Annotated in this window: 56 protein-coding genes and 1 riboswitch (1 of these 57 only partly in view); of the genes, 44 read left to right on the top strand and 12 right to left on the bottom strand. The window is 47.6% G+C overall.

The annotated features are described in order from the left end of the window. From K3F53_RS08405 to K3F53_RS08420, 4 genes are all read left to right on the top strand, one after another. Positions 1-3,300: the 3' portion of a glycosyltransferase gene (locus K3F53_RS08405; RefSeq protein ID WP_057898986.1), read on the top strand. The gene continues 123 nt to the left of window position 1, outside the view; the window shows 3,300 of its 3,423 coding nt (coding positions 124-3,423); its start codon lies off the left edge, out of view; its stop codon occupies positions 3,298-3,300. A 101-nt stretch (positions 3,301-3,401) separates the two neighbouring features. Beyond that, the gene (locus K3F53_RS08410; protein ID WP_220560388.1) at positions 3,402-4,760 is read left to right on the top strand and encodes a sugar phosphate nucleotidyltransferase; all 1,359 of its coding nucleotides are present in this window, start codon (positions 3,402-3,404) and stop codon (positions 4,758-4,760) included. A gap of 167 nt (positions 4,761-4,927) precedes the next feature. Continuing rightward, positions 4,928-5,704, top strand: coding sequence for an FkbM family methyltransferase (locus tag K3F53_RS08415; RefSeq protein ID WP_057898985.1), 777 nt, complete (start codon positions 4,928-4,930; stop codon positions 5,702-5,704). Next, the gene (locus K3F53_RS08420; RefSeq protein WP_057898984.1) at positions 5,698-6,486 is read left to right on the top strand and encodes a methyltransferase domain-containing protein; all 789 of its coding nucleotides are present in this window, start codon (positions 5,698-5,700) and stop codon (positions 6,484-6,486) included. Before K3F53_RS08415 ends, K3F53_RS08420 begins: the two co-directional genes overlap by 7 nt. A 73-nt stretch (positions 6,487-6,559) precedes the next feature. Here K3F53_RS08420 and gmd read toward each other — a convergent pair whose 3' ends face one another. Beyond that, complete coding sequence (gene gmd / locus K3F53_RS08425) at positions 6,560-7,528, bottom strand: GDP-mannose 4,6-dehydratase (protein ID WP_057898983.1); 969 nt, start codon at positions 7,526-7,528, stop codon at positions 6,560-6,562. Positions 7,529-7,711: 183 nt separating this feature from the next. Beyond that, positions 7,712-9,766: an ATP-dependent DNA helicase gene (locus tag K3F53_RS08430; RefSeq protein WP_057898982.1), complete on the bottom strand. Its 2,055-nt coding sequence runs from the start codon at positions 9,764-9,766 to the stop codon at positions 7,712-7,714. A gap of 257 nt (positions 9,767-10,023) precedes the next feature. Here K3F53_RS08430 and nadE point away from each other — a divergent pair, with 257 nt between their 5' ends. The 3 genes from nadE to K3F53_RS08445 all read left to right on the top strand — a co-directional run bounded on the left by nadE (position 10,024) and on the right by K3F53_RS08445 (position 11,847). After that, positions 10,024-10,854: an NAD(+) synthase gene (nadE, locus tag K3F53_RS08435; RefSeq protein WP_057898981.1), complete on the top strand. Its 831-nt coding sequence runs from the start codon at positions 10,024-10,026 to the stop codon at positions 10,852-10,854. A 106-nt stretch (positions 10,855-10,960) separates the two neighbouring features. Beyond that, positions 10,961-11,404, top strand: a complete 444-nt coding sequence (locus tag K3F53_RS08440) for a MaoC family dehydratase N-terminal domain-containing protein (protein WP_246615697.1) — start codon at positions 10,961-10,963, stop codon at positions 11,402-11,404. Between the two features lie 11 nt (positions 11,405-11,415). After that, complete coding sequence (locus tag K3F53_RS08445) at positions 11,416-11,847, top strand: MaoC/PaaZ C-terminal domain-containing protein (RefSeq protein WP_091259882.1); 432 nt, start codon at positions 11,416-11,418, stop codon at positions 11,845-11,847. Positions 11,848-12,012: 165 nt separating this feature from the next. Here K3F53_RS08445 and gerQ read toward each other — a convergent pair whose 3' ends face one another. Both gerQ and K3F53_RS08455 read right to left on the bottom strand, forming a co-directional pair. After that, positions 12,013-12,453: a spore coat protein GerQ gene (gene gerQ, locus K3F53_RS08450; protein WP_082706004.1), complete on the bottom strand. Its 441-nt coding sequence runs from the start codon at positions 12,451-12,453 to the stop codon at positions 12,013-12,015. Positions 12,454-12,464: 11 nt separating this feature from the next. After that, positions 12,465-12,896, bottom strand: coding sequence for a cell wall hydrolase (locus K3F53_RS08455; RefSeq protein WP_220560396.1), 432 nt, complete (start codon positions 12,894-12,896; stop codon positions 12,465-12,467). 78 nt (positions 12,897-12,974) lie between these two features. Here K3F53_RS08455 and K3F53_RS08460 point away from each other — a divergent pair, with 78 nt between their 5' ends. Next, positions 12,975-13,916, top strand: a complete 942-nt coding sequence (locus K3F53_RS08460; protein ID WP_257721567.1) for an NAD(P)-dependent oxidoreductase — start codon at positions 12,975-12,977, stop codon at positions 13,914-13,916. Between the two features lie 140 nt (positions 13,917-14,056). Further along, positions 14,057-15,058 (top strand): C40 family peptidase, encoded by a 1,002-nt coding sequence (locus K3F53_RS08465; protein ID WP_082706003.1) that lies wholly within the window; start codon positions 14,057-14,059, stop codon positions 15,056-15,058. 47 nt (positions 15,059-15,105) lie between these two features. On the opposite strand, the gene K3F53_RS08470 is transcribed toward K3F53_RS08465, so the two are convergent. After that, on the bottom strand, positions 15,106-16,611 hold the full coding sequence (locus K3F53_RS08470) for an amino acid permease (protein ID WP_057898979.1): 1,506 nt from the start codon (positions 16,609-16,611) through the stop codon (positions 15,106-15,108). Between the two features lie 121 nt (positions 16,612-16,732). Continuing rightward, a riboswitch (Lysine riboswitch) is annotated at positions 16,733-16,922 on the bottom strand. A gap of 388 nt (positions 16,923-17,310) precedes the next feature. Further along, positions 17,311-17,616: a hypothetical protein gene (locus tag K3F53_RS08475; protein ID WP_057898978.1), complete on the bottom strand. Its 306-nt coding sequence runs from the start codon at positions 17,614-17,616 to the stop codon at positions 17,311-17,313. A 125-nt stretch (positions 17,617-17,741) separates the two neighbouring features. Between K3F53_RS08475 and K3F53_RS08480 the strand changes: the two genes are divergently transcribed. The 7 genes from K3F53_RS08480 to pepF all read left to right on the top strand — a co-directional run bounded on the left by K3F53_RS08480 (position 17,742) and on the right by pepF (position 28,019). Continuing rightward, positions 17,742-21,641 carry a dynamin family protein gene (locus K3F53_RS08480; RefSeq protein WP_220560405.1) on the top strand — a complete coding sequence of 1,300 codons (3,900 nt, stop codon included), beginning with the start codon at positions 17,742-17,744 and terminating at the stop codon, positions 21,639-21,641. Positions 21,642-21,949: 308 nt separating this feature from the next. Beyond that, the gene (locus K3F53_RS08485) at positions 21,950-22,681 is read left to right on the top strand and encodes a response regulator transcription factor (protein ID WP_057898976.1); all 732 of its coding nucleotides are present in this window, start codon (positions 21,950-21,952) and stop codon (positions 22,679-22,681) included. Further along, positions 22,678-23,520, top strand: a complete 843-nt coding sequence (locus K3F53_RS08490) for an ATP-binding protein (protein ID WP_220560407.1) — start codon at positions 22,678-22,680, stop codon at positions 23,518-23,520. Before K3F53_RS08485 ends, K3F53_RS08490 begins: the two co-directional genes overlap by 4 nt. Positions 23,521-23,669: 149 nt before the next feature. Beyond that, complete coding sequence (locus K3F53_RS08495) at positions 23,670-24,482, top strand: ABC transporter ATP-binding protein (RefSeq protein WP_220560418.1); 813 nt, start codon at positions 23,670-23,672, stop codon at positions 24,480-24,482. Continuing rightward, positions 24,457-24,891 (top strand): FtsX-like permease family protein, encoded by a 435-nt coding sequence (locus K3F53_RS08500; RefSeq protein WP_220560435.1) that lies wholly within the window; start codon positions 24,457-24,459, stop codon positions 24,889-24,891. Before K3F53_RS08495 ends, K3F53_RS08500 begins: the two co-directional genes overlap by 26 nt. Positions 24,892-25,067: 176 nt before the next feature. After that, on the top strand, positions 25,068-25,892 hold the full coding sequence (locus K3F53_RS08505) for an aldo/keto reductase (RefSeq protein WP_057898972.1): 825 nt from the start codon (positions 25,068-25,070) through the stop codon (positions 25,890-25,892). A 207-nt stretch (positions 25,893-26,099) separates the two neighbouring features. Continuing rightward, on the top strand, positions 26,100-28,019 hold the full coding sequence (pepF, locus tag K3F53_RS08510) for an oligoendopeptidase F (protein ID WP_220560447.1): 1,920 nt from the start codon (positions 26,100-26,102) through the stop codon (positions 28,017-28,019). Positions 28,020-28,039: 20 nt separating this feature from the next. Here pepF and K3F53_RS08515 read toward each other — a convergent pair whose 3' ends face one another. After that, complete coding sequence (locus K3F53_RS08515; RefSeq protein WP_057898970.1) at positions 28,040-28,648, bottom strand: TlpA disulfide reductase family protein; 609 nt, start codon at positions 28,646-28,648, stop codon at positions 28,040-28,042. 206 nt (positions 28,649-28,854) lie between these two features. On the opposite strand from K3F53_RS08515, the gene K3F53_RS08520 reads away from it, so the two are divergent. From K3F53_RS08520 to K3F53_RS08530, 3 genes are all read left to right on the top strand, one after another. Then, positions 28,855-30,162 (top strand): Na+/H+ antiporter family protein, encoded by a 1,308-nt coding sequence (locus K3F53_RS08520; protein ID WP_082706002.1) that lies wholly within the window; start codon positions 28,855-28,857, stop codon positions 30,160-30,162. Between the two features lie 348 nt (positions 30,163-30,510). Continuing rightward, a complete protein-coding gene (locus K3F53_RS08525) occupies positions 30,511-31,041 on the top strand; it encodes a PadR family transcriptional regulator (RefSeq protein ID WP_057898968.1) in 531 nt (176 codons plus the stop codon). 93 nt (positions 31,042-31,134) lie between these two features. Beyond that, positions 31,135-31,299 carry a hypothetical protein gene (locus K3F53_RS08530; RefSeq protein WP_175493539.1) on the top strand — a complete coding sequence of 55 codons (165 nt, stop codon included), beginning with the start codon at positions 31,135-31,137 and terminating at the stop codon, positions 31,297-31,299. Positions 31,300-31,354: 55 nt separating this feature from the next. Here K3F53_RS08530 and ilvA read toward each other — a convergent pair whose 3' ends face one another. The 3 genes from ilvA to tkt form a co-directional block, all read right to left on the bottom strand. Further along, the gene (ilvA, locus tag K3F53_RS08535; RefSeq protein WP_057898967.1) at positions 31,355-32,563 is read right to left on the bottom strand and encodes a threonine ammonia-lyase; all 1,209 of its coding nucleotides are present in this window, start codon (positions 32,561-32,563) and stop codon (positions 31,355-31,357) included. 161 nt (positions 32,564-32,724) lie between these two features. Next, the gene (locus K3F53_RS08540; RefSeq protein WP_057898966.1) at positions 32,725-33,237 is read right to left on the bottom strand and encodes a DUF2179 domain-containing protein; all 513 of its coding nucleotides are present in this window, start codon (positions 33,235-33,237) and stop codon (positions 32,725-32,727) included. A 153-nt stretch (positions 33,238-33,390) separates the two neighbouring features. Continuing rightward, positions 33,391-35,397 (bottom strand): transketolase, encoded by a 2,007-nt coding sequence (gene tkt, locus K3F53_RS08545; RefSeq protein WP_057898965.1) that lies wholly within the window; start codon positions 35,395-35,397, stop codon positions 33,391-33,393. 369 nt (positions 35,398-35,766) lie between these two features. Between tkt and K3F53_RS08550 the strand changes: the two genes are divergently transcribed. From K3F53_RS08550 to K3F53_RS08670, 25 genes are all read left to right on the top strand, one after another. Next, on the top strand, positions 35,767-36,462 hold the full coding sequence (locus tag K3F53_RS08550) for a PIG-L deacetylase family protein (protein ID WP_057898964.1): 696 nt from the start codon (positions 35,767-35,769) through the stop codon (positions 36,460-36,462). A 182-nt stretch (positions 36,463-36,644) separates the two neighbouring features. Next, the gene (locus K3F53_RS08555) at positions 36,645-36,857 is read left to right on the top strand and encodes a hypothetical protein (RefSeq protein WP_220560449.1); all 213 of its coding nucleotides are present in this window, start codon (positions 36,645-36,647) and stop codon (positions 36,855-36,857) included. A gap of 160 nt (positions 36,858-37,017) precedes the next feature. Further along, the gene (gene eutS, locus K3F53_RS08560) at positions 37,018-37,359 is read left to right on the top strand and encodes an ethanolamine utilization microcompartment protein EutS (RefSeq protein ID WP_057898962.1); all 342 of its coding nucleotides are present in this window, start codon (positions 37,018-37,020) and stop codon (positions 37,357-37,359) included. Between the two features lie 16 nt (positions 37,360-37,375). Next, a complete protein-coding gene (locus tag K3F53_RS08565) occupies positions 37,376-37,876 on the top strand; it encodes a EutP/PduV family microcompartment system protein (RefSeq protein WP_057898961.1) in 501 nt (166 codons plus the stop codon). 137 nt (positions 37,877-38,013) lie between these two features. Further along, positions 38,014-39,456 (top strand): sensor histidine kinase, encoded by a 1,443-nt coding sequence (locus tag K3F53_RS08570; RefSeq protein WP_057898960.1) that lies wholly within the window; start codon positions 38,014-38,016, stop codon positions 39,454-39,456. A gap of 3 nt (positions 39,457-39,459) precedes the next feature. After that, positions 39,460-40,053 (top strand): ANTAR domain-containing response regulator, encoded by a 594-nt coding sequence (locus K3F53_RS08575; RefSeq protein ID WP_175493538.1) that lies wholly within the window; start codon positions 39,460-39,462, stop codon positions 40,051-40,053. Between the two features lie 121 nt (positions 40,054-40,174). Further along, positions 40,175-41,626: an ethanolamine ammonia-lyase reactivating factor EutA gene (locus K3F53_RS08580; RefSeq protein WP_057898959.1), complete on the top strand. Its 1,452-nt coding sequence runs from the start codon at positions 40,175-40,177 to the stop codon at positions 41,624-41,626. Between the two features lie 17 nt (positions 41,627-41,643). Continuing rightward, positions 41,644-43,008, top strand: coding sequence for an ethanolamine ammonia-lyase subunit EutB (locus K3F53_RS08585; protein WP_057898958.1), 1,365 nt, complete (start codon positions 41,644-41,646; stop codon positions 43,006-43,008). A gap of 11 nt (positions 43,009-43,019) precedes the next feature. After that, positions 43,020-44,003, top strand: coding sequence for an ethanolamine ammonia-lyase subunit EutC (eutC, locus tag K3F53_RS08590; RefSeq protein ID WP_057898957.1), 984 nt, complete (start codon positions 43,020-43,022; stop codon positions 44,001-44,003). 15 nt (positions 44,004-44,018) lie between these two features. Then, positions 44,019-44,672, top strand: coding sequence for an ethanolamine utilization microcompartment protein EutL (eutL, locus tag K3F53_RS08595; RefSeq protein WP_082706001.1), 654 nt, complete (start codon positions 44,019-44,021; stop codon positions 44,670-44,672). A 24-nt stretch (positions 44,673-44,696) separates the two neighbouring features. Next, on the top strand, positions 44,697-46,229 hold the full coding sequence (locus K3F53_RS08600) for an acetaldehyde dehydrogenase (acetylating) (RefSeq protein ID WP_091259869.1): 1,533 nt from the start codon (positions 44,697-44,699) through the stop codon (positions 46,227-46,229). A gap of 123 nt (positions 46,230-46,352) precedes the next feature. Continuing rightward, positions 46,353-46,646, top strand: coding sequence for an ethanolamine utilization microcompartment protein EutM (gene eutM / locus K3F53_RS08605; RefSeq protein WP_057898955.1), 294 nt, complete (start codon positions 46,353-46,355; stop codon positions 46,644-46,646). After that, entirely contained in the window at positions 46,646-47,368 is a 723-nt protein-coding gene (locus K3F53_RS08610) for a hypothetical protein (protein ID WP_057898954.1), read from the top strand. Before eutM ends, K3F53_RS08610 begins: the two co-directional genes overlap by 1 nt. A 6-nt stretch (positions 47,369-47,374) precedes the next feature. Further along, a complete protein-coding gene (locus K3F53_RS08615) occupies positions 47,375-47,647 on the top strand; it encodes a EutN/CcmL family microcompartment protein (protein ID WP_057898953.1) in 273 nt (90 codons plus the stop codon). A gap of 7 nt (positions 47,648-47,654) precedes the next feature. Further along, the gene (locus tag K3F53_RS08620) at positions 47,655-48,116 is read left to right on the top strand and encodes a BMC domain-containing protein (protein ID WP_057898952.1); all 462 of its coding nucleotides are present in this window, start codon (positions 47,655-47,657) and stop codon (positions 48,114-48,116) included. Between the two features lie 30 nt (positions 48,117-48,146). Beyond that, entirely contained in the window at positions 48,147-49,508 is a 1,362-nt protein-coding gene (locus tag K3F53_RS08625; protein ID WP_057898951.1) for an ethanolamine ammonia-lyase subunit EutB, read from the top strand. 13 nt (positions 49,509-49,521) lie between these two features. Next, the gene (gene eutC / locus K3F53_RS08630) at positions 49,522-50,403 is read left to right on the top strand and encodes an ethanolamine ammonia-lyase subunit EutC (protein ID WP_057898950.1); all 882 of its coding nucleotides are present in this window, start codon (positions 49,522-49,524) and stop codon (positions 50,401-50,403) included. 40 nt (positions 50,404-50,443) lie between these two features. Then, positions 50,444-51,745 carry an ethanolamine utilization protein EutH gene (gene eutH, locus K3F53_RS08635; RefSeq protein ID WP_082706000.1) on the top strand — a complete coding sequence of 434 codons (1,302 nt, stop codon included), beginning with the start codon at positions 50,444-50,446 and terminating at the stop codon, positions 51,743-51,745. Positions 51,746-51,948: 203 nt separating this feature from the next. After that, positions 51,949-52,587: a hypothetical protein gene (locus K3F53_RS08640; protein WP_057898949.1), complete on the top strand. Its 639-nt coding sequence runs from the start codon at positions 51,949-51,951 to the stop codon at positions 52,585-52,587. 95 nt (positions 52,588-52,682) lie between these two features. Continuing rightward, positions 52,683-52,820: a hypothetical protein gene (locus K3F53_RS08645; protein ID WP_156424049.1), complete on the top strand. Its 138-nt coding sequence runs from the start codon at positions 52,683-52,685 to the stop codon at positions 52,818-52,820. 105 nt (positions 52,821-52,925) lie between these two features. Next, complete coding sequence (locus K3F53_RS08650) at positions 52,926-54,326, top strand: aspartate kinase (protein WP_057898948.1); 1,401 nt, start codon at positions 52,926-52,928, stop codon at positions 54,324-54,326. A 263-nt stretch (positions 54,327-54,589) separates the two neighbouring features. After that, positions 54,590-54,994 carry a hypothetical protein gene (locus K3F53_RS08655; RefSeq protein WP_057898947.1) on the top strand — a complete coding sequence of 135 codons (405 nt, stop codon included), beginning with the start codon at positions 54,590-54,592 and terminating at the stop codon, positions 54,992-54,994. 64 nt (positions 54,995-55,058) lie between these two features. Next, on the top strand, positions 55,059-55,283 hold the full coding sequence (locus K3F53_RS08660; protein WP_057898946.1) for a hypothetical protein: 225 nt from the start codon (positions 55,059-55,061) through the stop codon (positions 55,281-55,283). A gap of 247 nt (positions 55,284-55,530) precedes the next feature. Further along, entirely contained in the window at positions 55,531-55,800 is a 270-nt protein-coding gene (locus K3F53_RS08665; RefSeq protein ID WP_057898945.1) for a hypothetical protein, read from the top strand. A gap of 226 nt (positions 55,801-56,026) precedes the next feature. Further along, positions 56,027-56,215, top strand: coding sequence for a hypothetical protein (locus K3F53_RS08670; protein ID WP_057898944.1), 189 nt, complete (start codon positions 56,027-56,029; stop codon positions 56,213-56,215). Here the strand turns inward: K3F53_RS08670 and K3F53_RS08675 are convergent. Then, on the bottom strand, positions 56,197-56,805 hold the full coding sequence (locus K3F53_RS08675; RefSeq protein WP_236781857.1) for a hypothetical protein: 609 nt from the start codon (positions 56,803-56,805) through the stop codon (positions 56,197-56,199). The two genes, K3F53_RS08670 and K3F53_RS08675, sit on opposite strands and share 19 nt — an antisense overlap. A 314-nt stretch (positions 56,806-57,119) precedes the next feature. Then, positions 57,120-57,380 (bottom strand): hypothetical protein, encoded by a 261-nt coding sequence (locus K3F53_RS08680; RefSeq protein WP_091259863.1) that lies wholly within the window; start codon positions 57,378-57,380, stop codon positions 57,120-57,122. Positions 57,381-57,671 lie beyond the last annotated feature (291 nt).

Consider the following 57,671-nt stretch of genomic DNA (forward strand, 5'->3'; position numbering starts at 1 on the left):
ATTTCCTATGAAGAAGATTCAAACTTTGTTATGGATAAAGAAATGAAGTCAATTAAGGAAAGATACGTTACGAGAGATAGTCAGGCAGATATAACGGTAAGGCATCAATGGCCGCCCGACTTCACCAGGCCAAATAGCGGTAGATGGATTTTAATGCAACCGTGGGAATTCGGCTCCATTCCACGGAAATGGTACATTCCTATGAAATATTGGGTGGATGAAATCTGGGTTTATAGTACCTATAACAAAGCATGTTATGTACAATCGGGAATTCCCGAGAGCAAGATTAAAGTCATCCCGCTTGGTGTCGACGAAAATACGTTCCATTATCATGTGGAACCGATGGCTTTAAATACGAATAAGTCTTTTCGGTTTTTGTTTGTCGGTGGCACCATTTTACGCAAAGGGATTGATATATTATTGCAGGCATACTTAGATGAATTCACACCGGAAGATGATGTTTGTTTGGTGATTAAGGATTTTGGAACGAATTCGTTTTATAACGGGAGGAATTTGGGAGAGCTGATTCAACAGTTGCGGTTGGATAAAAAAAATCCCGAAATATTGTATATAAATCACGAACTGTCCCCTGACGAACTCGCGGGTTTGTACAAAGCATGTGGTTGTCTGGTTCATCCTTACCGCGGAGAAGGATTTGGGTTGCCCATTATTGAAGCGATGGCGTGCGGTACGCCCGCAATGGTTCCTTCTTTAGGGCCGAGCAAAGATTTTTGCCATGAAGGGATTGCTTTTTTGATTTCATGTGAGCAAGAAAAATGGCCAGACAAAAAAATCGGTGACATGGAAACCATTGATTTTCCATGGTGGTTGAAAATTAATAAAAATGAATTGCAAAGAAACATGAGATTCGTCTATGAAAACCAGGATGTAACAAAGCAGAAAGGACAAAAAGCAAGCCAGGAAATTCTCTCTACATTTACCTGGAACCGCAGTGCCCAATTGGTTTCTGACCGTTTACAAGCAATGCTTTCGGAGAAGCAACCAACGAGAGCAAGCGATCAAGAAATTATCAGCACCGAAATCCAAAAAGGGGTGGAGTTATATCAACAAAATTTAGGAAATGAAGCACTGGATACTTTTTTGCGTGTAATGGATGCATATCCGACTTCCCTTCATGCCCGGTATTATGCGGCGACTCTTCTTTTTCGAAAAAATGAGACAAGGGCGGCGCTTGAACAGTTTGAGTTTATCTCTAATATTATGCAGCAGCAGAATGAAACCTTTCAGGCTACGCTCTGGAACTATATTGGTATTTGCTATACGAATCTCAAGGAATATAATAAGGCGCTGGCGGCGTTTCGCAAAGGGATAACAGGAAATCCCGTAAACAGGTCTGAGGTGATCAGTTGTTATCAGAAGATGATACAACAGTGCAAGAAAAAGGAACAACTCATTGAATTGTATCATGATGTAGGCAGGCATTATTTCGAAATGGGCAATGATTTCCGCGCGAGGGAGATGTATGCTAAGGCTTTAGAAATCGACGCCAACCGGCAGGATGTACAACAAAGCCTGCAAAAAGTGCGGGAACGAATATTGCTTACAAAAGAAACATACACAAGCCATCAGGCGGGATTTGAAGGAAAAGACGTTCAGGAATTGTATCATCGTATCGCCCACAAATTTGAAGGAGAGGAAGACGCTATACGTCAGCTTCGGGAATACTGGGTGCCTTATTTTCTTCCGGGAGACAAAGTGTTGGATATCGGGTGCGGCAATGGGCTGCTTATGGAGATGTTGAATCAAGTTGGCGTCGAAACAGTCGGGATTGATTTTGACAAGGAAAAGGTTGTGCAGGGGAGGGCGAAAGGATTAAATATTGAGGAAAAACGAGCAGAAGATTTCCTGGCTGGGAAAGAGGAGATGTATGACGGAATTTTTATGGGACATATTATTGAGCACCTTGCGCCCAAAGATTTGTTAAACTTGTTCATTCAATGTGTCAAATCCTTAAAGAACAATGGAAAGATCATCATTTTGACCCCAAATATTGCCCATCCTCCTGTAGTTGAGAACTTTTGGCTGGATTTGACGCATGTTCGCCCCTATCCAAAGCGGTTAATAGAATCCATTTTAGAAACGTTCGGGCTAACGATAAAAGAGTCCCATTATCAATATAATAACTATGATTATTATGTAGTAGCGCAAAAGCGTGCTTATGAGGTATTATGGCATTCCCCGATTTATAACGCTTCTGGATATGCTGAGGAACAGAAAGTTTTTCTGGATGCATTAAAGCCGTTCCCTTTAAAAGTAAAAATTGAGCCGGCAGAACATCAGCAAAAGCCTGAATTAACAAACACTGAGATGAGAAATTACGTAACAGCTCTGCAAAATAACACATTGAAACAACCGCTTATTCATTATCAAGCCGCCCCGGCTTATTTGTTTTCTTCTCCTTGTGCTCCCATCTCCATTGGCCGTACGATGTTTGAAACAGACTCACTTCCGCCCGGTTGGGTAGAGAAGATGAATGAGTTGACTGAAGTATGGGTGCCCTCTGAATTTAATAGAGAAACATTTGCAGCGGCAGGTGTAGAAAAAGAACGAATCTTTATTTTGCCGGGAACAATTGATGGTAAGCTATATAATCCGGAACGAGTTCAACCTTATCCTCTCGCAAGTGCGCACGCATTCAATTTTTTGTCAGTATTTGATTGGAATAAGCGCAAAGGCTGGGATGTACTGGTTAGTGCCTACTTTAAAGAATTCTCTTCTAAAGAGAATGTATGTTTGATTTTGAAGGTAAGTAAGATGCTGGAAGGAAATATAAACCCTCGCGCAATGATTTTAGAGCAGGCAAAAAGAATGGGAATAAGCGACATTCCTCCTGTACAAATCATTGACTCTTATTTTACCGAAGAAGAGATGATTCGATTATATGCTGCTGTAGACGCATTTGTACTGCCTTCACGTGGAGAAGGATGGGGGCGTCCCTATATGGAAGCGATGGCGATGGCTTTGCCGACGATTGGCACGCGCTGGGGTGGACAGACCGCTTTTATGAACGATACAAATAGTTATTTAATTGATATAGAAGGGCTAGTTCCTATTGAGCGGAGCATTCCATATTTCGGAGAGTTGGATGGCCACAAGTGGGCTGAGCCGAGCGAGAAACATGTAAGAATTTTGATGCGCCAAGTATATGAAAATAGTGAGCAAGCGAAACAGGTCGGGATGAAGGCGAGAAAAGATGTCCTTGACACATTCTCAAAACAAAAAGTAGCTGAACGGATGTACCGGCGAATGGATGAGCTTGTGAAACATTTTTATGGTTGAGAGGGTTCTTATCCTCTTACCACTATACAATGTTGAAACATCAAGTCATATGTGTAGAGAGCATGCGTGTGCAAAAATATGGGCAAAAGGTTGATAGAAAAGTGAAATTAATTTTACTATCCGGCGGGTCAGGAAAGCGGTTATGGCCATTATCCAATCCTTCTCGTGCCAAACAGTTTTTGAAAGTTTTAAAGCATGAAGGCACGAAATTAGAATCTATGGTACAAAGAATTTGGCGGCAATTATGTTCCGCCCAGTTAGCAGATGCGACCTATATTGTCACAAATAAAGAGCAAGTGGATATAATTCAAAATCAAATAGGGGACAGGATTCGGTTAATTGTAGAACCAGAGCGGCGGGATACATTTCCCGCGATTGCCTTGGCTGCTAGTTATCTTTATTCTTTCGCTCAAGTAAGTTTGGATGAGATTGTATGCGTATTGCCTGTCGATACGTATGTAGAAGATCGCTTCTTTCAGAAGATGGAAGAGGTAGAGCAAGCGATTCGTGAATCAAAGGCTGACATTGCTTTAATCGGAGCTTATCCAACCTCCCCTTCCGAAAAATACGGTTACATTGTTCCTGTTCATCATGAATTGATAATGCCTTATATGACAGTACGAAAGTTTATTGAAAAGCCTTATAAAGAGGAAGCGCAAAAGCTAATCGAGCAAAAAGCATTATGGAATTGTGGAGTGTTTGTGTTTAAGCTCAGTTACCTGCTGAATCAATTAGTCAAAAGAAGGCTTCCGCTTCGCTATGAAGAACTGGTTGCACGATATGCTGAATTTCCTAAGAGCAGTTTTGATTATGAAGTGGTAGAAAAAGCGGATCAGATTGTAGTCATACCTTATGAAGGCGATTGGATAGACCTGGGGACATGGGATGCGCTAACAGAGAAGATGGATACTCATGTAATCGGAAAAGGAATGGTAAGCATTGATTCAAACAATACGCATCTGATTAATGAACTGGAAATCCCTGTTGCTGTTCTAGGTTTATCTAATATTGCCGTGATTTCAAGTCCTGATGGGATTTTGGTAGCGAATAAGTCAGCCAGCCCGCGCATGAAAGAAATCGTGAAAGATATCGGACAACGACCGATGTATGAAGAGAGGCGCTGGGGCTGGTACCGTGTCTTGGATTATAAAAAGCTTGAAGATGGAAATGAAGCATTAACCAAAAGACTCAAAGTGCTAGCTGGAAAAAACCTTAGTTATCAAATTCACTTGAAACGAAAAGAAGTCTGGATCATTATTTCCGGAGAAGGCGAATTTATTCTTGATGGAAAGGTGTCGCGAGTAAAACAGGGAGATGTGCTCCAAATTCCTGTTGGTTCCAAGCACGGGGTCAAAGCAACCTCCGATCTGGAGTTGATTGAAGTGCAAATAGGCAGCGAGCTTGTGGAAGAAGATATTATTCGTCTCTGTATGACGTGGGAAGAAATAAAAAGCGTGTGAAGCACTTGCTTCATACGCTTTTTCAATACTTCTACAAAATGCTCCAGTTCGCGCATCGTAATTAGGCACTGGCTTTTGCCGTCGATGGTGGTACATGTAAGCTGGTCTCACCGTTTTTTTCCTTTTGCATAAAATAAATAAGCTTTAGAGGTAAGGGGGTGAAACATATGAATAGACCCATTCAATATATAGATGCTCATACTGTACTAACAACTTTGTTACATGGACCTTATATCTATTTAGATCAAAGGGATGTTTTACAAAATCTTATCATCCAACACGGTTTTTGGGAAAAGTGGGTAACGGATACTTTTTTAGGTCTGGTAAAACCAGGGATGACGGTGTTAGATATCGGCGCCAATTGTGGTTATTATTCCCTCCTAGCTGCAATGCATGTTGGCCCACAGGGAAAAGTTCATGCGTTCGAGCCGAATCCATTTCATCATGATAATTTCATGAAGAGTATAGCGATAAACGGGTTTACGCATGTTGAGTTACACAAAGTAGCATTAACAAATACAAATGGTGAAACGATGCTATATATTCCTGGAACAGGAGGAGCTAGCATTTATAACCCAGGGACTCCAGGGACAGCAGAAGTGAAAGTACAAACCGTTGTGTTCTCGGAATATTTCCCGAAACAGAAGATAGATGTGATCAAGATTGATATAGATGGGTCGGAACCGCTGATGATGGATGGCTTATTCCAGCTTATTGATAGTAATGATGAAATCCAAATTATCATGGAATACTGCCCGGTTCTGTGGAGTGCAGGCGGGTATCATCCTTTACCTATTTTGCAAAAATTCGCCGAACGTGGTTTCAGTTTTCATATTATTGGATATGATAGTCAACTTGTTCCAACAACTGTCGAGGCACTGGCGATGTATTCAAGACCCGAACACCTCGATCTAAAGATTGGAAGGAGTAAAGCTTTATGTTAATCTCTCAACTGTGTAAAGAACAGGACTTTGAAACAGAGTGGTTTAAGAACGCTTGCACGCAGTTGCAGCATCCTCATGTGTATCATCGAAAATTATGGGAGTTTTGTTACATTTATCAAGGGCTTCTTGAACGTGGGATGCTTGCTTCTGGTAAAAAAGGATTGGGGTTTGGCGTCGGCAAAGAGCGGCTTGTATCCCTTTTTGCAGCACATGGATGCCAGATTGTGGCGACCGATTTGGATGTTGATAGAGCGAAAGTGCAAGGGTGGGTAGACTCGAATCAACATAGCAATCATCTTGATGAATTAAATCAATACGGATTGTGCGATGCGGAACAGTTCTGCAAATTCGTCACCTTTGAAAATGTGGATATGAATCATATTCCTGATAAATACGAGAATCGCTTCGATTTCACATGGTCGTCATGCGCATTCGAACATTGTGGTTCCATTGAATTAGGAAAGAATTTTATTATCAATCAGATGAAATGTTTACGTCCCGGTGGCATAGCGATTCATACCACAGAATTCAATGTTTCTTCTAACGATGAGACATTGGAATATGGCATAACCGTCCTTTTTAGAAAAAGGGATATTGAATGGATGGTGGAAACGTTACGGGCAGCAGGACACTCCATTGACATTGATTATTCTCTTGGGAATGGGCAGATCGATTCATTTATCGATGTTCCGCCTTATACAAGCCAGTACCACCTGAAGCTGCAAATTGGCCAGTTTGTGTCTACTTCCATCGGTCTTATTATAAAAAAAGCGGAGGCATAAAGAGCATAAACATGAAAAGAAGCCAGATTTCCCGGAGGAAGGAAACACTGGCTTTTTGCATGGTAACGGGTTGCTACTTCTCTTTCATTCGTGCTAAATCCGCTTCAACCATTAATTGAATCAGTTCTTCAAAACTTGTTTTTGCCTCCCAGCCAAGCTTTTTTCTTGCTTTGGCCGGATTTCCCAGAAGAATATCAACTTCTGCAGGACGATAAAGCTCAGGATCGATGACAAGATAGTCTTCATAATTTAGTCCTGCATAGCTAAATGCAATTTTACACATATCTCGAACGGATGCTGTTTTTCCCGTAGCGATCACGTAATCGTCAGGATGTGGTTGCTGCAACATGAGCCACATTGCTTCTACATAGTCACCCGCATATCCCCAATCCCGTTTTGCATCAATGTTTCCTAGTCGAAGCTCGTTCTGTTTGCCCACCACGATCCGGGCTACGGCGTTGGTAACCTTGCGGGTCACGAATTCTAACCCGCGCAGCGGAGATTCATGGTTAAATAATATACCGCTGCAAGTAAACATATTATAACTCTCGCGATAATTTTTTGTCATCCAATGACCAAACAATTTTGCGACACCATACGGGCTTCGCGGATAGAATGGGGTTTCTTCCGATTGAACAGGTTGCTGCACCAATCCGAACATCTCGCTGGAAGAGGCTTGATAGAATTTAATTTGAGGATTGGTGAGCCGGATGGCCTCCAGCATATGCAAAACGCCCATCCCCGTCACCTGTGAGGTAAGGATTGGCTGCTGCCAGGATGCTCCCACAAAGCTTTGTGCAGCCAAATTGTATACTTCATCCGGCTCTATTTTTTCTATAATTCGGATAAGGGAAGAGAGATCCGTGAGATCGCCATCGCTATATTCTACTTCTGTATCTATGTTTAAATACGATAATCTCCAGAGAGCATTCGTGCTGCGGTGCGCAAGCAGTCCTACAACTCGGTATCCTTTCTTTAACAGCAATTTCGCCAGATAGGCGCCGTCCTGACCAGTGATTCCGGTAATTAACGCCGTTTTCATCCACGCTCACTCCTTTTGCACTCTCCCTTTTTGTTCGCAAAATTCCACTTTCCTATCTTACATACCATATGAAGGAAAGAGCCAATTTGTGATTTGTAGGAGCAAGGGGAGCTACGGCTATGAGCGTACTTTTGGTTCATTCAGAGATGGCGCAAGGCTTTTAGTTATTGCTGCCTTTCTCCTTTAGCTTGTAAAAAAGCGATGCAGTTCGTCCATGCTTTTCGTTAGGCGGGCGGGAGGCAGGCTTGCGAGAATTTCGGAGCCGTACGGCTTTGTATGCAGGCGCGAATCGAGAATCACGACCACGCCGCGGTCGCTTCGCGTTCGGATCAGCCGCCCGAATCCTTGTTTGAGCCGCAAGATGGAAAACGGCAACATATATTCCCTGAAGCTGTTCTGGCCTCGTTTATCGAGACGGTTCATGCGGGCTTTAGTAAGCGGATCGGTTGGTACTGGAAACGGCAACTTGACGATTACGACGCATATTAAATCGTCACCCGGCACGTCGACCCCTTCCCAGAATGATTCACATCCAAAGAGAACGTGATTTGGTTGTGAACGGAATTGTTGCAGAAGCGTGTCACGTGATAATTCCGGTCGGTGTAACAGGCCGGTTAGTCCGTGTCGTTTAAGCCAGGGTATCATCGCTTCATATACTCGGTTCATCTGGCTGTATGACGTAAACAGAAGAAATGTCCTTCCGCGTGTCGTCATGACAATTTCTTTCATTGACGCGATCAAAAAAGCTTCGAACTCTTTTTCCGCAGGAGAGGGAGCTTCATTAGGTACAAGCAGGATCGCCTGCTGTTCATAGCGGAACGGACTTGGCGTTTCTAACGCTTCGTATTCGTCGATGCCCATCCGGTTCGCCACGAACGAAAAATCGCCCTGTGTTGTTAGGGTGGCGGATGTCATAATCACCGTTTTTTGTGTAAATAACTCTTCGCGTAGCAGTTCGCTCACGTCGATTGGGGCCGAGTACAGATGCAATAGCGAAGCCCAGGCAAAATCATCGCGAATGAGCGAGCGATGCCCTTCGGCCCCGGGTTCTTCGTATGCAACCCATGTTGCCCATTCATCGGGAGACTCGTTGCACAGCACATGTGTAACCATTCGTTCCATTTGTTCGATTTGGGAAATGTAGCGGCTGAGTCCGATAACGGTTTCCTCTTCGCCTCCCGCTGCTTTCAATTCTTTATGTTTATCGGCGAACAACGTTTTCCACTCTTTAAAAAGCGGAGCCACTTCGTTGTTTGCGATGATGCTTTTTTTTAGCAAATATTCGTTTTGTGGCCGTTCGGCGAGTGCGCGTGCCAGCGGGGCGAACAGTTCCACAAGCTTTGCTACGAGTCGCGCTCGGATGCTTTCCGTTTGCTGCTGTAAATCTGACGAATCCAGTTCCCGCGCCCAGTGCGCCCGTTTTTTCAGAAAGCGGTTGAATAATATGTTTATTTCTTCGATACTTACATGGTATGTATACTGTTTTGTGACCTGATCTTCCACCCGGTGCGCTTCGTCCATAATGACTGCATCGTATTCCGGTAGAATGCTCGCGCCTTGGCGTCTTAGGATCAAATGAGTAAAGAATAGCGCATGGTTTACTACGATAATTTGCGCATTTTGTAATTTTTTACGGGCGTTTTGAATAAAGCATTGTTTATAGAACGGACTGTTTTTGCCAAGACAGTCATCGCTGTCGCCCTGGATCGCCTGAAACAGCGCAGGCGGAACCGGCAGTGGAATTTCTTCGCGGTCTCCCTTTTTCATCGCCGGGAGCTGTTCTCTCAGCTGCCTTACTATTTCCCGCTCCGGCGTTTCTGTCGTTAAACTGTCTTGCCAAAGCTCCTCCAGTCGCCGTTTGCATATGTAATGACTGCGGCCTTTGGCCAACTCGTAGCGAAACTCTTCAGCTAATTCCGGCGCAAGTTCGCGGATGACTTTATGTGCCATCGGCAGTTCTTTTTCGAGTAGCTGTTGTTGCAGCGTGATCGTATTGGTGGAGATAATGACACGCTTTTCGTTTTTGAGCGCCCACCATACAGCCGGTAGCGTGTAGCCGAACGATTTGCCGGTACCTGTTCCCGCTTCAATAAGGCCATGTGTTTCCTGCTTCAGGCAACGCAGCACGAGATTGGCCATTTCAAATTGCGCCCGTCGCGGTTGATAGGCGGGCACATGCTTGGAAAGGATTCCATCCCGTTTAAAAATTCGGTACAAGGTTTTTGAATATGTCATCATATATAAATAAAATCCTTACTTTTTCTTTCATCATAGCAAAATGAATATTCTTATTCCATATACGTCACGATTATTATTTTGATTTTGCTAGCAAACCCGGCAGGAATCCGCAAAAAAAATGGTGAAAATAAGGTATGGGAAACAAAGAGACGGCCGCTCTTGTTTTTTGTATTCGAGGGAAGCGAATTAGGGAAAAGAAAGGTTATAATAGATAGAGAAGCAGAACGATGCACAAAGAAAGGATGCGAAAGATACTTATGACTCATCAGCTTCAGCAACAAATCCTTCGAGAATTGCATGTCAGCCCTACCATTGTACCGGCTGATGAAGAAAGGCGGCGGATTGATTTTCTGAAAGCATATGTCATTCAGACCGGGATGAAAGGATATGTGCTCGGAATTTCTGGCGGCCAGGATTCTTCGCTGGCTGGCCGCTTGGCGCAGCGCGCGATGGAAGAACTGCGTCGTGAGACGAACAAAGAGTATCTATTTGTCGCCGTTCGTCTGCCGTATGGCGTGCAAAAAGACGAGGAAGACGCGCAGCGCGCGCTTGACTTTATTAAACCGGACAAAACGATTACAGTGAATATTAAACCGGCGGTGGACGCCGCATACGAAGCTTTTAAGGCAGCGACGGGGGAGACGTTGTCCGACTTTTTAAAAGGCAATATAAAAGCAAGAGAACGTATGAAAGTACAGTATGATATTGGCGCGCATTATCGATTGCTTGTGATCGGTACGGATCATGCCGCGGAGGCGGTGACCGGCTTTTTTACCAAATACGGGGACGGCGCGTGCGATGTGACTCCGCTGACAGGACTTACCAAGCGCCAGGGGCGCGAATTGTTAAAGCATATGGGAGCGGACGAACAGATTTATATGAAAGTTCCAACCGCGGATTTAGAGGACGATAAACCGCTGCTCCCGGACGAGGTGGCGCTGGGTGTTTCTTACGAGGAAATTGACGACTACCTCGAAGGCAAGGCAGTGGATTCGAAAGCGGCGGAGGCAATCGAGCGCCATTATATGAAAACGCGCCATAAGCGTCATCTTCCGGTATCACCTTTTGATACGTGGTGGAGAAAATAGAGCGCCAAGGTGCGGAAAGGGAAGTCCGTCGACCGTTCGGAAAATCTTAAGCCGATCGAGGAAATTTTGCAGGGCTAATACATATCAAAGAAAGGAGAACAAGATAGTGGCAAATCCAGAGGATAAAAAAGGGTATACGTTTGCGCCGTACTCTGGCAGAGTGGAAGCGGGCAAAATCCGTGAACTTGCGCTGGCGCTCGGCGACGACAATCCGATCTATACCGATGAAGCGAAAGCGAAAGAGGAAGGGCTCGACGCCATTCCGATCCAGCCTACATTCATGGAAGTAATCGACATGTGGTATGGGTCAAGCTTTGAAGATTTGATGGAGCAGCTTGACATTGACATGAAAAAATTGCTGCACGGTGAACAGGAATACGAATATTTCGCTCCTGTATACGCAGGGGATATGATTTACGCCGAGACAAAAGTCACCGATGTAAAAACAAAGCGAAACGGTATGGCGTTTTACACGCTTGAGACGATATACAGAAATCAAAACAACGAAAAAGTAATGGCCGCCCGCATGATGTTGGTCAAAATGCCGTAAGGAGGAAGAATATGGAACCATATTTGCTTGCGAATCGTGATGTGCAGGTGGGGACCGAACTGCCGCCGCTTGAAAAACCGCCGATTACCCGGATGCAACTCATTAAGTTCGCCGGTGCGTCAGGTGATTTTAATCCAATACATACTGTGGAAAGCGTGGCGCAGGAGGCCGCGCTTGGTGGTGTTATCGCCCATGGGATGCTGATTATGGGGTTTGCTGGCCAGGCGCTTGCTACGTGGGTGCCACGTGCATCGATTAAAAAATTTGGTGTCCGATTTTCTGCCATTACCCGCCCGGGCGATCAGATTACCGTGCGCGGACAATTGACCGCGAAGGAAGAAACGGATGAAGGGACATTCATTAAAATTAAACTTCAGGCCGTAGATCAGAAAGGTGAAGTAAAAGTGAAAGGGATGTGCGAAGCATTGCTTCCACGCGCCTAAGTAGCGGCGGGATTGTAAAAGGCGCTGTACGGCTGCGTACCGTGCTAGATGGCATCTTATTTGACTGGTACCTGTGCTAACGATTGGATTGTGGGTGTAAAAAATATTTTTAGTAGAAAGAGGTGTGGGAAATTTTTGTTTCCCGCACCTTTATGCTTTTTGCGTTTATCGCGGTGGATATGTTGCCATTTGGCCAAGCGGGTAACTGTATTCAATCGGTTCATCAAACGTAACATAATCAAGGTATACCATGAGCAACAAATACCGTGTTCCTGTTTCGGGATCGCTGAGAATGATATGATCGCGGCCAGCAGCTTCAATCACGCCTTTAAACACTTTTGATTCGCTGGTGCCGCCCCGCTCAAATGTCATGTATACGGTTGCTACTTTCCCGCGGTTGAGACGCAAAATGTTTTCAATATAAGACTGTTCCAGCGGCAGCATGCTTGGCATAGGCACTTGTAGCTGTGCTTGCGGCGGGGCGGTCGGAGTTGTAGGCGTAGGACTTTGACTTACACCGGGTGTTTGGTTTTGCGGAATGTTCCATCCGTATAAATATTGTGGATACGTTTGGCGATTTTCAATTGTATAATACGGATAATACATATTGCTCCTCCTTAATACGTTTGGTATACTGCAGGACAATTCTCCGGAACGGGCTGGAAAAAGCAATGAGATTTATACCGGCCAGCATTCGGTTGGTTGAACCATTGAGCAGGACAATCTTCTGTCGGTTTAAAGAACCACAAAGAGAAGTTTGCCGGATGGTATCGCTCTCCATTAATTACTTTTCTTGCTAGACGAATCTCATTCGCTCTTGCCCGTTGATAAAAATATCCCTTTTGTGTAGCTTCGAAACCACCAGGATACTGAAATACCATTTGTCGAATGTCGGTAATGGGTTGGAAATCAAGGCAATTCGCTCTTACGCGATTAACGCCGACATTTCCGACCATAAGCATGCCTAAATTACCTTCGCCTTCTGCTTCCGCGCGTATAAGCCGGGCCAGCAATTTAACGTCCTCTTCTGTTGCACGTACAACAGCCAATTTTTTCACCTCCCGCTTCCTTACTTATCATATTGAGGAAACGAGAAATTGGTGATTCGCCTATACGTTTTATGGCATTTGTTTTATTATGAAAAAGTGGTTCGTTATACACAAAGTGAAGGAGTGAAAAGCATGGCACAGGATGTGAAAAAGACTACGATTGGTTTTGTCGGCACCGGGGTTATGGGCAGAAGCATGGCCGGTCATTTGTTGAAAACCGGTTATCCGTTGCTTGTCTACAACCGCACCAAGGCCAAGGCAGAAGAACTGATTGCGGCCGGAGCGGTTTGGAAAGACACGGTTGCTGAACTGGCGCAAGAAGCTGACGTTATTATCACGATGGTTGGTTATCCGAAAGATGTTGAGGAGACGTATCTAGGTGAGAACGGGATTTTGCCGCACGCCAAACCCGGTACATATGTTATCGATATGACTACATCGAGTCCGCTTCTGGCAAAGAAAATCTATGAAGAAGCGAAGAAAAAGGACATTCATGCGCTGGATGCACCGGTATCCGGCGGTGACATCGGGGCACGCCAGGCAAAACTGGCTATTATGGTTGGTGGGGAAAAAGAAGCATTTGAAAGGATGAAGCCGATTTTTGAGCAAATGGGGACGAATATCGTCTACCAGGGAGAAGCCGGCTCCGGACAGCATACGAAAATGTGCAATCAGATCGCTATTGCGTCCGGCATGATTGGCGTATGTGAAGCAATGGTATATGCGAAGCGAGCAGGTCTTGACCCGGAAAATGTTTTGAAAAGTATTGCCACCGGCGCGGCTGGAAGCTGGTCGCTTAGCAATCTGGCGCCGCGCATGTTGAAAGGTGACTTTGCGCCGGGCTTTTATATTAAACACTTTATTAAAGATATGGGGATCGCGCTAGAAGCCGCAGAAGAAATGGGAATGATGACGCCGGGGTTGAAGCTGGCCAAGTCGCTGTACGACGAGCTTGCGGAGAAAGGCGAGGCAAATAGCGGCACCCAGGCATTATACAAATTGATAGACCAGCAGTTATAAGACGCCAGGAAAAGTAACTTGGCAGAAGAGCTAACAGCCCTGATTTACTGCGGCAAAACGGTAGATCTGCCCGCATCTTTGGGCATTGGTGTTACCGCTAAGCAAAAATAAAAAACGGTAACAAGGAGGAGCACTAAGTGATGAAGCCGTTGTCTTTGATGTTTTTGGCTGTGCTATTGGCGTTGCTGGGGAATGGTTTTCCCGTTGGTGCGGAAAGCGCCGCGTCGAAAAAGAGCGCCTATGTGGATGTGGCGGTGGCTACCTTGTGGATAAAACCGGATATTGTCCGCCCTGTTGATGCTCCGTCGCTCACACATCCTGTCGATATGTGGAAGTGGACGCGCTCCATGACGCTGGAAGAAAAACTTGGCTTGGTTCCAAAACTGGAGACACAGGCATTGTACGGAAACAAGGTCACAATTTTGGAACGAAAAGGAAAGTGGGTGAAAGTGGCGGTACACGGTCAACCCACTCCACGCAATGCACAAGGATATCCCGGCTGGATGCTGGCTACCCAACTGACATATAACGAACGCTTTGCCGCAAAAGATGGCCAGCCGTTTGTGCTGATCACGTCTCCGACAGCGAAGTTGTACAACTCGGCTACTTTAAAACATGAGGAAATGGAAATTAGCTATAATACGCGCCTGCCTTACGAACACGAAACGAAAGACGCCTATCAAGTACTGAAGCCGGACGGTAAGCATGCTTGGGTGAAGAAGCAGGACGCTAAAGTGTACGCGTCAATGAAAGCTATCCCGAAACCGACCGGAGAGCAACTTGTGAAGACGGGTAAGAAGTTTCTTGGTTTGCCGTATTTATGGGCAGGAATGAGCGGTTTTGGATTCGATTGTTCCGGCTTTACGTTTACGGTATATCAGTCGCACGGCATAACTATTCCGCGCGATTCATCCGTACAGGCGAAATACGGAACGCCGGTGGCGAAAGAAAAACTTAAGCCGGGGGATCTTCTGTTTTTTGCGTATAATCAGGGGAAAGGCAAAGTTCATCATGTGGCAATGTATGCCGGGGATGGTATGATGATTCATTCGCCGAATTCGGCGCGTACGGTGGAAATCATTCCTGTAGATACGCCAGAGTACGCGAAAGAATTTGCCGGCGCGCGGCGCTACTTAAAGTAGACAAAGCCCCCCGCCTACACGGAATAAGGCGGGGAGGGGGTAGTTACTTACATTTGGCGGGAGGACGGGAGCGTTTCATCGCCGTATATTTGGCATTCCTTGAGAGGAATGACTTTTGTGTTTTTGGCGAATTTATAGCTGAGCCACAGCACGATGAATAGCGGTAGTCCAATGTAAGAGACGAGCACGCCATTCCAGTCAATGGTTTCTCCCGTAAACGCTGAGTAATTTTGGCCGAGGATGACAATAAGACAGAGGACGAAAGCAAAAATTGGACCGAACGGGAACCATTTCGCTCTATAAGGTAGCTTGTTTACATCGTACCCTTGCGCGAGATAAGCTTTGCGGAAGCGGTAATGGCTTATGGCGATCCCGATCCAGGCAATGAAGCCTGACATGCCGGATGCGTTTAAAAGCCACGTATACACGACGCCATCTCCAAATACAGAAGCAAGGAATGCGGCTGCACCTACGAATGATGTTAAAAGCAGGGAGTATACCGGAACGCCGCGTCGGTTCACTTTTGCGAACAATTTTGGGGCTTTCCCTTCTTTGGCGAGTGCCCACAGAATGCGTGTGGAAGCGTACATGCCGGAGTTGCCAGCGGATAGTACAGCCGTCAAAATCACGGCGTTCATGACCGATGCCGCGAAGGCAAGCCCTGCTTTTTCAAACACGATCGTAAATGGACTCATGGCAATGTCTTCGATGCCATCATGAACCAGGTTTTCGTTGTTGTACGGAATAAGCAGACCAATAACCAGAATCGCCAACACATAAAACAGCAAGATGCGCCAAAACACTTGCCGAATTGCTTTTGGCACATTTTCTCTCGGATTATCGCTTTCGCCGGCCGCAACGCCAAGCAGTTCCGTTCCCTGGAACGAAAAGCCCGCGGCCATGAAAATGCCAAGCATAGCCATAAAGCCGCCGTGGAATGGTGCGTCATCTACGGTAAAGTTTTTAAATCCTATCGCTTCACCGCCCATAATACCAATAATCATGAGCAGACCAATAACGATAAAAATAATGACGGTCGTTACTTTAATCAGCGCGAACCAATATTCCGATTCCCCGTATCCTTTTACTGATAAATAGTTTAAGCCGAACATCAGAAGAAGAAATAAAGCACTCCAGAGCAAGGACGGGCTATCCGGAAACCAGAATTTCATGAGCAACGTTCCCGCAGAGAGTTCTGCCGCGATCGTAATCGCCCAGTTATACCAATAGTTCCAGCCTAGCGCGAACCCAAGCGCCGGATCGACAAACCGGGACGCGTAGGTGCTGAACGAACCGGATATTGGCATAAATGTAGCCAGCTCGCCAAGGCTTGTCATAAGAAAATATACCATGATGCCAATCGCGATGTATGCGGTGAGCGCGCCGCCCGGACCGGCGTCATGAATCGCGCTTCCGCTTGCGAGAAACAGACCGGTACCGATCGAACCACCGAGAGAAATCATGGTAAGATGGCGGGCTTTAAGTCCGCGTCGCAACTGTCCTGCAGACGCTTGCTCGCGTGGCTGTGAGGAATTCTCCGTTGTTATTTGCATCGCAAAAACACTCCTTTTACTGTTGTGGTATGATGCTAAACTAAAGGAAGGAGTGCGAAATAAAAAATGCCGCCGGAAGGAAATCTCCGGCGGCATTACGTAAAATCCGCATCATACCTTCCATGAAGATAGCGCATCACGTTCGTTCAGAAAGCAAACGTGACAGTTCTGCCCCTGTTCGGTGACAGCCCCAGCCCGCGCGCACGGAGAACGCACACAGACTTCGGCGATTTTTCCTTTCCGACGAATTCATAGACGTTCTCCGCGTCTCTCCCGCCGTACTTATAAAAACCGCGACCTCTACCTCATCTATATGATGATGAGGATTTTTTCTATGAATTTACATAAACAAAAATAAGTATAGTAGAAGTTGAATGATAAATCAATACTTGAAAATTTGGAATGAATTATTGACCCGAAGATGCGTACATCCGGTAGGGTGTAATAACCGTTTGTAAAATAAATTTTGATAGAGATGATTGGAAGGGGCTTATATCATACAGAATTGATACATGTTAATGGAAATACTTATCATCGAATGTGTTTCTTTCGAAGACAAAAGTAAGCAGGACGAGAATGGATACTACCTGCTTCGCGCAAGGTGCATCCGCTTCTCTTTTTCACTCCTCCTGCCTTTTTTGTTTTATTGTATGATACAATAAAAACAAAAAAGGAGCCATGTGTCCTGCTTTTATACGATTATACGATCACTTGTTTTCTCAACGTTTTTTTCAGTTCTTTTTTCAGGCGCGGGTCAATCGTCTTCGCTTTCATGATCTGCTCGTATGCCCGGCATAGCGAATGCCAGTAGGACGCGTTATTGCGCTCTGGAGCTGTCTTCAAGAACGCGATATAATGCCTGACTGCCTGATCGGTGAGTGGTTTTTTCAGCATTTCATCCGTCACATAGACCATTTTGCGCTTTTGTTCGTCTTTGTACGCCACATACGAAAAGCCGATAATGATACTGAACATGAAGAAGATACAAAGAATTTGCATCATCATTGTTAAACCTCTTTCGTTTTGAACATGAGTTTTGTTCTAGCCATGCCACAGCATAGCAGAATTTATACCTTTTGGCACTAGGGTTTTTGTTTTTTTAAAAAATTATTCAAGAATATGGGGATTATATGTTTATACCTCCAGATACTTTCGCGCAATCAGCCATTCGAAAATGGGTTGAAAATCAGAATATTTCGCTTGTTCAAGTTGCGGGACGTTTGCGGGAATTGCTATACCAGTTTGAGCTTGCGGGGGACAAAAAGCGTGCGGAGCGATGCCGGGATTTGCTCGACAAAGCGGAAGCATCCGAGTTTGTCATCGCATTTTGCGGTCATTTTTCGGCTGGCAAATCGACGATGATTAATGAGTTGATAGGACATGATTTATTGCCAACAAATCCAATTCCGACAAGCGCTAATGTGGTGAAAGTCAAGACAGGGCCTGCGCGCGTGACAGTGACGTTTAAAGAACAGGGGGAAGTGAATGTTACCTACCCGTATGATATGCAAGAAATTCAGGCATATTGTACGGATGGTGATCGGGTAGACCGGGTGGAAATCAGTTACCCAAATGACCAGCTTCCGCCGGGGGTGACAATTCTCGATACGCCAGGTATTGATTCGACAGAGGATGCGCACCGGGTGGCGGCGGAATCGCAGTTGCATACGGCTGACCTTGTACTGTATATCATGGATTACAACCATGTCCAATCTCGGGTGAACAAGGAGTTTATCGAAACGCTGCGAGAGCAAATGAAACCAACCTGGCTCTTGGTCAACCAGATCGATAAACACGTGGCGTTCGAAGTGCGGTTTGCCGAATTTCGGAGCAAAGTTGAGGACGTGTTTACAGGGCAGGAAACGGACGCTTTTCCGCTTTTTTTTACGACAGTGCGTGAGCCGGATCATCCGTACAATGATTTGCCGCTTGTAAAGCATCGATTGGCGGATGCGATCGTCAAGAAGCGGCGTCGGATCGTGGAAACCGTGCTTACAGCAGCTTGTTTGCTGATGCGCGATCATTTAATGTGGCGCGAAGCGACGCGGCGGCCGGAGATTGACGCATGTCATGCGAAACTTGGCACATATCGGATGGAAGATGAAGAACGCATCGCCCGTGAGTTGAGAGAAGCAAAAGAGCGTGAAGCGGCGCTTTCCGAGGAAACCGAGCGGTTTGAACAGGAATTTTTGGCCCAACTTGAGCGTTTGCTTAACAACGCGAATTTGATGCCATATCATACGCGCGAACTGGCGCGTGCGTTCGTTGAATCAACGCAAGTGAGTTTTCGTGTCGGTCACTTGTTTTCGGGTCGCCGGACTAGGATCGAGCGGGAGCGGCGGCTTGCGCGCTTTCACAAAGAGGTATGTGAGAATGCGGCGACATATATTGATATTCACCTTAAAAAAATGATGCTTGAACATCTGGAAGTATACGGGGTGGAAGACGAAAAGCTGCGTCGCTCCATTTACGAAATGAAAGTGCCGATTACGAAAGAATGGTTAACCGGTTTGCTAAATAGGGGCGCGCTGTTTAACCGCGAGTCTGTCATGCGCTATACTTCTGTTGTCGCAGACGCGATTCGCAGGCTGTATTCTGAAATGGCAAAGGAGAAAATGGAAGCAGCGCTGGCTAATTTAAAGAAAAACCGACAGAAAAAAGCGGACGCGCTGACGGCAGCGCGCAGGAAGCTTACCGAAAAGCTCACGGCAGCGCGGACGCTGCGGACGATAGCGGAAGGACAGGTGCGCGCCTTAAAACAGATGATGGCCGCGCTTGACGGAGCGCGGGATGAATACCATCCGATTGAAGAAGAGGTAGGGGATGTGTCCGCCGCATTCCTGGCGTTTGCCTCGCGTGGAAGACGGGAAAGGGCAAGAGCACGGGTACATATCGGGCGCAAACAGGGAACAAACAGACGCTCGCGCAAAGAAAATGCCGGGCAAATAAAAGCGCGTGCTGGCGCTGCGGTGCAAGCCCTTGAAGAAAGCGCCCGCCTGCTTACGTCTTTACCCGGTTTCCATGAGACGGCGCAAGAGCTTGCGGCGCGTGCGGATCGGATGAGAAGGCGGCAGTATACGATCGCCTTGTTCGGTGCATTTAGCGCCGGAAAATCATCGTTCGCTAATGCCTTGTTAAAAGACATGGTATTGCCTGTATCACCACATCCGACAACCGCGACGATTAACTACGTGCTTCCGCCGGCGGAAGGGCATCGGCATGGTACGGTCGTGGTTAAATTTAAAAGCGAAAAACAGATGTTGAGCGATATGAATCAGGCGCTCGAGCTTTCGGAGCGGCATGTGTCTTCGTTCGCTGAATTGGAAGCACTGCTCGACGCGCATGAAACATTCATGCGGAAAAGGAAGGAAAAACGGGTGAAGGCGGAACGGGAACCGGGCGCTATGGGGCAAGAAAGCGGACAGGCGGAAGCCGAAGAAGAGCGTGACCCGTTGGAATTGTTACGGGATGAACATCTCTTTTTCTTAAAGGCGGTGCGAAACGGGCTTGCTTGGATGCAGGGTCGCTTTGGAACGGAACAGAAAGCGACGCTGGAGGAAATGCCTGCGTTCGTCGCCGTGGAGGAACGTGCCTGTTTCGTGGAACAGGTGCAGCTGTATTACGATAGTCCGCTGGCGCGTCAAGGCGTTATTCTCATAGATACGCCGGGCTCCGGTTCGCTGAATGCGCGCCACACAGAGGTCGCGTTCAATCACATAAAGCATGCGGATGCGGTCGTGTTTGTAACCTACTATAACCACGCGTTTTCGCGCGCGGATCGTGAATTCCTTATTCAGCTAGGCCGCGTAAAAGAGCATTTCGCCAAAGACAAAATGTTTTTCATCGTCAATGCGGCTGACCTAGCTGGTTCTGAAGACGAGATCGACGACGTATTGGCTCATGTGGAGCGCAATCTGCTTGCCTGTGGGATTAGAGGAGCCCGCCTATATCCAGTATCAAGCCAAATCGCCGTATTGGCCGAACGGCACGCACGTGGGGAATTGACGGAACAGGAAGCAGCGCTGTACCGCAAGCTAACGGGTACGGGATCGGACGAAGTTCCCCTTAATGGCGCGGAAGGACGGTTTTTTTCCGGGATTACGTTGTTTGAGGAAGATTTTTATCGGTTTGTAATGGATGAATTGACCGAGGCGGCGGTGGACGCGGCATATGAAGAGATCGGACGCGCGCTTGCAATTCTGGACGCTTGGCGCACGGAGGCACGGGCCGGAGAAAAAGAACGGCAGGAAAAACGAGTACAGGCCGATAGGGCAAGACGCGATTCGTTGGATGTAGTCAATCGATTGGATACAGAGATTGAGCGCGGGCTAGTCGAGCAGGAAATTGAAGAATTGCTCTATTATGTGAAACAACGCGTATTTTACCGGTACTTTGACGAGTTTAAGATTATTTTTAACGCGGCGGCGTTTTCGGATGAAAAAGAGGAAATGCAGACCCTGTTGCGTCGCTATACAAACGAGATGCTCCGCTTTGTTGCGTTCGATTTAGCGCAGGAGATGCGGGCGACTTCGCTTAGGATTGAAAACTTTCTTGCGCGTATTTTGGGCGGGATTCGTCTCCGGGCGGAACGAGAACTCAAGGAAGTGGATGGAGGGTTCGCGCTTCCGGTGTATGAAGCGCCGGAATTTGCTGCGCTGTCTTTTCCGGCTGGCTTGCATGAGTTGAACGCCTCAGCGTTTGCTGATTTACTCGCCCCATATAAAAGCCGCAATGCTTTTTTTGTGGAAGAAGGGAACCTTAGATTGCGCGATGCGCTCGAAGTTCGGTTGCGGGAACCGGTAAGCGAATATGTGACGGATTGCGAGGTGCGGATGAAGCGGGCGTACCTTCCAGCCTTTGATGAAGAGGTGGCTCGGATATGTCAGGAGATACGACGAAAGGTGGAAGAATACTATACGGGTAAGCTAACTGCGCTTGGAATGACCACTAACATTCAAGCGCTTGACGATGCGTATGAATTATTGCAAAGACTTTATCATTCGCGCCCTAGACGAACAGCATCCACTTAAAAAAGTGATATAAACACTATGCAAAAATTATATAACGTTGTATAATAAAAAAAGTTATAAAGCATGTCCCCTTTTAGCCATTCTATCGTGGTAGTTAGTGTGGCACATTTTTCGCCCTGGAAACAGGGCTTTTTTTTATCGTTCGAGAAATACGTTTGTTGATTATCCAAGGCCACCTTCATTCTCGATTGATTGCAAAGAACGGTTCCCCGGTTTTCGACAGGGAGTTTTCCGGAACGCGGGCAACGTGGTTAATGAACTTCGGGATTACCTGTGATACAATTTTTGAAGATTAAGGAGGAGATCCGTTGTATAAAGTGTTCATAGTCGAGGATGAACCAAAAATCGCTGAAATGCTGGCCGCTCATCTGGAAAAGTACGGATATCAACCGTATGTTGCCTGCAATTTCAAAAATTTGAAGCAAGAGTTTCTGGAGGTTCGCCCGCATCTTGTTCTTTTGGACATTAACCTGCCTTATTTCGACGGGTTTTACTGGTGCAGGCAAATCCGCACGGTGTCCAATGTGCCGATCGTTTACGTGTCGGCCCGTTCGGGCGAGATGGATCAAGTGATGGCAATCGAAAACGGCGGGGACGACTATTTGACCAAACCGTTTCATCTCGACGTCGTACTTGCAAAGCTGAAGAGTTTGTTGCGTCGCACCTACGGTGAATACGCCTACTCGGTTTCTTCTTCAGACATCCTCGATCTGTCCGGGCTGGTGCTCGATCGTTCTCGTTTTACCGCGGAGTTCAGAGACAGATCGATCCATCTGAGCAAGACCGAGTTTCAGCTGTTGGAGGCGCTGGCACGAAAAGCGGGACAGGCCGTAAGCCGGGAGACACTGCTGGAGACGCTATGGGATGACACTACATTTGTGGATGATAACACGTTGACGGTGAATGTAACTCGTCTTCGCAAAAAGTTAGAAGAACTTGGCCTGGGGGATTGCATCGAAACGATTCGCAGACACAGGTACAAGTTGAACGTTCAATGGGCGGATGAACAAGCAGCGTGGATGGGAGGAGAGGAACCGTGACCCTGGCCCGCTTTCTTTGCGATCGTCTGCCACTTTTGTTGCTATACTCGGGCTCGTCCGCATTGGTGCTATTGTTTCTGTGGTTAGGTTTGCACTTTCGCGGGGTGGGCCTGACAGTATCCGAGATTGCATACATGGCGATTTTGCAAGCTTTCGCCGCGTTCCTGTATCTCGCTTATGACTACATTCGGCATCGGCTGCTCTACAGACAGTTGAAGACCTCTGGCAAAGATTTCGATGATGTGCTGCGCATCATGAGTCCGGTCACCGGCGAGGAAGAAGCATTGGTGCGCCGTTTGCATGACATGCATCGCGTGTATGCGACCGAACTGTTGAAGCACCGGCAGAGTCAGGAGCGCCATCTCGAATACGTCCAGATGTGGGTACACCAAATGAAAACGCCCGTGTCCGTCATCGCCCTTCTTCTGCAGCAGCCTCCAGATACGGCGGAACCGGAGCGCATCCAAGTGGAAACGGACAGGAAATGGCTGCATTTCATGCTGCAGCAGTTGATCTCGAATGCGCTGAAGTATTCGAGGTTAACCGGACGCACCGGGCTGTCCCTCGACCTTCGGGTTCGCCGGGAAGGCCGCGCTGTTTTGCTTCAGGTTGAGGACGAGGGGATTGGTATACCCCCGGAAGATTTGCCGCGTATCTTCGAGCCGTTCTTCACAGGCGAGAACGGTCGTCTGACGAAGGAGGCGAGCGGCATGGGACTATACCTGGTCAAACAGGTGCTCGACCGGCTGGGGCACCGCATTGAAGTATCGTCTTGCCCGGGGGAAGGTACGACCGTGACGATCGTGTTCGAAACGCGGTCGCTGACAAAATTGACATGACAAAATCCAGGCGAACCTTGCAAAATTGTAAGGTTCGTCTTTCGTTTTGTAAGCTTGAGCAATGTAAAAAATGACCGGTTGCGGTACTATAATGGAGCCAACAGATAGCCAAAATGTAAAGAAGGAAGTAATGATAGGAGGAAGATACCATGCAATTGCACACAAAAGCATCCGGAGCCGCCGCACCGGTTTTGCACGCTGAAGCATTGACCAAAATTTACGGTTCAGCGAAAAATGCCGTTCTCCACAAAGCGCTGGACGAGGTAAATCTGAAAGTGTATCCCGGCGAATTTGTCGGCATCATGGGGCCATCCGGTAGCGGCAAGACGACGCTCCTCAATCTGTTGGCGACGATCGACCGGCCGACGTCGGGCAGGGTGACGATAGACGGAATGAACCCTGCAACCATGAGCGCGAAGGAACTCGCGCTGTTCCGCCGCCGTCAGCTCGGTTTCGTTTTCCAGGATTTCAACCTGCTCGACACGCTCTCGATCCGGGAGAATATTTTGCTTCCGCTGGTGCTTGATAATGCGAAATCGAAGGTTATGGAAACAAAACTGGAAGAACTTGCCCGCCACCTGAACATCAGCCAAATTCTCGATAAGCGGACGTACGAGGTGTCGGGTGGACAGCAGCAGCGGACAGCGATCGCCCGGGCGTTGATCCACGATCCTGCCCTCGTGTTGGCGGACGAACTGACCGGCAACCTCGACTCTAAGGCGGCTCACGATGTCATGAGCGCTCTGAAGGACATGAACGAGCAGCGCGGCGCAACGATTCTGATGGTGACGCACGACCCGTTCGCGGCCAGCTTTTGCAAGCGCGTCCTCTTTATCAAAGACGGCAAGTTGTTCTCGGAGATCCGCAGAGGAGATAACCGACAGGTATTCTTTCAGCATATTCTTGATGCGCTGAGCGTCCTGGGAGGGAATTTCAGTGAAGTTTCGGCATCTCGCAACTAGCAACATTCGAGGCAACTGGCGCCAGTATACAGCGTTCTTTTTTAGCAGCGTTTTCTCGGTTATGATCTTTTTCCTTTACGCCCAGTTCATATTGCACCCGGATGTCGTGGGGGGGAAGCTGCAGGCAGCCAATTACGTGAAACAAGGAATGGTTGCCTGCGAATACATTATCGTCATCTTCTCCTTCTTCTTTGTGTTGTACTCACTGTCGGCGTTCCTAAAGTCACGGAGCAAGGAATTCGGTTTGCTGTCGCTGTTCGGCATGACGAATGGCCAAATCCGGCGAATGGTGCTGACGGAAACGATGGTTATCGCTGCTTTGGCGACCACCGTTGGCATCGGACTCGGTCTGTTGTTCTCGAAGTTGTTTTTGCTTGCGTTGAGGGAAATTTTCAAAGGCGCGCGTTAGGCGACTTACGAGACGCAGATTTGTGGAATCGAATTTAATAACCGGAAACAGGTACGTGAGCTGGATAGAGCAGCTCCGGATGGAATTTTCAAATTTTCGCTTATCATGGAAACAGGTGCCGCTGTTATGTTATCATCGTTATGTCAATACTTTCGGGCAGACAGGAGGAATTGAGCATGATTCACAGCATGTCGAACAACGCGGTCCTGGCGAACGGCGTCAAAATGCCGTGGCTCGGGCTAGGCGTATGGAAGATGAGCGAAGGCGGCGAGGTGGAACAGGCTGTCAAGGCGGCGGTTCGTGCAGGGTACCGAAGCATTGATACCGCGGCCGTCTATGGCAACGAAGCAGGCGTGGGCAAGGCGATCAAGGAGTGCGGCGTACCCCGTGAACAATTGTTTATTACAACGAAAGTGTGGAACAAAGATCAAGGTTACGATTCCACGCTGAAGGCTTTCGAAGAAAGCCGAAACAAGCTGGGTCTCGAGTATGTCGATCTGTATCTGATCCATTGGCCGGGAACGAGCAAGTTCAAGGAAACGTGGAAAGCTCTTGAAAAATTGTACAAAGACGGGCTTGTCCGCGCAATCGGGGTAAGCAATTTTAAAGTGCACCATCTGGAAGAGCTGATGGCTGACTGCGAAGTAGTGCCGATGGTGAATCAGGTCGAGTTTCACCCGCTGCTGACGCAGCAGGAGCTGCGCCATTTCTGCAAGGAGCACCGGATTCAGCTTGAAGCGTGGAGCCCGCTTATGCAGGGACATCTCGATTTGCCGGTTCTGACCGAACTGGCCGGCAAATACGGCAAAACGCCGGCACAAATCGTTCTGCGCTGGGATTTGCAGCACGGTGTGGTGACAATCCCGAAGTCGACCAAAGAAGAGCGCATCCGCGAAAATGCGGACATCTTCGACTTCGAGCTTTCGCTTGAGGATATGGCGGCACTCGATGGTCTGAACAAGGATCACCGTTTCGGCCCTGATCCGGATCAATTTTTCTGATGACTACAGCCCTCCTTTACGGAGGGCTTTTTTCTACCTCTTATGAATCGCTTTACAATAAGTGGAAATAAGTACTCCTAAAGCAGGGATGCCTGGGGATTTTATGCTGCCAAAGTTGAGTAATTAACATGAATTTCCTGGTATGATACCTAGGAAGATGTGCATACCATAAAGTAGTTACACATTTTTGGAAAAGAGGTGTGAAACATGAAACGAAAGTTCGTTACCACTGTAACAGCGGTGACGTTTGCGGTGTCCGTCTTCCCCATGCCGGTTGTGCTTGGCAGCGAAGTCATGAACACGACCGAGATGATTAAAAAGGCGCAGCGGCCGGAATATAAGACGCGTGCGGATATTCCAGCGAGGTACAAGTGGAACTTAGAAGACATTTATATAAGCAAAGAGGCCTGGGCAGCCGATCTTAAGAAACTGGAAAGAATGGCAAACGCGTTCCCGGCCCATCAGGGGAAATTGGCGGAATCATATGCTGTGTTTTTGAAAGCGCTTAATGATTTAAGTGATCTTATGCGGTTGCGCGATAAGGTATACGTATACGCATCCATGGGCTTTGATGTTAATGCCTCCAATTCTTCATTGAAAGAATTGTTTGATAAGGCGGAGAAAGAAAGCGTGCTCGTTTCGGAAAAAACGTCTTGGTTTACACCGGAAGTGCTGGCCATTCCACCAAACAAAAGAAAAGCGTATCTGGCCAAAAAGGAGGTTGCCCCGTATAAGCCGTTTCTTGAAGATTTGGAACGGATTAAGCCCCATACGCTGAACAAAGAAACGGAAGCACTGCTGGCCCAGTTTTCACCGCTCGGACAGAATCCAGAAAATGTGTATTCGTTGCTCAGCAAGGATGTGAAATTTCCGAAAATTAAAGACGAGAACGGAAAAGAAGTGCAATTGACGCGTGCCAATTTTACGGCTTATATGGAAAGCAAAAATCGCAATGTCCGGAAAGCGGCATTCGAAGCGTATTACAGAACGCTTGAAGAGTATCAGGATACATTTGCTCAGGTGCTTTCTGGAAAAGTAAAAGCGAATAATACGTACGCCAAGGTACGAAAGTATCGCAACGCGTTGGAAGCGAGCTTAACGCCAAACAATGTGCCGGTAAAAGTGTATGACCAGTTGATTCAAAGCGTCAACAAGGGGTTGCCGCTTTTGCATCGCTATATGGAACTGAAAAAGAGGATGCTCGGCGTCAAAGAGCTGCACATGTACGATATCTATACACCGATTGTAGAGGCGAATTCATCGTATATTCCGTACGAAGAAGCGCAACAACGGGTGCTGGAAGGGCTTAAGCCGCTTGGTGAGGAGTACGGCAAAGTGCTAAGCAAGGCGTTCACAAGCGGGTGGATCGATGTGTATTCGACCGCTGACAAGCGTTCCGGCGCATACCAATCAGGCGCGTACGACACACATCCATATGTGCTATTAAATTATCAGGGTACGACTGATGATATATTTACGATTGCGCATGAGCTTGGGCATGCTATGCACACATATTATACAAATCGAACCCAACCGTATATTACAGCCAATTATCCGATATTTACCGCGGAAGTCGCTTCTACACTAAATGAGGCATTGCTATTTGAAAGCATGTATGCTAAGGCGAAAACAAAGCAAGAAAAAATATATTTGTTGAATCAGCGCCTCGAAAATTTTCGGACAACGCTATTTCGTCAGACACAGTTTGCTGAATTCGAAAAACTGATTCATGAAAAAGAACAGGCAGGCGAGTCGTTGAATGCGGAAGCGCTTAAGAAAATGTATATTGATATCAATAAAAAATATTATGGAGCAGCCATGGTGAATGATAAAGAAATTGCGATGGAATGGGGACGCATTCCGCATTTTTATTACAATTTCTATGTCTATCAGTACGCGACCAGCTTTGCCGCTTCCACAGCGCTGGCTGAGCAGGTGTTGAAAGAGGGCAGACCTGCCGTGGATCGGATTCGGGAGAAGTTTCTATCTGCGGGTAATTCCAAAGCGCCGATTGAAATATTACGGGAAGCAGGTGTTGATGTATCTACATCTAAACCAATCGACGATGCATTGAAAGTGTTTGCAGAAACATTAAATGAATTGGAAAAACTGATAAGCCAAAAATAATGATAGATCATCTTCATACATTATTTTTGCTTTATGTTTTCTATGAATTTTTCCATAGTTGAATATGTCATTGGACCCATAACATGCTGGCGGATGATTCCGTCCGCGTCGATAATAAAACTAGTGGGAACAATAGTAACTTGATACATGTCAGCCACATGCGACTTCCGGTCAAGCAGCACTGGAAACTGCATATTCATTCCTTGGGCAAACCGTTTGACATTCGGCACGCTGCTTTCCGTTTCCGTAAGATTGACAGCTAGAATTTCTACATTTTTCTCTTTATAAGCACGATAAAATTTTACCATATCAGGAATTTCCTCACGACACGGAGGGCACCAGGTCGCCCATATATTCAAAATGACGATCTTTCCTCGCAAGTCGGACAAGTGCATGGTTTTGCCGTCCAGTGTCTCCAACGTAAAATCCGGCGCCTTCTTGCCTTCCTGCACCCCTATTTCTACGCGCTGTGTTTCTTGTTCTGTCTTTGGCTCTATTTCTTTCCTTGTCACTGTTTTATTTGCTGTCGTCTCAGCGCCGGTCTGTGTTTCTTCTTTTTTACTGAGCGTGCTGTAGAGCATGCCGCCAATAAGCACAAGCAATACAAGAAGTACCGCCATTTTTTTCATGGACTCTCTTCCTTCCTTCCATGTTTTTTCCCAATGTACCTGTCCTATAAGTATAAGCCGAAAGCAAGCAAAAATAGAAGTCTAAGAAAAACCCCCGGAATTTTTCGGAGGCTTGCGTTGTATTTGATTTGATTTCTTCTTCTTGTCAGAAATCCTTTCGTATGATATAACTTCATCTGTCTACCATACTAAAGGAGGAAACAGTGTTGTTAAATGCAGTGGTTGTATCTGTGCTTGTTATCGTTGTGCTGTCGCTTTTGCGGATTAATGTTATTTTTGCATTAATCGCCGCGGCGATAACGGCTGGTTTAATGGGGGGACTCTCGCTGAAAGAGGCAGTTTCCACAATGATTGAAGGGATGAGCGGACAAATGGAAACGGCGCTCAGCTATGTGTTGCTTGGCATGTTCGCAGTCATGATTGCTCGTTCTAATATTACGTCCATTCTCCTAAAGAAGTTAATTAGTATACTGAAGGGAAAGCGCGGTGTTTTGCTTGTCACGATTGCGTTTGTGGCATCGTTATCACAAAATGTTGTGCCGGTGCATATCGCATTTATTCCTATTCTTATTCCGCCGCTGCTTTCTCTGTTCAATCAGATGAAAATTGACCGCAGGGCTGTTGCTTCGGCGCTTACATTTGGTCTACAGGCTCCGTATATTATGATTCCTGCTGGTTTCGGACTTATCTATCACGGTATTGTGGCAAAAGAGATGGGAAAAAACGGGATGCCAATTGATGTATCCATGTTTCCGAAAGTGATGCTGATTCCGGGGCTCGGGATGATTTTCGGGCTTTTTATTGCGTTGTTTATTTCATATCGCAAAGAAAGAACGTATGTTGAAAAAGAAAATACGCTTGTGTTATCAACAAAAAATGAACATGCAACAACAGCTTTTACCGGTAAGCACGCGCTTACCCTGACGGCGATTCTAGGGGCGCTTGGCGTGCAACTATGGATGGAATCCCTTGTGCTTGGTACATTAACTGGAATTCTGTTGATGTTTATATTCCGTATTGTTTGCTGGAACGAAGGCGATGAGGTTGTACAGCGCGGCGTGGTCATGATGGGATTTATTGCATTTGTTATGTTGCTGGCGTCCGGTTACGCGTCTGTGCTGCAAGAAACCGGGGCGGTCAAAGGGCTTGTAGCGGCGAGTGGCGCATGGCTTGGAAGTAACAAAATGCTGGCTGCCGCTATTATGTTGCTGATCGGACTTCTTATTACGATGGGCATCGGCTCTTCTTTTGGTACAGTGCCGATTATTGCAACGATTTACGTACCGCTATGCGCCGAGCTTGGCTTTTCGTCTCTTGCGACCGCAGCGCTTATCGGGACAGCGGGTGCGCTTGGCGATGCTGGATCGCCGGCTTCTGATAGTACGCTCGGGCCGACGTCTGGCCTAAACGCAGACGGACAGCATGATCATATATGGGATACGTGCGTCCCGACGTTTTTGCATTACAATATTCCTTTATTTATATTTGGATTCATTGCGGCTATGGTACTATAATTGATAAATAAAATAAAAAGGCGATGGTGTCGTGCGTGTGTGCAGGCAGCCATCGCCTTTGGCTATATTGTCTGAAAAAATTGTGGTTGACGACCAGCGCAATGCCTGCGATGAGTACAGACGGGCTCGCGAGGTAGCAGGCGCATCGGAATGATCCTTGGACGTTTACATAGTCAAGTTTGGTTATATTCACACAATCGTTATATAGTTTAGCTATAATGACAGATAATGATAATAAAGTGTGATAGATTGCATGCCTATTCTTTTGCGGTTCGGGGTTAGATTCCACTATCCTTTGCTACAGGATAGGTAAGATAACAAAGGAAATTCATAAAGGGGAACATAGGAATGGATGAACGAGCGTTATTGCTGTTAGGTTTATTAAAGAATCAGAGCCAGCACGGTTATCAAATTAACGAATTTATCGAACGAAATGTAAGTCAGATTATGAATTTGAAAAAAGCGACGGCGTACGCCATTCTAAACCGACTGCATGAGGCCGGCTATGTGACGTTGCGTATGGAGCAGGAGGAGAATCGTCCGCCGCGCAAGGTGTATTCGATTACGAAAGAAGGAGAGAAGGAGTTTTACCGCCTCTTGCAAGAGAATCTTTCGCATTTGGAGCAGGTCACGCTGCCGGGCGATATCGGGTTGATGTTTCTTGATCATCTTTCGCCGTACGAAGTGATATGTTGCCTTCAAGCAAGGCTCAAAAATCTGGAGGAACAGATTAAAGTGTATGAAAGAGTGCCGAAGCATGAGCATAATCCAAGCGTAGACCTAACCATCGATCGCCGCCTTCGCTTGCTTAAAAGCGATCGGGATTGGCTTCAGGACACAATTGCTCACCTTTTGAAAAAACAGAGACGGGACACATGATATCCCGGTTCCCTGTAAAAATAAGGGAGACATGTAAGAGGGATTGTAAGCGTGCAGAGAGATTGTAGCAATCATAAGGAGGGAAAACAGGGCATGAAATGGATTTATTGGATGGCGCTATTCAACACAAAATTCCAAGCGAGCTGCCTTGTGAAGCGGATGGAGGAAGACTGGTGGACAAAAGGATACAGGAGTCCTCGTGTCATTGAAATTTTTCGGGTAAAAGACGGGCGCTATGGCGTCCGCTATATGTGGTAACGCAGAGTGGATATCATGCGAGTCCAACTCAGCAGGTGCCGTCCCGCCGTCTTTTTCACATTCGTTCGTTAACAGGATATCCTTCACGCACCAAGCGTTTTTCAATGCGTTCGATATGTGCGCGGTTGTTTGTTTCCAGCTCCAGTTCCACTTCTGCTTGACCTGGAACAATGCGCGGGCTGATACGGTGGTGATGGATGGAAATAACATTGGCGCCTTCTTGCGCCAGGATCGATAGCAGGCGATTAAGGTTGCCCGGCTTATCATGCACGGTCGTCGCAATGCGTATATACCGGCCTGATTCGATAAGACCGTGTTCGATGATGCGTGACATGAATGTCACATCTACATTTCCGCCGCTCAAAATGACGGCCACTTTTTTATTGGTCAACGGTATGCGGCGGTACAAGAGCGGCACGAGTGCGGCGGCGCTGGACCCTTCGACGAGCAGTTTGCTGCGTTCCAGCAGATACAACATTACGCGCGAGATTTCGATATCTTCAGCTAGAAACACGTCATCCACGTATTTTTGCACCAATTGATACGTTAGGGTACCTGGTTTCTTGACTGCAATACCATCAGCAATCGTCCCGGTGCTTTCTACAAGTACCGGTTGTCCCTGGCTTAACGATGCGGCCATACTGGCGCATGCCGCGGCTTCTACGCCATAAACCTTCACATGAGGCTTAAGCGTTTTTATCGCTGCCGCAATTCCGGCGATAAGTCCTCCACCGCCAATCGGACAGACGATGGCATCCACATCAGGCAATTGCTCAAGCACTTCCAGCCCGATGGTTCCCTGGCCTTCGATAACACGCGGATCATCGAAGGGGTGCAAAAATGTAGCTCCGCTCACTTTTTGCACTTCAAACGCTCTTTCTAATGCTTCATCAAATGACTGACCGTGTAAAATGACCTGTGCGCCGTACTTTTGCGTAGCCTGCACTTTGCTGAGCGGGGCGCCTTCAGGCATAACGATGGTGCTTGTGATGCCAGCTTTTGTACTGCTGAAAGCAACACCCTGCGCGTGATTGCCAGCGGAGGCCGCCACTACCCCGCACGCTTTTTCTTCTTCGCTTAGGGAAGCGATTTTGTTATAAGCACCACGTACTTTGAAAGACCCGGTTTTTTGCAGATTTTCTAGCTTTAAATAAAGCTGGTTTTCGGCCAGTTCGCTGAATGTGGTCGAGTAGTCGAGCGGAGTGTAGCGGACGACAGGTTGAAGGATAGCTCTTGCCTGCCGGATCCCGTCGAGTGTAATCATGTGAATCCGTCCTTCCGTAAGAAATAGATGGTGCCTTTAATTATAATGATACGAACGTCGATGGATTCCCATTCCCTTCGGCGGCAAGAGAACAGGAAAACTGGAATTTAAGTCAAATGTATCATCAAACTTGTTCCGATATGTTAGATTTTCCTATTGTACTATTTTGTAATTCGGTTTGTCCAAAAGCCACCGTAAAAAAATCTCGGTTCGTACGAAATCACAAACGCTTTCGGCGCCAATTCTTTAATCGTCTGGTACAACTTCTTCTCGTTTCTTCGTTTCGCGAGTACATTCATTACAACACGCTGCCCATCTTTACCGTTTGCTTGCCAACTGGTTACCCCATATCCTTTTTCACGCAGGATACGGCTAATATCATTCTGAGATGAATCAAGTACAATTTGCACAGTTACATAGCCAAGCGCTAACAGTTCCTCGATTTTGCTACCCATATATACGCCGGTGCCCCAGCCAATACAATAAGCCGCAAGATTGAACGGATTATTAAGATTACCAAGCACAAGAGAAAGACCCATCAAATATACGAACACTTCCACCATACTGACGAGGGAGGCTAACAGCTTCTGTCCCTTCATCACCATAATCATTCGGATAGTAAAAAACGATACATACACAATATTAATGGTAAAAATAATGAGCAGCTGTTCCATTGTTTTGCCCCTCCTGTTTCAATGCAACATACAACTTTCTTTCCTTTCATCTCGCATAAAATATCATACTCCTACAAAAACTGTAAAGCTAAAAGCTCACTTCTTAACAAAAAAAGCGATCTCCCTTATGTGGGAGACCGCTGAGCATCATGTTTATGATGTAGCTATTACTTTTTCCGCAATAGCTACCACATGCTCCGGTGTGAACCCGTACTCTTCCATCAATTTTGTGCCAGGAGCGGATGCACCGAACCTAGTAATGCCAAGCACCTTGCCTTTATCGCCTACGTAGCGTTCCCAACCAAGCGGATGCGCCATTTCGATAGCGACGCGAGCTTTCACGTCCGGTGGCAACACTTTATCTTTATACTCTTGCGGCTGCTGTTCAAACAGTTCCCAGCTCGGCATGCTGATTACGCGGATGCGGCGGCCTTTCGTTTCAAGCTTTTGCTTGGCCGAAAGCGCTAGGCTTACTTCTGAACCGGAGGCAATAAGCAACAAATCCGGTGTACCGTCCGTATCAGAGAGTATGTACGCGCCGCGCGCTACCGATTCAGTCGCTTTTTCTTTTGTTCCTTCAAGTATAGGCAGGCCTTGGCGGGACAGAATCATCGCGATCGGCCCTTTGCTGCGGCTTACCGCGTAACGATAGGCGGCGATTGTTTCATTGGCATCAGCTGGACGCAGCACAGTTAAGTTTGGAATCGCGCGCAGCGCAGGCAAATGCTCAATCGGTTCATGCGTTGGTCCGTCTTCACCAACGGCGATGCTATCATGCGTGAATACATAAATGACAGGTACATCCATCAGCGCCGAAAGTCGCATGGCCGGACGGAGATAATCGGCAAATACGAGAAAAGTGCCGCCATATACTTTGACGCCGCCGTGCAGCGCCATTCCGTTCATGATAGCAGCCATTGCATGCTCGCGCACGCCGAACCAGATATTGCGGCCTTCATACTGGCCGGGCATAAAGTTCGGCTCGTCTTTAATCATCGTCTTGTTGGATGACGCCAGATCAGCAGAACCGCCGAGAAAGAATGGCACGGTTTTTGCAATCACGTTAATCACTTGGCCCGACGCTTCACGCGTTGCGACTTTTCCATCTTCTGGAGCGAAGGAAGGCAATTCGCTGTCCCAGCCTACGGGCAATTCTCCGCGCATCGCTTGTTCGAATTGTTTGGCAAGATCCGGATGAGCTTGTTTGTACGCTGCAAACTTCTCGTTCCATTCCTGTTCGGCCCGCTGCCCTCTCATCTTGACTTCCAAGAAGTGAGCTCGCACTTCTTCCGGGACTGTAAACGGTTCATGTTCCCAATCATACGCTTTGCGTACCAGTTCGATTTCTTCGGCGCCGAGCGGCGCACCGTGCGCTTCCGATTTTCCTGCTTTGTTCGGGCTTCCGTACCCGATCGTTGTGCGAATTTCAATTAGCGTCGGGTGTTCTGTTTCGTTTTTCGCCTTGGCAATCGCGCAGGAAATGGCTTCGATATCGTTACCATCTTCCACACGCAAGACATGCCAACCGCATGCTTCAAACCGCTGTTTCACATTTTCAGAGAATGCAAGGCTTAATTCTCCGTCAAGGCTAATATCATTGGAATCGTATAACACAATCAGGCGCCCCAGTTTCAAATGGCCAGCAAGGGAAATGGCCTCAGCCGCTACACCTTCCATCAGATCGCCATCCCCACAGAGGACGTATGTGTAATGATCAACAATATTATGGTTTTCGCGGTTGTATTTTGCGGCAAGGTGGCGTTCGGTCATCGCCATGCCGACCGCCATCGCGATTCCCTGTCCAAGCGGGCCAGTCGTTGCTTCCACGCCCGGTGTGTGACCGTATTCCGGATGTCCCGGCGTAGGACTGCCCCATTGGCGAAAGTTCTGTAAATCATCAAGTGACACATCATATCCGGTCAGGTGCAGCAGGCTATACAATAGCATGGAACCATGTCCTGCCGACAGCACAAACCGATCTCGATTCGCCCAGCTTGGATTGGCGGGGTTATGCTTCATAAAACGCGTCCAGAGCGTGTACGCCATTGGCGCTGCTCCCATTGGAAGGCCGGGATGACCGGACTTCGCTTTTTCTACCGCTTCAATCGAAAGAACACGTAGGGTGTTGACTGCGAGCTGGTCAAGCGTTTGGTTGTTCATTCCGTTCCAAAGCCCCTTTCATGGTTCATCATCTTCTCGATGCATGTGTATGATGTCTTCCTACTTTTCATTATGCCAAAAGCAAGCTGACAAATAAAACTTTTTCCAGTGTATCTTTCATTTGTCGAGAGAACAGCACGTTATCGGGCTTTTGTAATTTGTAATATGGAGCACAGCCTTGTCATTTTTCTTGAATGTTTGGGTGATTGCATCTGCAATAGGGGGATATTTCATGAATTCATCTCAAATATTTCTTTTCAAATGGATGGCAGCTTCTGTTAAATAAGTTTGGTAAAGTAAAGGGAATACTGTGTTTATACCGCGGTGTATGAATATGTAAATGACAGTACATAAGGAGGAGGGAATGCGTTGAAAAAAAATACGATTGCCTTCGTTTTTGCACACCCGGATGATGAATCATTTGCATGTGCGTCAACGATTCGTGAACTAGTTGTTCGAGGGAATCATGTTGTACTTTGTGTGGCAACCCTAGGTGAAGCCGGGAAAACGGGGCGTTTGGGCCCCATGACTAAAGAAGAGCTGGCGGCAAAACGGAAACAGGAATTGCAAAAGGCAGCAGATGTCATGGGTATATTTGCAATCCATCATTTAAATTATCCTGATGGGAAATTAGCTAGCATAGATCGTTATCAATTGGTAAATGATATTGTCACGTTTCTTAATGATCAGCAGGCGCAAATTGTTATCACTTTTTCGGAAGATGGTATTTCTGGACATCCGGATCATACCGCAATTCATCATGCTACGCGTGAAGCCATACTAAGTGGGGAATGTCCAACTGTACAAAAATTATATTATGTTGCTAGTCGAGCACTAAAAGAAGCAGGTCATTCTCCAACTGTGAAATTTGATAGTCAAATTCATTGGGAAGTAAAGGTAAAAGCATTATTGGCTCATGAGTCACAAATTGGGTCTGTCAAAAGGGTATTTGGGGATTTGCAGGAACCGCTGAGTGGATTTAGATTCGAATCGTTTGTTTTAGCCTGGGAGCGAGGCGTATATTGGCCGAATAAGAAGGAAACGTTCTTAACAGATGACAGGTAATCTATAAAAATAAGTTGCTAGGTATATGTCTTGGCAACTTATTTCAGCGACATGCCTTCTGGACATTGGGCGTATACTAGCGTAGAATAGGCAATTAAGAAAGGGATTGTAAGCGGCTATCAGGTAAGTGAAGCAAAGTTTTTTTGATATATATGCATTATTTTTTAAAAGGATTGGAAACGATGAACCGCGATGAGACTTGTATGGCGTGCGGTAAGCCGATTCAAGAACGAGTATATGCTGTTTATCGCAGCGCCGCCGAAAACAAAGAAGAAGAGAAAAACGTAGCTGGGTTCTTGTGCAATGTGTGCAGCAAAAGGCATAAAATGAAACCAGTAGGGAGAAAAAACCCGTTTGTCAAGCTGGAAAAGTTGAAAGAGAGGTTGGAAAGGTAGGTGCGCGTATGTCACAGAAATGGGGCGCGGACTGACCAGTAGTCATAGATGCTTGTATTTATTTATCACTATGCTATAATATATAGAAAAAATTGTGCGGCAACGGAGCCACTGTCATATTTGGCAGGGGCTTTTTGCGTTTGCGAGGAGGAAAATGTGCATGGCAGAAGAGAAAAAGCGGTTTATCCAGGAATTTGTGCCGGGCAAACAGGTAACATTAAGCCATTTAATCGCCAATCCGGATGAAGATATGTTTGACAAGCTGGGAATTCCACAAGGGGGTTCCATCGGTATTCTGACGCTGACCCCGAGCGAGACGGTGATTATTGCCGGCGATTTGGCGACGAAGGCGGCCAGTGTAACGATCGGCTTCCTTGACCGGTTTACCGGCAGTCTCGTCTTGGTCGGCAGCGTGTCAGAAGTGGAAACCGCAATGCAGCGCATTAATGAATTCTTAGCGCACAATCTCGGTTATACGCCGGCCATGATTACGAAATCATAGTCAGGGAGGAAAGGAAATGCAGAAAAAACATCGCGCGATGCTGATTGGTGCCATCGGGGCAGGCAAATCCACGCTTACCAATGCGCTCTTAGGACGCGATGTGCCCGCTGTGAAAACTCAATCGCTCATCTATCGGGACTGGATCGTAGATACGCCGGGCGAATATACCGAAAACCCGCTGTTCTACAAAAATATCATGGCAACGGCGCTTGAAGTTACCCATGTGCTTTTTATTCAGGATGCGACGAACCCAAAGACCATTTTTCCCCCCGGGTTTGCAACAGGTATCCCGAAGCTTGCTATCGGGGTAGTAACGAAAACCGACGCTCCGGAGGCAGACAGAGAACGGGCGGCGCGACAATTGCGGCGTGCGATTCCGGATGGCCCAATTGTGTTCGTTTCAGCGTATAAGAACGAAGGGTTAGAGGAAATGAAAGCGTTGATCTCGTGCCATTCACGTGAAGAAATGAAAGATTATTGCGCGAATTCTAAATCAGAAAATATTTCTTACATGTAACCCTTTACAGATAATTTTATTTCTATTATCATTAAGATAATAAAATGAATATCTGACAGGCAAAGGCGCCTATCAACAATGAGGAAGTGTGCGTGTTGTTGGAGGAGCCTTTTTTACGTAAAAGGAGTCTTTCAAGTATGATTGATGTCGCAGAAGCAAAACGAATCTACCATTTATGCCAGCAGTACACTCCTCTTAGCGAAGAAGATATTCGAATTATTATCGGAAAAAGTGAAGCGCTACAAATGATAGCGGATGTTTCCCAAGCGAACGTTTTTATCGACTGCCCGGTGAAAGATCGGAGCGCTGTCATTGTGGTGGCGGAAGCGGCTCCCACAACCACGCACTCATTGTATAAGGAGAGCGTTGTGGGAAAAGAAGTGTTCGAATCGTACGAGCCTGGTGTGTTTCGTGCCTATCGGACAGGAAAGCCCGCGATTATGAACCGGGCGTTGACTCAGGAGGGGCACCACGTTAAGCAAAATGTGGTACCGATTAAGAACGGCAAAGGGCAAACGATCGGTATGCTGATTTTGGAGCAGGATATTACACTGCAGGTAAAGCATGAAAAGGAATTGGCTCTTTTATCGGAAACAACGCAGGAATTCAGCCGCACGTTCTGGGATTTGATTTCTAAAGAACAGTCGATTCCGGATGTAATCGAAGAAGCGCTACTTCTATTGCGCGAAGATGGGACAATTCTGTACGCAAACAATTTTGCGATCGGCCTGATCGAATCGCGCAGCGGTCTCACGAGACAAAATTACACGGATAAAAAAGTGGACGAAATTTTTCCGTTCATTGCTGAGAGCGATTATCTCCATGACGGGGTCATTCAGCGAGAGGTACACGACCAAGGCATGGTGTACGTTCTGCGCAGCATTTGCCTGCAGCAAAAAGATAAGAGACGGCGCCTGCTTCTTTATTTGCGAGATATTACCGATTTACGGGATAAGGAGCGCCAGTTAATGGTTAAATCAGCGGTTATCCAGGAGATTCACCACCGGGTGAAAAACAATTTGCAGACGGTAGCCGGGCTGTTGCGTCTGCAAATGAGACGGGGAGTTCCCGATGAAGCAAAGGGGCTGTATCAGGAATGCTTGAACCGGATTATTAGCATCGCAACCGTTCATGAGGTACTGTCATACAACGGAATCGAACAGGTAGCGATGAACCAAGTCATCGAAAAGATCGCGCGCATGCTCGTTTACAATATGGCGTCTGAAGAATGCAAAGTGGATGTTGTCATGGAAATTGAGGAAATCGCTCTCCAGTCCAAACAGGCGGTATCGCTTGCACTGATCCTGACAGAGTTGGTTCAGAACAGTTTAAAGCACGGGTTTGCGGGACGTTCCTCAGGCGTTGTTCGCATCCATTTTTATAAGCATGGAAATGAGCTCTGCCTTTGTGTAGAAGACGATGGGAAAGGATTTGAAGCGCAGTCAGCAACCGACCAGCTCGGGCTTGAAATTGTGCGAAATTTAACGCACTTTGACCTGTGTGGAGCATTTGAGATTATGCAAAATGAAGGGGGAGGCACGCGAGCAAGCGTCTCCTTTCCGGCAGAACAGGGGGAGTGACGGGTGAGTAAAGGCAGATTGATGGTCGTGGACGACGAGTCTATCCTGCGCATGGATATTAAGGAAATGCTACAGGAAGCTGGATATGAAGTGGTGGCGGAAGCAAATAATGGGGAAACCGCGATTGAACTTGCCGCCCGCCATCGTCCTGACTTAATCGTCATGGATGTAAAAATGCCAAAGATGAATGGATTGAAGGCGGCCCGTATTATTTACCGTTCATTTGATATTCCGACGATTCTGCTGACCGCGCATACGGAAGAAGAGCTCATTGCGGAGGCGAAGGAAGCACATATTTTCGGATATTTAGTCAAACCGATTACCGAAAAAGATTTGATTCCGGCGGTGGAGGTTGCTATCGGCCAGTCCCGGCATGTGAAATCGCTCCTCGGCAACATTAAAGAGATGGAGAAAAAAATGGAGATACGCAAACGGGTGGAAAAGGCGAAAGGAATTCTGATGGATGTCTATCAACTAAACGAGGAACGCGCCTATCAAACGATGCGTACATACTGTATGAATACGCGCAAAACGATGGGCGAAGTGGCGGAATACGTCTTAAAGAACCGTGCGCTTGACATTCATTCGCTTCTTTAACAACAATGTTTTGGTTCATAAAACAAAAAAAGAATAGACAGAGGCAAAGGCGCCCTATGTGACGGACCCCTACATTCCGTCGTATAGGGCGTTTTTTGGATACAAAGAAAGGGGGGGAATCATGCGCCGGGTTGAGCGAGAAGTTGAACAGATTATTAGCGCAGGTATCGACATTGGGACCAGCACCACAAAATTGGTGATTAGCCGCTTTTCTCTGATGAACACGGCTGGAGCCAGCCAGGTGCCGCGCATTGAAATTATTGACACCGAAATTATCCATAAAAGCCCGATTTACCGTACTCCGCTCAGCGCAGATTATTTGATTGACATTCCCGCCGTATTTTCCTTGGTGCGCATGGAGTATGCAAAAGCGGGTATCCGTGCGGAAGATATTCAGACAGGTGCGGTGATTATTACTGGCGAGACAGCGACCAAAGAAAATGCTGAAGAAATGGTACGCCGCTTGTCCGATGAGGCAGGTGAGTTTCTCGTCGCCACTGCAGGACCAGATTTGGAAGGGATGATTGCGGCCAAAGGTTCCGGAGCCTATGAATATTCGAAAGTGACAGGCAGAACGGTGGCCAATATTGATATTGGAGGCGGAACAGCCAATATCGCCGTTTACCAGGCAGGTATATTTAAAGGAACGTGTACGCTTCATATCGGTGGCCGGCTCATTGAATATGAGGATGGACAGGTAAAAAAGATTTCGTCGCCTGTACAGAAGTTGATCGCACAAAAAGGAATTCAACTGGCCCTGGGAGATGCGGCGGACTCTTTGGCCATCCGTGAAGTGACGGTGGCGATGGCGGACACGCTCGGCCGGATTTTAGATGGAAAAGTGGAGCTGGAAGACGAGCCGTTGCTGCTCGGTCACCCGCCGGACTGGAATGTTCCGGTAGAAGACATTATGTTCTCAGGCGGTGTGGGTGAGTGCATATACCATTTGGAAAAACGTGAGGAAGAAACCGGTATGCCTGTCTACAACGATTTAGGCGTACAGTTGTCCGAAGAACTTCGCCGTCATCCGGCGCTTGCACGCTGGAGATGGATTCAGCCTAAGGAGACTGTGCGGGCGACCGTACTTGGCGCGGGAACGCAGACGACAGAAATCAGCGGCGCAACGATTCAGGTCGAGAAGGAATCGTTGCCGATTAAGAATTTACCTGTTTACCGTCTATCATTTGAAAATGAATCGAACGGCACGCGCGAGAAAATATTTCGGGCGGTGGAGCAGGCGATTGCCTTGTATGATCCGAACAGGGAAGGACGGAATTTCGCCCTCTATCTGTCCGATGTGCCGATGCTCAGGTTTTACGAGGTGCAGGAAGTAGCGGCCGCGATTCTGGAAGCATTCTGCAAGCAGCCGGATCAAGGTCAGCCGCTTGTCATTGTCGTGGAAAACGATATGGCCAAAGTGCTTGGGCAATCGCTCATGGCTATGAAAGCGGAGCGCAGTGTGCTTTGTATCGATCAGATACATGTGGAAAACGGGGATTATCTTGATATCGGACGGGTGCTGCAATCAGAGGTTGTGCCTGTCGTTGTCAAAACGCTCGCGTTCCATTCTTGAGAAAGGAAGGTGTACCGATGAGGTTGAAGACGACGCTGCAAAACCAGGTATATGAGTTTAAAGATTTAAAAGAAGTATTTGCCAAGGCAAATGAGGAGAAATCAGGTGACCGGCTTGCAGGCCTAGCCGCCGAAACGGTGCAGGAGCGCATCGCAGCCAAGCAGGTGCTCGCCGGATTGACGCTTGAGGATATTCGCTACAACCCTTTGCTTCCACCGGACGAAGATGAAGTGTCTCGCATCATTGATGAACAGGTCAACGAGACCATTTTTCAGGACATTAAAGGTTGGACAGTGGCAAAACTGCGGGAGTACATTTTGAACGATCGGGTAGGGGACAGGGAATTGAAGCGGCTGAGCCGCGGGCTGACAAGCGAAATGATCGCAGCGGCCGCAAAGCTAATGTCCAACCTCGATTTAATTCACGCTGCGAATAAAATCGAGGTGATTTCCCGTTGCAATATCGCCATTGGACAGAAAGGCACGCTCGCGTCCCGCCTGCAGCCGAATCATCCGACCGATAGCGTGGACGGTATTCTTGCTTCGCTGAAAGAAGGATTGTCTTATGGTGTAGGCGACGCAGTTATCGGCATCAATCCGGTAGACGATTCGGTGGACAGTGTAAAACGGCTCCTGCAAGTGACACATGAGTTTATTAGAGAATGGAAAATTCCGACACAAAACTGTGTGCTTGCCCATGTTACTACTCAGATGAAAGCGATTGAACGCGGTGCGCCTGCCGATATGATTTTCCAAAGCATCGCTGGGACGGAAGCGGCTAACCGTTCCTTCGGGATTACCGCCGCGATGTTGGAAGAGGCGAAGCAAATGATCGCTGAAAAAGGGATGAGCCAGGGGCCGCAGCGTCTGTATTTTGAAACAGGCCAAGGCTCGGAATTGTCAGCGGAAGCGCACCACGGCATCGATCAAATGACGCTGGAGGCGCGAAACTACGGTTTTGCCCGAAAGTTTGATCCGTATATTGTCAACACGGTTGTCGGCTTTATCGGACCGGAATATTTATACGACAGTAAACAGGTCATTCGTGCCGGGCTGGAAGATCATTTTATGGGCAAGATGCATGGCATTTCGATGGGGGTAGATATTTGTTACACCAACCATATTCGTGCTGACCAGAACGACATGGAAGAACTTGGTGTGCTGCTGACGGCGGCCGGCGTCAACTTTATTATTGCCACCCCAATGGGAGATGACTGTATGCTAAATTACCAGTCGATGAGCTATCACGATATCGCGACATTGCGTCAGACGATGGGCAAGAAGCCGGCGCCGAAGTTTGCAGCCTGGCTGGAAGAGATGGGAATTACGGAAGGCGGTAACTTAAGCAAACGGGCCGGCGATCCGACGATTTTTGCACGTTAGGAGGAGAGAAAGTGGATCAGCAGCTAATTGAAACCGTAACCCGTCTTGTCATGGAAAAATTGAAAGCGGTGGAAGCGCAACAGCCTCTTAAAGAACCGAAGCTGAAAGCAGAAACGAGAAGTTATGGCTCCGTGAAAGTATGGGATCATGTAGCATCCGGACGGGAGAAAATCACGGAGAATCCAGTCACCCCTGTAACGGAATCTACCGCCCGGCAGACGAAGCCGGTGGAACCTTCGGCGACTGGTGCTAACGGTGGTAGGAAAACAGGGATTGAAAAGCCGCAAAATAAAGAACAACTGTTAACCTTGATGAAGCAGACTCCGGCCCGGATCGGCATCGGACGCGCCGGACTTAGACCGAAGACGGACACGTGGCTTACGTTTCGCCTTGACCATGCGGCCGCGGTGGACGCCGTGTACGGTACGGTGAATCCGGAGCTGTTGAAACGGCTGAACCTGTTCAGCGTAGCCACCTGCGTAAGCAGCAAAGAAGAGTATATTCTTAGGCCAGATTTAGGGCGCCGTTTGAGTGAAGAGGCGAAAAAGACGCTGCGTGAACGCTGCAAATATAAGCCGAAAGTACAGATTGTTCTCTCTGACGGGTTGAGTTCACAGGCGGTCGATACGAATGCGGAAGATACGTACTTAGCTCTTATGCAATCGCTGAAAAACCTTGGCATTGAAACTGGCACACCTTTCTTTGTAGAGAAAGGTCGCGTAGCGGTGATGGACGACATCGGCGAGGTGCTTGAACCGGACGTAGTCGTATTGCTTATCGGTGAGCGTCCCGGACTGGTTAGCGCGGAGAGTTTGAGCGCGTACTTGTGCTATCGTCCGCGGAAAGGGACAGTGGAAGCGGATCGCATGGTTATTTCCAATATTCATGCGGGCGGGATTCCGCCGGTAGAAGCGGGAGCGTACCTCGGCAATGTAGTCCAAAAAATTCTGAAGTATGAAGCGAGCGGCGTATCCCTCGTGCAGAAAGAAAAATAGAGGAGGTGGGGAGAAGTGGAACTTCAGCCGATTCGAGCAGAAGTGCTGGCGGTGCGCATGATTCCGAATGTAGACGAGGCGCTGGCCGAGCAGTTCAAACTAAAGCCGGGCCAGCGAAGTTTGGGAATGATTACAACCACCATTGACGACGTAGGTTACACTGCGCTTGACGAAGCAACCAAGCGGGCGGAAGTGGAAGTTGTATATGCTCGTTCGTTTTACGCAGGCGCGGCGCACGCGTCCGGTCCGCTGTCCGGTGAATTTATCGGTATTATCGCAGGCCCTAATCCGGACGAAGTGGCCAGCGGTATTGAAGCGATCGAAAATACCATCCGCTACGACGCATATTTTGAGGCGTTGAATGATGAAGGCACGCACACCTTATATGCACATGTAGTGGCTCGCACCGGAAGCTATCTGTCGAAAGTGGCGGGCATTAACGAAGGGGAGCCGCTGGCGTACTTAATTGCCCCGCCCCTGGAGGCGATGTATGGGCTAGACGCCGCGCTGAAGGCAGCGGATGTGAAACTGGCCGCATTTTATGGGCCGCCGTCCGAAACGAACTTTGGCGGCGGGCTTCTTACCGGAACGCAATCAGCTTGCCAGGCAGCAGCGGCCGCTTTTCGTGACAGCATTATTCAAATCGCCCGTCAGCCCCTTGTCTGGTAAGCGAGCAGGAAAGGAGTGAGCAGTTTGCAGTTGGATCGAGATTTGCAATCGGTGCAGACAATGCGAAACGCCGTGCGTCGAGCGAAACAAGCCCAGCAGGAGTTTAAAGGTTACTCACAGGAGCAGGTGGATCGCATTGTCAAAGCCATGGCCGATGCGGCGTACGAAAAAGCGTACGATTTGGCTTGCCTGGCTGTAGAGGAAACCGGGCTTGGCGTTATCGAGCATAAGGTGATTAAAAATCAGGTTGGATCCAAAGGGGTATATGAATCAATTGCCGGTGTCAAAACGGTTGGTGTCATCCGGGAAGTCCCGGAGGAAAAGGTGGTGGAGATCGCCGCGCCGTTCGGTGTCATCGCCGGGATCGTACCAGTTACCAATCCGACTTCGACCGCGATTTTTAAAAGTTTGATCGCTCTTAAAGCACGGAACGCCATTGTTTTCAGTCCGCATCCGTCCGCGACGAGGTGCACGGTGGAAGCAGCCCGCGTCTGCTATGAAGCGGCTGTGAAAGCCGGAGCGCCGGAAGGCATCATTGGTTGGATTGAAGAGCCGACCATGGGAGCAACGGAAGGGCTGATGAAACACCCGGATGTACATTTGATTCTGGCGACGGGCGGCAGCGGGCTGGTACGTGCTGCTTACAGTTCGGGTAAGCCAGCATACGGCGTTGGCCCGGGCAACGTACCAGCCTACATTGAGAAAACGGCGAAAGTGGCGCAGGCCGTTCAACGTATTATTGATAGTAAAACGTTTGACAACGGTACCATTTGCGCCTCGGAACAGTCGGTTATCGTTGATCGTAATGTACGGGAGCAGACGCTGCGCGCATTCAAAAATAATGGAGCATACGTGTTAAACGAAGAGGAAAAGAAAAAAGTTGAACATGTTATCTCTCCCATGCGCGGCAAGCTGAATCCGGCGATCGTAGGCAAGAGCGCGTCAGTGATCGCGGAAATGGCCGGCATCCGGGTTCCGCAGGAAACAATGCTCTTGCTTGCGGAAGAAACGCAGGTCGGCAAAGAGATACCGTTCTCGATCGAAAAATTGTCTCCGATTCTCGCATTGTACACGGTGAACGGTTGGCAGGAAGCAAGCGATTTATGTGAGAGGTTGCTGGCGCTTGGCGGTCGCGGTCATACGCTGGTGCTGCATACGGAAGACGACGAAGTGGCGCGGACGTTTGCCCTGCGTCTGCCTGTATCACGCATTCTTGTCAACACCCCGTCTTCCATCGGCGCAGTCGGGGCAACAACGGGACTTACCGCATCGATGACGCTTGGCTGCGGAACGTTCGGCGGTAATATTACCGGAGATAATATTACGGCGCATCACCTGATGAGTATAAAGCGGTTGGCCTACCATGCGAAAGATGTGACCGTACCGAAGCCGGGAAACGGCACTGTAGACGTTCGTACAGCGAGCGCTAAAGAGAAAAGCGAAACAGGGCAAATCAAGGAAGTGGTAGCTCAGGTGCTGGCCCAAGTCGGACCGGTTGGTCGGATGGACAAGCAGACGGTGGCTGCTATTGTGGATAAAGTGCTCGCGCAACTATAAATTTATCACCGATTTGACGCATCGGCATTGACTTGTGCTGAGAGTGTGTCGGTATAGTAAGCAAGATCTATATGCAAAAGGATGTTATTTTTACAGATTACAATATATGAGGAGGAATAAATGATGGCAAGAGAATTAACAGCCCTGGGAATGATTGAGACGAAAGGCTTGGTTGCATCCGTAGAAGCTGCGGACGCAATGGTCAAGGCGGCGAATGTTCATCTTATCGGGAAGGTGCATGTTGGCGGCGGCTTAGTAACCGTGCTGGTGCGCGGTGACGTCGGAGCGGTGAAAGCGGCGACGGATGCTGGAGCAGCCGCGGCGCAGCGCGTTGGTGAACTTCTTTCCGTCCATGTTATCCCGCGCCCGCACAACGAACTCGAAAGCATCCTGCCGAAGGCGCAGCTTGATTCATAATGATTACCGATAAAGCGATTCTTGAGCGCATCGTTGAAGAGGTGCTCGCCAGGCTCTATCCGGCCGCTGAACCTACGCGGCCGGTCAAACCTGGACTTTTGCTCGTCTATCCGGGCGAACTGGAAGCGAAAGCCGTTGATATTATTGAAAAAGAATTGCAGGCAGGATGGAATGTATATCATGCGCGGGTGGAAGAAATCGAGCATGTGTCTTTGCACCGTGATGTGAAGCAAACGGTATTTCTTGAGACAAGTCAAGATTTAATTGTTCAGGGCGCGTTAGGGCTTACTGGAACCGTGGAAAGCCGGTTGCTTGCGGAAGCGTTGCTGGCGGGCATTCCTGCGTTGCTTGTCCCGTGCGTTTCCTTGAAATGGCTTCTTCATCCAAAAACGGGAGACGCGGTGCTCTCCCAGTCGGCCAAGCGCTACAGACAGCATATTCGCGCCTATACAGACACGCTTCGTTCCTTTGGTGCTACCCTTGGCTCTATTGCGGATGTACTGGCGTTGGCTGACGAGGAGGCACGGATGGAAGAAAGAGCAGAAAAGGGAGGAATGCCGCGTTTGCGCCCTGTAGTATTTGAAGGGAAAGTGCTGACCCACAGCGATGTGCAGCAGGCGAAAGAAGGTGTGATTTACGTATCCCCGTCCACGGTGATTACACCGTTAGCTCGTGATGCAGCGCGTGCAGGGGGCGTTACGATTCAAGTGGATGAGGGGTGATGCACCGTGCGCATAGGAACCGTAGTTGGCAACGTGTGGGCAACACGCAAAGAAGACGGATTAACCGGGCTTAAATTTTTATTTGTACAGTTGGAGGACACAAAAGGCGTGCCGGTAGATGTTCCGCTGATCGCCGCTGACCGCATTGGGGCAGGAATCGGCGATACGGTAATGGTCACGCTCGGCAGCGCCGCCCGGTTTGTCATTTCGGAAAAAGATGTGCCGATTGATGCCGTAGTTATTGGCATTGTGGATTCAATAGATGTGGAAAGCAGGTGAAAGATAAATGGCACAAGCGCTTGGTATGATTGAAACGAGAGGGTTGATCGGTTCGATCGAAGCGGCGGACGCAATGGTGAAGGCGGCTGATGTGAAGTTGCTTGCCCAGGAGAAAGTGGACGCCGCGCTCGTGAGCGTATTTATTGAGGGAGACGTAGGTGCGGTACAGGCCGCACTGGAAGCAGGTAAAGCCGCGGCGGAACGCGTCGGCGAACTTGTATCATGGCATTTTATTCCGCGTCCCGATGAAGAGGTGCGCGCGGTGCTAAAAAAGTCTGATCCGCCTGCTAAGCCTTCTGCCCCAGAAAAAGAAGCGAAAGCGGGCGGTGCCGGAACACGACGCAAAAAAGAAGCAAAAGACGCAGCGCAGCCGCAGGTCGTAGCAGCACCAGACATTTCCTTATCAAAAGATCAGGGTGGCGACGCAAACGGTTCAGAAGATACAGGTAAGCCGTCAGGTAAACGGTAAGAGGCTCTGGGTGGAAAGGAGGGAAAATCATTGAAACTTTCGTGTGTAATCAAAAACACGAGCTATTCTTTCTCGTCCGTAAAAGAAGTGCTGGCAAAAGCAAGTGAGGAAAAGTCCGGCGACAAAATGGCAAAAATCGCGGCTGAGTCTTCGCTCGAACGGATGGCGGCCAAAGTGGTGCTTAGCGAAATGCGGCTTGCGGATATTTATGAAAATCCGGTGATTCCTTATGAGAAAGATGAGGTAACGCGGGTTATTTATGACGGAATAAACCTGTCCATTTATAACGAGATAAAAGACTGGAGCGTTGGAGAGTTACGGGATTATATATTGTCTCACAGGACTGGGGCACACGAGTTGCAGCGCTTAGGTCGTGGGTTGACGAGCGAAATGATTGCGGCGGTCGCCAAACTCATGTCAAGCATTGACCTGGTAATGGCCTCACAGAAAATTCGCCCTACCGCTCACTGTAATACGCTTATTGGCGAAGAAGGAAGGCTGGCGTTTCGTTGCCAACCGAACCACCCGACTGATTCACCGGAAGGGATTCTTTTTTCGATTAAAGAAGGTCTGTCATACGGCTCAGGAGATGCAGTTATCGGGATTAATCCCAATGTAGATACAGTAGAGTCAGTATCGCGGCTGCTGCACATGTCACATGACTTTATAATGAAATGGGAGATTCCGACGCAAAATTGTGTGCTGGCCCATATTACAACACAGATGAAAGCGCTGGAAAAAGGTGCCCCGATCGCACTCATGTTTCAAAGTTTAGCGGGGACGCAAAAGGCGAATGAAGCGTTTGGTGTTGATAAGAAATTGCTTGATGAAGGGCTGGCTATGATGCGTCGCCTTGGCACAGCCGCAGGCCCGAACGTTATGTATTTTGAAACCGGGCAGGGTTCGGAAGTGTCGCTGGACGCTGCACACGGCGTGGACATGCAGACGCTTGAAGCCCGTACGTATGGTTATGCCCGCAACTGGCAACCGTTCATGGTGAACAATGTATCCGGCTTTATCGGCCCCGAGACGCTTTATGATGGGCGCCAGATGATCCGCGCTGATCTGGAAGATTTGTTTATGGGCAAATTGCACGGTTTGCCAATGGGGATTGCTCCGACGTATACGAACCATATGTATGCTGACCAGAATGATCAGGAAATTGCTGGTATGCTGACCGCTTTGGCGGGCGCGAATTTTTATATGGGGGTGCCTGCCGGAGACGATGTGATGTTAAATTACCAGGATACAAGCTACCACGATGATGCGAGCCTGCGGGAAATGCTAGGCTTGCGTCCGTTGCGAGAGTTTGAAAAATGGCTTGAGAAGATGGGCATTATGGAAAATGGAAGGCTCACCGAACGTGCGGGCGATCTTTCCATATTCGATTAGGCGGGGTGAGGATATGAATCAGGAAAAAATTGAACAGGTCGTCGAACAAGTGCTGCGGGAATTGACGAAAAAGCTTCAGGATGAACGAGCGGAAGCGCCTGAGTCGCAGGAAATCACCCATGCCGAGACCATTTATTTTTCAGAGCAAAAAGAAATCGGGGTAAAACACCCGCACAATCGGGCCGCGATTGAACGGGCGCAGCAGGTGACGCCGGCCCGTATCGGCATTGGTCGCGCTGGCACGCGCATGCGGACGAAAGACTACCTGCAATTTCGTATCGATCATGCGGCGGCGCAGGACGCAGTCATGAAAGATGTGTCTGATTCGTTTCTTGCTTCCCTTGATTTGCCTGTCCTCCATACTTGTGCGGAAGATATGGCCACTTATTTGATGGATTTGGATAAAGGAAGAAAGTTGTCTGATGAATCAGCCCGCTGGCTGGAAGAGAACGGCGATAAGCGGAAAAACGTACAGATTCTCGTTTGCGATGGTCTCAGCTCTTCCGCGGTAGAAGCGAATGCCCGCGATTTGCTTGCATCTTTGACACAGGGTCTTACGCTAAAAAATTTGAGCATGGCCAAGCCGCTATTTGTGAAACGGGCGCGCGTCTGGGTGCAAGATCATATTGCTTCCATTGTAGATTGCGATGTCGTTATATCCCTTATTGGCGAACGTCCAGGGCTTGCCACAGCGGAAAGTTTAAGCGCGTATATGATATATCGCCCGAACGAAAAAACGGTAGAAGCGGATCGAACGGTTATTTCTAACATTCATAAGGGTGGTTTTCCACCTTTGGAAGCGGGCGCGTATCTGGCTGATTTAATAGAAGACATTATTCGTCATCAAGCGAGCGGCGTAAAGTATATGCAAAAGAAGAATAGTCAGAATAGTTAGTCTATCGGGAGGATTGCTTTATTTATAAAGGGGGATTAACGTGGCGCAACTCGGTACGTATGTTATCTATTTGCTAATGGCTTCCGCAGTTATCGGAGCGATTGCGGCCATTCGTGACAGCGAAAAAGGATTGGGCCGCGAATTTATGGAAGGTCTGCATTCCATCGGCTATATTTTTGTTCCATCTGCTGGCATTATGGCAGCGATTCCTTATTTGTCGCAGGTCATCGAAGCCATATTTGGGCCTTTATATAATATGGTGGGTGCGGATCCGGCCCTTGCTGCTACTTCCATTATCGCGGTCGATATGGGTGGATATCAATTGGCAGAGAAACTGGCGGAGACGAAGGAAAGCTGGATTATGGCGATGATCACGGGCTATATGGCGGGCGCGACGATCGTATTTTCCATTCCGATGGGACTTGCTATGTTGGACAAGCGCGATCATAAATATATGGCGCTCGGAGTGATGTCAGGGATTTTGACTGTTCCTATCGGTGTATTTATTTCCAGTCTTTTGATTGTTTTGTCCGATGCGAAAGTGAGGAAGATAATTGCGACGGACGGCGAGGCAACGTATCAGCTTGCGCTGAGCTTTGGCCAGATTTTTCTCAATCTGGGTCCGCTCGTGATTTTCGTTGTGCTGATTGCGCTCGGTTTACGTTTCTTACCGGATATGATGATTAAGGGATTTATTTGGTTCGGCCGGATTATGGATGCATTTATTAAGCTTGTGCTTGTATTCTCTATCGTTGAATATTTTACGGGCGTATTTACGAAGCTGCTTGGCAGCTGGGGCTTTGATCCGATTATCGCGGATGCGGAAAACCAGGTGCGTGGTCTTGAAGTTGCCGGTTATATTGGTATTATGTTAGCGGGCGCTTTTCCGCTCGTTTATATGCTCCGGAAATATGGGGCAAGGCCGCTGGAGGCGGTTGGACGCCGGCTTGGCCTGAGCGCTATTGGCAGCGCCGGGTTGCTTGCTACCGTCGCTAACATTCTGGCGATGTTCCGCCTTGTAAAATCAATGCCGCCGAAAGATAAAGTGGTGAATATTTCATTCGCAGTATGTGCAGCATTTTTGTTTGGCGATCATCTGTCCTTTACCGCCAACTTTCAGCCGACACTAATTCTACCGATTATGTTGGGCAAAATCGGCGCAGGGGTCATTGCGATCGCACTTGCGTACTGGCTTTCTGTACCGAAGGCGCTGGAACTGGAAGAACAGGATCGCGCCCTTGGTGTGATTGGAGAACATGAATACAAAGAGATGAGCGACAGGGTGGATGTTCCACTTGAAGGCGACGAGCAACCATATGATCCGAAGCTAAGCGGGCTCTAACATTTTGTATATTGGTGTGAAAGAATCAGCAAGCCGCTTCCCACATGTTTCCGGCAAGACGGAAAAAGGGAGCGTGCTTGCTGATTTTTCTGTGGCATTTGCGGAACCAGGCATTTGAAACAGTGGCGCAGAAAATGGTAAAATGCAATGTAAGTTATTTTTGGATGCGTTGTACAATGCGGCATTTTTTAGGAGGTTTATGGATGGAAATTACGGTCAAAGTGAACAGGTATGTCGATGCATTAAAAGAAGTGACATATTATCTCGTATCGGTTAATGCAAGAGAAGGACTCCTTCGCAATGATCATATCGATAAATTGCTTGGCACAAGCTACCGAGATATCGCGTTTGCGCACGGAGGATTTGTTGAGAACGGAAACGAAGTGTATTTTGCGACCCGCGAGGAAGCGGAAGAAGTGCGCGACATCATTAAAGAAATGCTCCGCAGCCGGTTCGAACAAGCGATGGATAAAGAGCTTACAGAAAGCTTCGTCGAGTGGGAGGTTCTTGAGAAAAACGCAGGCGTTGTTATCATTGCCAAAGATTTTCCCGATTTGGACGGAAATCCGGTTATGGTCGTGATGAACGAGGATGTATATTTGCTTCAAGTTCCCGGAGAAGAAAAATATGTTGCTCTTGCTCGATACCGTGAAGGTGAAGCCAATTATAAGGCGGAGAGCGACGAATTTGAGCATTGCATTATGGCACTGACCGATAAAGAAATTGTGCGTGTGGAGCAGGATGCGGATGAAATTTTTACATGGGATGTGCTTGAAGAAATTTCCGAAGTATATAAACGGTTCGCAAACATTCGCAAACAGTATTTGCGTGTCGTAAAATAAGTAGTAAAAAATCCCGCCGATTCGGACGGGATTTTTTCGTAGTTTCAAGCCATGAAGTGAACAGGAGGAAAGCGCGGCATGAAGGTCAGCATTGAATGGACATACAAAGCGGCAGGTCGTACTGCATTCGGAAAAACGAAGCCGCTCAATCCATAGAGTCGAACAATGAGGCGGACGCGCTAGCCGGGCAGGCGTTGCGCGGAGAATTTATCGTAAGCCGCAAGCAACTGTGAAAAAACTGGCATGTTCAGATATTTTAGTATAAGATATGAGTATTCGGAAATATAGAAAAAGTCGTATTGTGACAGTGATGGACGACAGAAGTGGGGGATTAAGAAATGAAAGTAGCAAAGTTCGGAGGTACGTCTTTAGCGAATGCCGAACAAATTAGAAAAGTGTGCGATATTGTGCTTGCGGATCCGGATCGGAAAATTATCGTCGTATCCGCGCCAGGAAAAAGAGATAGAAATGACACGAAAGTAACCGATTTGCTTATCGCCTTGGCGGAGAGGTATTTAGCGGAAGGCGAAGCGGAGGCGGAATTGGCGGCAGTAGTGGAGCGTTATCGAGAAATCGCCCGAGGTCTTGAATTGTCAGAAGAGATTGTGGATGTAATCGAAGCGGATCTGCGCGAACGCTTAAAATTGGATCGCAGCCGACCTGAGATGTTTATGGATGCCCTGAAAGCGAGCGGGGAAGACAACAACGCCAAAGTTGTAGCACGCTATCTGCAAAGCAAAGGCGTTGCGGCCAGCTATGTCAACCCGAAAGAGGCGGGGCTTTTGGTCAGCGATGAGCACGGCAATGCTCAAGTGCTCCCGGAATCGTACGAATATTTGCGCACGCTCCGGGAACGGGAAGGTATTCTTATTTTTCCGGGCTTTTTCGGATATTCTCCGGCCGGAGAACTAGTGACATTCTCACGCGGCGGCTCGGATATTACTGGCTCAATTTTGGCCGCGGCCGTCAAGGCGGATTTGTACGAGAACTTCACGGATGTGGATTCCGTATTTTCCGCCAATCCGAACATGGTAAAAAATCCGCAACCGATTGAAAAACTTACGTACCGTGAAATGCGGGAATTGTCATACGCTGGCTTCTCCGTGTTCCATGACGAAGCGCTAATCCCGGCTTTTCGCGCGGGTATCCCTGTTTGTATTAAAAATACAAACAATCCCTCAGCTCGGGGCACAATGATCGTGTTTGAGCGTGAGCCGAATGGGAATCCTGTGGTTGGCATTGCCAGCGCGGACGGTTTTGTCAGTATTTACGTCAGTAAATATTTGATGAACCGTGAGATTGGGTTTGGCCGTCGGCTGCTGCACATTCTCGAAGATGAAAACCTGTCGTACGAACATATTCCGTCCGGCATTGACGATATCTCGGTCATTTTGAAGGAAGATAGATTCGATGCAGAGATTGAGAAACGCGTGGTAGAGCGTATTCGCAAGGAATTGGCTGTAGATGATGTCGTCGTGCAGCGCGGATTGTCTATGATCATGGTCGTAGGCGAAGGCATGCGCCACAATGTTGGCACGACGGCACGGGCGGCTGGTGCGCTGGCGCGAGCACACGTTAATATCGAGATGATTAACCAAGGATCTTCCGAAGTCAGCATGATGTTCGGTGTGCAAGCGGTAGACGAGGAAAAAGCGGTGCGTGCCATTTATGAAGAGTTTTTTCAAAGCGGCCCCGAAAAAAAGCACGCACTCGAAAAAGAAACAGTAACGAACCGATAAGCGGATTAGCCATAAAAATCGAATAAAAAGGAGGGGGAAGCGTAGAGCCGGCACGATTTGATCTAGTCGGCCCTGCGCGCATCGATATGTATATGGTCATTTACGATGCGATAACGGATTTTGGGTTCCTGTACAAAAAGGTCGAAGCATTCTCTACCTTGGACGAAGCAAAAGCGTTTGCCGTCGAAAAAAAGAAGGAAGGCGCACAAAATATCAAGCTCGTGCGAGAAGTAATGAGTTTGTGAGACAAACGGGGGTAGAAGATGAAACAGCGGATCTGGATCTGCTGCTTTTTGCTTATAGCACTTGTAGCGGCTGGATGTACGGAGCGGCAGGAAAAAATGGTATACTTAGGTGAATCAAAGAATTGGAAAGCGATGCTTACGGCCATTCACACCCCAGGTTCAGACAAAGAAACGCAGGTGCTTCGCCTGTCATACAAATCGCCTGACATTGATTCTGTCTATGATGTAAGCTACACGCTTGCGGGGGTACCGCGGGAAATCAAGGGCAGCGAAGATAATATGAACAATAAAAGTGCCATCACCCGCCGCATCGTATGCCAAGGATGCAAGCTTGCAGGCGAAAGGGATACATTTACGCTAACCGTGGAGTGGAGCCCGAACCGCAAAGAAATGTTTACGCTCAAATTCATACGCAAAGAATAGGCCCTTCCTTCCCGTATATTTAATAGCTATTAGGGAAAAATACGGGACAAGGAGGGGCTCTTTTATGATTGAAGTCAAATTGCAACCTGCTTGTTCGCATATTATGTATTTTGGCGCTGTAAAAGGTGGGCGCTTCTCGTTTTCCCTTCAGGATGACGCGCTTATTGGCCGTCTTTCTTCCTCTGAATTCGCGGCATTTTTGAAAGATAACAATCTGGTGACATATCATGATGCGCTAAAAAGTTACGAAAGCGGAGAAATCGTTGGCCGCTTTGAAACTTTGACGTAGCGTTCCCTCCTGTACTTTACCTGAGCCCTTCTAAGGGTTCTTTTTTGTTTATATGTACTTTGGAACGTTTATACAGTGTAAAAAGATATGGAATTCGAAGAGAAAAATAAGATATTATGGACTTATGAATTACCTAAGATTTTTAATTAGGTATAAAGAATCATACAGGTAGAGAGTGAGGGAACGTACGTTGACATCGAGTTACGTTGATTATTTTACGGACCGGCGGGGAAGGATAACAGCCTGCATGGTAAATACATACGTTAACGATGAAAAATATCATGCGATAAAAATCGAGTTGGGCAAAGAGTATGTAGTGCAACCGCTTAACGCGTTAAAAAAGAAGCATCGGGGCCGGCACTGTATTGTCATCGGGTTTATACAGGATGAAACCGGAATGCCTGTAGACGCCAGGGTCAAATTTTTGGATACGAATCGCACGGGACGAGTCAGTATCCGCGATCTGCGAGAAGCCCGCTTGGTTAACGTGAACGCAGAGTCAGGATTTCACGAATGATTGCTTTTATCCGGTACCTCTTTTTCAATCATTTCTTTGCTTTGGGTGATGTTTTGAAGCCGTAGATTAACGACGGCTTCTTTTGCATGAATGACGTCCTATGTATTATGTGAGTGGTTTTTTTGAAATTAGGCAGGAAGGTTTCTTTTGTTATCGAAATTATTAAATAATTCATGATAGAAGCAAAAAGCATTCCAAAGCGATAAAAAGCGCAGGGGGAGACGTCATGCATTCGGATGGATGGGATTTATATTTGTTTCACGAAGGCAGCTTATTTCGCGGTTACCGGGTGTTTGGTGCGCATCTGTGCTGCGAACAAAACAAGGCAGGTGTGCGATTTGCCGTATGGGCACCGCGCGCAAAGCAGGTCAGCGTCGTGGGCGATTTTATGGCTGGTCAGGTGCGCGGCACATGATGCAAAAAGTCAGCGGGTCGGAAGGTGTATGGTCGCTCGATGAATACCGCTGCTTGAATTTTCTTTTCTAATTCTTGTAGAGTTAACTGATTGAATTCCGAATATCCTGATTGTTCTAGGGAAATTACTTTTCCTTCATGGACGGGATATACTCCCTGCCAGCCTCCAATGATCGTGTATAAATGAGTTCCTGCAACGGATGTAAGAAAACATACGTATTCTCCTTCTGCCATCGGACCTGGATAAACTTTATTTAGAGGATGCGAGGGATCAGGGAGCGGTTCAATCCCGGTCGATAAGACACGAATCGAGCGCGGGCCAGTTCCTTTCAAAAATTTTTTTACATGAAAACTCTGCACAAAATTGACCAATTCACCACCTTCAACCCGTTTTCCTGTTGGCTGCTTCTGGTTCGCGGCATCGAACTTTCCGAAGGCGATGATGGTTGAACTATTTATCAACTCTTTTACGTTTGTTGTAGGTTGACTGTTGATAATAAATTTTGGAATCATATTATATTGGGCCGTTGCGGGTAGATCACATCCCAAAAGCAAAAAGATACAAACAAAATGCTTACATAATTGTTTCATTGACTCTCACCTTAGCATAATATTTGAAAGAACGTTTCACAGATGTTGCCTATTCACTTCATATGATAAATAGTTGGATGAGTAACAGCCGTAATACATCTATATTTTGAGAACGTTCCTTATGTTTTATGTGAGAGCTTTGCGAAAGCTAAATGTTAATTTTTAACATTGGATGATTTTAACCGAATTCGGGGATTTTGTTATTGATGGGTTTACTATCATTCATGTTATCGGACGTTGATTAGCTTCATCCTTTTTTAAACATAGATGAATAGAAGAGGGTGCCCGTTATTTCGGAGCCCCCTCTTTTGATATTATTTGTCTTCCTCTTCCTCTTCGTCTGCCTCATCTTCAGATTCTTCCAATTCCAACTCCACTTTATCTCCATCTTCGAATTCGACGTCTACTTCTGCTACTTCAGTCCAATCAACTTCAGCAAACATACTTTTAATCGTGTCTTCTGACGATTCCTCTAGGTCGTATTTTTTTTCTTTACCGTTCTTGAATTTCACTTGAATTTCTTCAACTTTCTTTTCTCCGTTTAACAATTTTTTAATGTTTTCGGCAAATTGCATGGAGATTCAATCCTTTCTTTATGGTATAAAAAGTTTTCCCTCTATAATACTATGCAATGATCTAGTGTTGTATTATATGCACGAACATCAGAAAGTTGCTTTTATATATAGAGCCTGCTTATCGAACAGGAAGACCGAGAATCCCACGCAAAGTACTGCTTACATGCTTCTTGCTTCAATCCTACTTTAGTGTTGTTTTCTTACGGAAGTGTACTTCTTGAACGCTCTCATTCTTACTGGGGTTTTACTGTTGGGCTTTCAGAGGTACCACCCGCGAAAAGGCGGGCAAAG

Origin of the sequence: Aneurinibacillus thermoaerophilus (assembly GCF_019603355.1) — a bacterium.
Taxonomy (GTDB): domain Bacteria; phylum Bacillota; class Bacilli; order Aneurinibacillales; family Aneurinibacillaceae; genus Aneurinibacillus; species Aneurinibacillus thermoaerophilus.

Bases quoted from the DNA above. Each gene is read 5' to 3' on its own strand.
- K3F53_RS08415 (WP_057898985.1), top strand. From the start codon at position 4,928: ATGAATAGACCCATTCAATATATAGATGCTCATACTGTACTAACAACT.
- K3F53_RS08420 (WP_057898984.1), top strand. From the start codon at position 5,698: ATGTTAATCTCTCAACTGTGTAAAGAACAGGACTTTGAAACAGAGTGG.
- gmd (WP_057898983.1), bottom strand. From the start codon at position 7,528: ATGAAAACGGCGTTAATTACCGGAATCACTGGTCAGGACGGCGCCTAT.
- K3F53_RS08430 (WP_057898982.1), bottom strand. From the start codon at position 9,766: ATGATGACATATTCAAAAACCTTGTACCGAATTTTTAAACGGGATGGA.
- nadE (WP_057898981.1), top strand. From the start codon at position 10,024: ATGACTCATCAGCTTCAGCAACAAATCCTTCGAGAATTGCATGTCAGC.
- K3F53_RS08445 (WP_091259882.1), top strand. From the start codon at position 11,416: ATGGAACCATATTTGCTTGCGAATCGTGATGTGCAGGTGGGGACCGAA.
- gerQ (WP_082706004.1), bottom strand. From the start codon at position 12,453: ATGTATTATCCGTATTATACAATTGAAAATCGCCAAACGTATCCACAA.
- K3F53_RS08465 (WP_082706003.1), top strand. From the start codon at position 14,057: ATGAAGCCGTTGTCTTTGATGTTTTTGGCTGTGCTATTGGCGTTGCTG.
- K3F53_RS08470 (WP_057898979.1), bottom strand. From the start codon at position 16,611: ATGCAAATAACAACGGAGAATTCCTCACAGCCACGCGAGCAAGCGTCT.
- K3F53_RS08475 (WP_057898978.1), bottom strand. From the start codon at position 17,616: ATGATGATGCAAATTCTTTGTATCTTCTTCATGTTCAGTATCATTATC.
- K3F53_RS08480 (WP_220560405.1), top strand. From the start codon at position 17,742: ATGTTTATACCTCCAGATACTTTCGCGCAATCAGCCATTCGAAAATGG.
- K3F53_RS08495 (WP_220560418.1), top strand. From the start codon at position 23,670: ATGCAATTGCACACAAAAGCATCCGGAGCCGCCGCACCGGTTTTGCAC.
- K3F53_RS08505 (WP_057898972.1), top strand. From the start codon at position 25,068: ATGATTCACAGCATGTCGAACAACGCGGTCCTGGCGAACGGCGTCAAA.
- pepF (WP_220560447.1), top strand. From the start codon at position 26,100: ATGAAACGAAAGTTCGTTACCACTGTAACAGCGGTGACGTTTGCGGTG.
- K3F53_RS08515 (WP_057898970.1), bottom strand. From the start codon at position 28,648: ATGAAAAAAATGGCGGTACTTCTTGTATTGCTTGTGCTTATTGGCGGC.
- K3F53_RS08525 (WP_057898968.1), top strand. From the start codon at position 30,511: ATGGATGAACGAGCGTTATTGCTGTTAGGTTTATTAAAGAATCAGAGC.
- K3F53_RS08530 (WP_175493539.1), top strand. From the start codon at position 31,135: ATGAAATGGATTTATTGGATGGCGCTATTCAACACAAAATTCCAAGCG.
- ilvA (WP_057898967.1), bottom strand. From the start codon at position 32,563: ATGATTACACTCGACGGGATCCGGCAGGCAAGAGCTATCCTTCAACCT.
- K3F53_RS08540 (WP_057898966.1), bottom strand. From the start codon at position 33,237: ATGGAACAGCTGCTCATTATTTTTACCATTAATATTGTGTATGTATCG.
- tkt (WP_057898965.1), bottom strand. From the start codon at position 35,397: ATGAACAACCAAACGCTTGACCAGCTCGCAGTCAACACCCTACGTGTT.
- K3F53_RS08555 (WP_220560449.1), top strand. From the start codon at position 36,645: ATGAACCGCGATGAGACTTGTATGGCGTGCGGTAAGCCGATTCAAGAA.
- eutS (WP_057898962.1), top strand. From the start codon at position 37,018: ATGGCAGAAGAGAAAAAGCGGTTTATCCAGGAATTTGTGCCGGGCAAA.
- K3F53_RS08565 (WP_057898961.1), top strand. From the start codon at position 37,376: ATGCAGAAAAAACATCGCGCGATGCTGATTGGTGCCATCGGGGCAGGC.
- K3F53_RS08570 (WP_057898960.1), top strand. From the start codon at position 38,014: ATGATTGATGTCGCAGAAGCAAAACGAATCTACCATTTATGCCAGCAG.
- K3F53_RS08580 (WP_057898959.1), top strand. From the start codon at position 40,175: ATGCGCCGGGTTGAGCGAGAAGTTGAACAGATTATTAGCGCAGGTATC.
- K3F53_RS08585 (WP_057898958.1), top strand. From the start codon at position 41,644: ATGAGGTTGAAGACGACGCTGCAAAACCAGGTATATGAGTTTAAAGAT.
- eutM (WP_057898955.1), top strand. From the start codon at position 46,353: ATGGCAAGAGAATTAACAGCCCTGGGAATGATTGAGACGAAAGGCTTG.
- K3F53_RS08610 (WP_057898954.1), top strand. From the start codon at position 46,646: ATGATTACCGATAAAGCGATTCTTGAGCGCATCGTTGAAGAGGTGCTC.
- K3F53_RS08620 (WP_057898952.1), top strand. From the start codon at position 47,655: ATGGCACAAGCGCTTGGTATGATTGAAACGAGAGGGTTGATCGGTTCG.
- eutC (WP_057898950.1), top strand. From the start codon at position 49,522: ATGAATCAGGAAAAAATTGAACAGGTCGTCGAACAAGTGCTGCGGGAA.
- K3F53_RS08640 (WP_057898949.1), top strand. From the start codon at position 51,949: ATGGAAATTACGGTCAAAGTGAACAGGTATGTCGATGCATTAAAAGAA.
- K3F53_RS08645 (WP_156424049.1), top strand. From the start codon at position 52,683: ATGGACATACAAAGCGGCAGGTCGTACTGCATTCGGAAAAACGAAGCC.
- K3F53_RS08650 (WP_057898948.1), top strand. From the start codon at position 52,926: ATGAAAGTAGCAAAGTTCGGAGGTACGTCTTTAGCGAATGCCGAACAA.
- K3F53_RS08655 (WP_057898947.1), top strand. From the start codon at position 54,590: ATGAAACAGCGGATCTGGATCTGCTGCTTTTTGCTTATAGCACTTGTA.
- K3F53_RS08660 (WP_057898946.1), top strand. From the start codon at position 55,059: ATGATTGAAGTCAAATTGCAACCTGCTTGTTCGCATATTATGTATTTT.
- K3F53_RS08665 (WP_057898945.1), top strand. From the start codon at position 55,531: ATGGTAAATACATACGTTAACGATGAAAAATATCATGCGATAAAAATC.
- K3F53_RS08670 (WP_057898944.1), top strand. From the start codon at position 56,027: ATGCATTCGGATGGATGGGATTTATATTTGTTTCACGAAGGCAGCTTA.
- K3F53_RS08675 (WP_236781857.1), bottom strand. From the start codon at position 56,805: ATGAAACAATTATGTAAGCATTTTGTTTGTATCTTTTTGCTTTTGGGA.
- K3F53_RS08680 (WP_091259863.1), bottom strand. From the start codon at position 57,380: ATGCAATTTGCCGAAAACATTAAAAAATTGTTAAACGGAGAAAAGAAA.